Source organism: Phenylobacterium sp. (genome assembly GCF_041913825.1).
In the GTDB taxonomy this organism is placed as follows: Bacteria; Pseudomonadota; Alphaproteobacteria; order Caulobacterales; family Caulobacteraceae; genus Phenylobacterium.
In genome coordinates, this window is record NZ_JAYSEO010000019.1 from 47,197 (window position 1) to 101,951 (window position 54,755).

Annotated in this window: 48 protein-coding genes and 1 pseudogene; 19 read left to right on the forward strand and 30 right to left on the reverse strand. The window is 71.8% G+C overall.

Annotated elements, in window-relative coordinates; genetic code table 11:
- Positions 1-190 precede the first annotated feature (190 nt).
- Positions 191-742, reverse strand: coding sequence for a type 1 glutamine amidotransferase domain-containing protein (locus ACE3Q8_RS16225; RefSeq protein ID WP_374471332.1), 552 nt, complete (start codon positions 740-742; stop codon positions 191-193).
- Positions 743-919: 177 nt separating this feature from the next.
- Between ACE3Q8_RS16225 and ACE3Q8_RS16230 the strand changes: the two genes are divergently transcribed.
- The 3 genes and pseudogenes from ACE3Q8_RS16230 to ACE3Q8_RS16240 form a co-directional block, all read left to right on the forward strand.
- Positions 920-2,431 (forward strand): calcium-binding protein, encoded by a 1,512-nt coding sequence (locus tag ACE3Q8_RS16230; RefSeq protein WP_374471333.1) that lies wholly within the window; start codon positions 920-922, stop codon positions 2,429-2,431.
- Between the two features lie 225 nt (positions 2,432-2,656).
- Positions 2,657-2,995 carry a hypothetical protein gene (locus tag ACE3Q8_RS16235; RefSeq protein WP_374471334.1) on the forward strand — a complete coding sequence of 113 codons (339 nt, stop codon included), beginning with the start codon at positions 2,657-2,659 and terminating at the stop codon, positions 2,993-2,995.
- A 15-nt stretch (positions 2,996-3,010) separates the two neighbouring features.
- A pseudogene (locus ACE3Q8_RS16240) lies at positions 3,011-3,229 on the forward strand (DUF2087 domain-containing protein); the annotation flags it as partial.
- A 42-nt stretch (positions 3,230-3,271) separates the two neighbouring features.
- On the opposite strand, the gene ACE3Q8_RS16245 reads toward ACE3Q8_RS16240, so the two are convergent.
- Positions 3,272-4,690, reverse strand: a complete 1,419-nt coding sequence (locus ACE3Q8_RS16245) for a calcium-binding protein (protein ID WP_374471335.1) — start codon at positions 4,688-4,690, stop codon at positions 3,272-3,274.
- A gap of 270 nt (positions 4,691-4,960) precedes the next feature.
- On the opposite strand from ACE3Q8_RS16245, the gene ACE3Q8_RS16250 reads away from it, so the two are divergent.
- Positions 4,961-5,290, forward strand: a complete 330-nt coding sequence (locus tag ACE3Q8_RS16250) for a hypothetical protein (RefSeq protein ID WP_374471336.1) — start codon at positions 4,961-4,963, stop codon at positions 5,288-5,290.
- A gap of 61 nt (positions 5,291-5,351) precedes the next feature.
- On the opposite strand, the gene ettA is transcribed toward ACE3Q8_RS16250, so the two are convergent.
- Both ettA and ACE3Q8_RS16260 read right to left on the reverse strand, forming a co-directional pair.
- Positions 5,352-7,019, reverse strand: a complete 1,668-nt coding sequence (ettA, locus tag ACE3Q8_RS16255; protein WP_374471337.1) for an energy-dependent translational throttle protein EttA — start codon at positions 7,017-7,019, stop codon at positions 5,352-5,354.
- Positions 7,020-7,149: 130 nt separating this feature from the next.
- Positions 7,150-7,488, reverse strand: coding sequence for a hypothetical protein (locus ACE3Q8_RS16260; protein ID WP_374471338.1), 339 nt, complete (start codon positions 7,486-7,488; stop codon positions 7,150-7,152).
- A 90-nt stretch (positions 7,489-7,578) separates the two neighbouring features.
- Between ACE3Q8_RS16260 and ACE3Q8_RS16265 the strand changes: the two genes are divergently transcribed.
- Positions 7,579-8,178, forward strand: coding sequence for a TetR/AcrR family transcriptional regulator (locus tag ACE3Q8_RS16265; RefSeq protein ID WP_374471339.1), 600 nt, complete (start codon positions 7,579-7,581; stop codon positions 8,176-8,178).
- A 64-nt stretch (positions 8,179-8,242) separates the two neighbouring features.
- The gene (locus ACE3Q8_RS16270; protein WP_374471340.1) at positions 8,243-8,425 is read left to right on the forward strand and encodes a CsbD family protein; all 183 of its coding nucleotides are present in this window, start codon (positions 8,243-8,245) and stop codon (positions 8,423-8,425) included.
- Between the two features lie 59 nt (positions 8,426-8,484).
- On the opposite strand, the gene ACE3Q8_RS16275 is transcribed toward ACE3Q8_RS16270, so the two are convergent.
- Positions 8,485-8,907 carry a cupin domain-containing protein gene (locus ACE3Q8_RS16275; RefSeq protein WP_374471341.1) on the reverse strand — a complete coding sequence of 141 codons (423 nt, stop codon included), beginning with the start codon at positions 8,905-8,907 and terminating at the stop codon, positions 8,485-8,487.
- Between the two features lie 116 nt (positions 8,908-9,023).
- Between ACE3Q8_RS16275 and ACE3Q8_RS16280 the strand changes: the two genes are divergently transcribed.
- Together ACE3Q8_RS16280 and ACE3Q8_RS16285 are read left to right on the forward strand one after the other, a co-directional pair.
- Positions 9,024-10,955, forward strand: a complete 1,932-nt coding sequence (locus ACE3Q8_RS16280) for a S9 family peptidase (RefSeq protein WP_374471342.1) — start codon at positions 9,024-9,026, stop codon at positions 10,953-10,955.
- Positions 10,956-10,993: 38 nt separating this feature from the next.
- On the forward strand, positions 10,994-12,463 hold the full coding sequence (locus tag ACE3Q8_RS16285; protein WP_374471343.1) for a murein L,D-transpeptidase: 1,470 nt from the start codon (positions 10,994-10,996) through the stop codon (positions 12,461-12,463).
- Here the strand turns inward: ACE3Q8_RS16285 and ACE3Q8_RS16290 are convergent.
- The 3 genes from ACE3Q8_RS16290 to ACE3Q8_RS16300 form a co-directional block, all read right to left on the reverse strand.
- The gene (locus tag ACE3Q8_RS16290) at positions 12,460-14,610 is read right to left on the reverse strand and encodes a family 16 glycosylhydrolase (RefSeq protein WP_374471344.1); all 2,151 of its coding nucleotides are present in this window, start codon (positions 14,608-14,610) and stop codon (positions 12,460-12,462) included. The two genes, ACE3Q8_RS16285 and ACE3Q8_RS16290, sit on opposite strands and share 4 nt — an antisense overlap.
- A 128-nt stretch (positions 14,611-14,738) precedes the next feature.
- Positions 14,739-15,446 (reverse strand): class I SAM-dependent methyltransferase, encoded by a 708-nt coding sequence (locus tag ACE3Q8_RS16295; protein ID WP_374471345.1) that lies wholly within the window; start codon positions 15,444-15,446, stop codon positions 14,739-14,741.
- Positions 15,447-15,559: 113 nt separating this feature from the next.
- Positions 15,560-16,444, reverse strand: a complete 885-nt coding sequence (locus ACE3Q8_RS16300) for an AraC family transcriptional regulator N-terminal domain-containing protein (protein WP_374471346.1) — start codon at positions 16,442-16,444, stop codon at positions 15,560-15,562.
- A 142-nt stretch (positions 16,445-16,586) separates the two neighbouring features.
- Here ACE3Q8_RS16300 and ACE3Q8_RS16305 point away from each other — a divergent pair, with 142 nt between their 5' ends.
- The 3 genes from ACE3Q8_RS16305 to ACE3Q8_RS16315 all read left to right on the forward strand — a co-directional run bounded on the left by ACE3Q8_RS16305 (position 16,587) and on the right by ACE3Q8_RS16315 (position 20,479).
- Complete coding sequence (locus ACE3Q8_RS16305; RefSeq protein WP_374471347.1) at positions 16,587-17,321, forward strand: SDR family oxidoreductase; 735 nt, start codon at positions 16,587-16,589, stop codon at positions 17,319-17,321.
- 210 nt (positions 17,322-17,531) lie between these two features.
- Complete coding sequence (locus ACE3Q8_RS16310; protein ID WP_374471379.1) at positions 17,532-19,019, forward strand: amidase; 1,488 nt, start codon at positions 17,532-17,534, stop codon at positions 19,017-19,019.
- A gap of 242 nt (positions 19,020-19,261) precedes the next feature.
- The gene (locus tag ACE3Q8_RS16315; RefSeq protein ID WP_374471348.1) at positions 19,262-20,479 is read left to right on the forward strand and encodes a glycosyltransferase; all 1,218 of its coding nucleotides are present in this window, start codon (positions 19,262-19,264) and stop codon (positions 20,477-20,479) included.
- Between the two features lie 15 nt (positions 20,480-20,494).
- Here the strand turns inward: ACE3Q8_RS16315 and ACE3Q8_RS16320 are convergent, their stop codons facing one another.
- The 3 genes from ACE3Q8_RS16320 to ACE3Q8_RS16330 all read right to left on the reverse strand — a co-directional run bounded on the left by ACE3Q8_RS16320 (position 20,495) and on the right by ACE3Q8_RS16330 (position 23,615).
- Positions 20,495-21,715, reverse strand: a complete 1,221-nt coding sequence (locus tag ACE3Q8_RS16320; protein WP_374471349.1) for an acyl-CoA dehydrogenase family protein — start codon at positions 21,713-21,715, stop codon at positions 20,495-20,497.
- An 11-nt stretch (positions 21,716-21,726) separates the two neighbouring features.
- The gene (locus ACE3Q8_RS16325) at positions 21,727-22,842 is read right to left on the reverse strand and encodes an acyl-CoA dehydrogenase family protein (RefSeq protein WP_374471350.1); all 1,116 of its coding nucleotides are present in this window, start codon (positions 22,840-22,842) and stop codon (positions 21,727-21,729) included.
- Between the two features lie 125 nt (positions 22,843-22,967).
- Complete coding sequence (locus tag ACE3Q8_RS16330) at positions 22,968-23,615, reverse strand: OmpW family protein (RefSeq protein ID WP_374471351.1); 648 nt, start codon at positions 23,613-23,615, stop codon at positions 22,968-22,970.
- Between the two features lie 171 nt (positions 23,616-23,786).
- On the opposite strand from ACE3Q8_RS16330, the gene pepN reads away from it, so the two are divergent.
- Both pepN and ACE3Q8_RS16340 read left to right on the forward strand, forming a co-directional pair.
- Positions 23,787-26,411, forward strand: coding sequence for an aminopeptidase N (gene pepN / locus ACE3Q8_RS16335; protein WP_374471352.1), 2,625 nt, complete (start codon positions 23,787-23,789; stop codon positions 26,409-26,411).
- A gap of 131 nt (positions 26,412-26,542) precedes the next feature.
- A complete protein-coding gene (locus ACE3Q8_RS16340) occupies positions 26,543-28,372 on the forward strand; it encodes an ATP-binding protein (RefSeq protein ID WP_374471353.1) in 1,830 nt (609 codons plus the stop codon).
- A 16-nt stretch (positions 28,373-28,388) separates the two neighbouring features.
- On the opposite strand, the gene ACE3Q8_RS16345 is transcribed toward ACE3Q8_RS16340, so the two are convergent.
- The 16 genes from ACE3Q8_RS16345 to ACE3Q8_RS16420 form a co-directional block, all read right to left on the reverse strand.
- Positions 28,389-28,805, reverse strand: coding sequence for an EF-hand domain-containing protein (locus ACE3Q8_RS16345; RefSeq protein ID WP_374471354.1), 417 nt, complete (start codon positions 28,803-28,805; stop codon positions 28,389-28,391).
- A 71-nt stretch (positions 28,806-28,876) separates the two neighbouring features.
- Complete coding sequence (locus ACE3Q8_RS16350; protein ID WP_374471355.1) at positions 28,877-31,759, reverse strand: bifunctional [glutamine synthetase] adenylyltransferase/[glutamine synthetase]-adenylyl-L-tyrosine phosphorylase; 2,883 nt, start codon at positions 31,757-31,759, stop codon at positions 28,877-28,879.
- A 42-nt stretch (positions 31,760-31,801) separates the two neighbouring features.
- Complete coding sequence (locus ACE3Q8_RS16355; protein ID WP_374471356.1) at positions 31,802-33,202, reverse strand: sensor histidine kinase; 1,401 nt, start codon at positions 33,200-33,202, stop codon at positions 31,802-31,804.
- A gap of 18 nt (positions 33,203-33,220) precedes the next feature.
- The gene (locus ACE3Q8_RS16360) at positions 33,221-33,892 is read right to left on the reverse strand and encodes a response regulator transcription factor (RefSeq protein ID WP_374471357.1); all 672 of its coding nucleotides are present in this window, start codon (positions 33,890-33,892) and stop codon (positions 33,221-33,223) included.
- A gap of 27 nt (positions 33,893-33,919) precedes the next feature.
- Positions 33,920-35,485 carry a Do family serine endopeptidase gene (locus ACE3Q8_RS16365; protein ID WP_374471358.1) on the reverse strand — a complete coding sequence of 522 codons (1,566 nt, stop codon included), beginning with the start codon at positions 35,483-35,485 and terminating at the stop codon, positions 33,920-33,922.
- Between the two features lie 145 nt (positions 35,486-35,630).
- Entirely contained in the window at positions 35,631-36,083 is a 453-nt protein-coding gene (locus ACE3Q8_RS16370) for a cytochrome c-type biogenesis protein (RefSeq protein ID WP_374471359.1), read from the reverse strand.
- Complete coding sequence (locus tag ACE3Q8_RS16375; protein ID WP_374471360.1) at positions 36,080-38,050, reverse strand: heme lyase CcmF/NrfE family subunit; 1,971 nt, start codon at positions 38,048-38,050, stop codon at positions 36,080-36,082. Before ACE3Q8_RS16375 ends, ACE3Q8_RS16370 begins: the two co-directional genes overlap by 4 nt.
- The gene (ccmE, locus tag ACE3Q8_RS16380; protein ID WP_374471361.1) at positions 38,047-38,559 is read right to left on the reverse strand and encodes a cytochrome c maturation protein CcmE; all 513 of its coding nucleotides are present in this window, start codon (positions 38,557-38,559) and stop codon (positions 38,047-38,049) included. Before ccmE ends, ACE3Q8_RS16375 begins: the two co-directional genes overlap by 4 nt.
- A complete protein-coding gene (gene ccmI / locus ACE3Q8_RS16385) occupies positions 38,556-39,632 on the reverse strand; it encodes a c-type cytochrome biogenesis protein CcmI (RefSeq protein WP_374471362.1) in 1,077 nt (358 codons plus the stop codon). Before ccmI ends, ccmE begins: the two co-directional genes overlap by 4 nt.
- Before the next feature lie 43 nt (positions 39,633-39,675).
- Complete coding sequence (locus ACE3Q8_RS16390) at positions 39,676-41,046, reverse strand: hypothetical protein (RefSeq protein ID WP_374471363.1); 1,371 nt, start codon at positions 41,044-41,046, stop codon at positions 39,676-39,678.
- A gap of 104 nt (positions 41,047-41,150) precedes the next feature.
- Positions 41,151-42,533, reverse strand: a complete 1,383-nt coding sequence (locus ACE3Q8_RS16395) for a sensor histidine kinase (RefSeq protein ID WP_374471364.1) — start codon at positions 42,531-42,533, stop codon at positions 41,151-41,153.
- Positions 42,534-42,543: 10 nt separating this feature from the next.
- Positions 42,544-43,233 (reverse strand): response regulator transcription factor, encoded by a 690-nt coding sequence (locus ACE3Q8_RS16400; RefSeq protein ID WP_374471365.1) that lies wholly within the window; start codon positions 43,231-43,233, stop codon positions 42,544-42,546.
- Positions 43,234-43,263: 30 nt separating this feature from the next.
- Positions 43,264-43,548 carry a PepSY domain-containing protein gene (locus ACE3Q8_RS16405; protein ID WP_374471366.1) on the reverse strand — a complete coding sequence of 95 codons (285 nt, stop codon included), beginning with the start codon at positions 43,546-43,548 and terminating at the stop codon, positions 43,264-43,266.
- Positions 43,549-43,620: 72 nt separating this feature from the next.
- Positions 43,621-44,589 carry a DnaJ C-terminal domain-containing protein gene (locus tag ACE3Q8_RS16410; RefSeq protein WP_374471367.1) on the reverse strand — a complete coding sequence of 323 codons (969 nt, stop codon included), beginning with the start codon at positions 44,587-44,589 and terminating at the stop codon, positions 43,621-43,623.
- Between the two features lie 112 nt (positions 44,590-44,701).
- The gene (locus ACE3Q8_RS16415; RefSeq protein ID WP_374471368.1) at positions 44,702-45,940 is read right to left on the reverse strand and encodes an alpha/beta fold hydrolase; all 1,239 of its coding nucleotides are present in this window, start codon (positions 45,938-45,940) and stop codon (positions 44,702-44,704) included.
- 57 nt (positions 45,941-45,997) lie between these two features.
- Positions 45,998-46,462, reverse strand: coding sequence for a YcgN family cysteine cluster protein (locus ACE3Q8_RS16420; protein ID WP_374471369.1), 465 nt, complete (start codon positions 46,460-46,462; stop codon positions 45,998-46,000).
- An 84-nt stretch (positions 46,463-46,546) separates the two neighbouring features.
- Here ACE3Q8_RS16420 and ACE3Q8_RS16425 point away from each other — a divergent pair, with 84 nt between their 5' ends.
- The 4 genes from ACE3Q8_RS16425 to ACE3Q8_RS16440 all read left to right on the forward strand — a co-directional run bounded on the left by ACE3Q8_RS16425 (position 46,547) and on the right by ACE3Q8_RS16440 (position 51,338).
- Positions 46,547-48,358 carry an ABC-F family ATP-binding cassette domain-containing protein gene (locus tag ACE3Q8_RS16425; RefSeq protein WP_374471370.1) on the forward strand — a complete coding sequence of 604 codons (1,812 nt, stop codon included), beginning with the start codon at positions 46,547-46,549 and terminating at the stop codon, positions 48,356-48,358.
- A 480-nt stretch (positions 48,359-48,838) separates the two neighbouring features.
- Positions 48,839-49,837 (forward strand): ABC transporter substrate-binding protein, encoded by a 999-nt coding sequence (locus ACE3Q8_RS16430; protein ID WP_374471371.1) that lies wholly within the window; start codon positions 48,839-48,841, stop codon positions 49,835-49,837.
- Positions 49,834-50,574 carry an ABC transporter ATP-binding protein gene (locus ACE3Q8_RS16435; RefSeq protein ID WP_374471372.1) on the forward strand — a complete coding sequence of 247 codons (741 nt, stop codon included), beginning with the start codon at positions 49,834-49,836 and terminating at the stop codon, positions 50,572-50,574. Before ACE3Q8_RS16430 ends, ACE3Q8_RS16435 begins: the two co-directional genes overlap by 4 nt.
- 5 nt (positions 50,575-50,579) lie before the next feature.
- Entirely contained in the window at positions 50,580-51,338 is a 759-nt protein-coding gene (locus ACE3Q8_RS16440; RefSeq protein WP_374471380.1) for an ABC transporter permease, read from the forward strand.
- A gap of 4 nt (positions 51,339-51,342) precedes the next feature.
- On the opposite strand, the gene ACE3Q8_RS16445 is transcribed toward ACE3Q8_RS16440, so the two are convergent.
- Entirely contained in the window at positions 51,343-52,725 is a 1,383-nt protein-coding gene (locus ACE3Q8_RS16445) for a hypothetical protein (RefSeq protein ID WP_374471373.1), read from the reverse strand.
- Between the two features lie 235 nt (positions 52,726-52,960).
- Between ACE3Q8_RS16445 and ACE3Q8_RS16450 the strand changes: the two genes are divergently transcribed.
- On the forward strand, positions 52,961-53,209 hold the full coding sequence (locus ACE3Q8_RS16450) for a hypothetical protein (protein ID WP_374471374.1): 249 nt from the start codon (positions 52,961-52,963) through the stop codon (positions 53,207-53,209).
- A gap of 10 nt (positions 53,210-53,219) precedes the next feature.
- Here the strand turns inward: ACE3Q8_RS16450 and ACE3Q8_RS16455 are convergent, their stop codons facing one another.
- Positions 53,220-53,870: an HAD hydrolase-like protein gene (locus ACE3Q8_RS16455; protein WP_374471375.1), complete on the reverse strand. Its 651-nt coding sequence runs from the start codon at positions 53,868-53,870 to the stop codon at positions 53,220-53,222.
- A gap of 104 nt (positions 53,871-53,974) precedes the next feature.
- Between ACE3Q8_RS16455 and ACE3Q8_RS16460 the strand changes: the two genes are divergently transcribed.
- Positions 53,975-54,331 carry a VOC family protein gene (locus ACE3Q8_RS16460; RefSeq protein WP_374471376.1) on the forward strand — a complete coding sequence of 119 codons (357 nt, stop codon included), beginning with the start codon at positions 53,975-53,977 and terminating at the stop codon, positions 54,329-54,331.
- Between the two features lie 27 nt (positions 54,332-54,358).
- Here ACE3Q8_RS16460 and ACE3Q8_RS16465 read toward each other — a convergent pair.
- Positions 54,359-54,755: lysozyme inhibitor LprI family protein (locus ACE3Q8_RS16465; RefSeq protein WP_374471377.1), on the reverse strand; the 397-nt coding region annotated here is incomplete at its 5' end.

Genomic DNA, 54,755 nt, shown 5'->3' on the forward strand with positions numbered 1-54,755 from the left:
GCCGAGGCCCTGCAGCAGGTCGGCCTCGGCGGCGCCGTTCAGGGTGTCGTTGGCCTCGGTGCCGGTGAAGGTCGCCATCTCGTTCGTCCGTGCGCTGATCCCGGCGCGCCCCGCGCCGTGGCGCTAAGGCTATGCCGCGAACCTGTGACGGGAATCCGGCGCAGCTTCGCCTTCGCCGGTCCAAGGCGAGCTAGTGACGGCCCTCGGCGAACTCCTCGATCATCTTGGCGCAGAAGGCCGGCAGGTCGTCGGGCTTGCGCGAGGTGACGAGGCCGTCGTCCACCACCACCTCCTCGTCCACCCAGGAGGCGCCGGCGTTCTTCAGGTCGGCCTCCAGCGAAGGCCAGGACGTCATCCGCTTGCCCTCCACCGCCTCGGCGTTGATGAGCGTCCAGGGGCCGTGGCAGATCGCCGCGATCGGCTTCCCGGTCTGGGCGAAGCTGCGGATGAAGTCGATGGCCTTCGGCTCGAGGCGGAGCTGGTCCGGGTTGATCACCCCGCCCGGCAGGACGATGGCGTCGTAGTCGTCGGCGCTGGCCTGGGCGAGCTCGCGGTCCACCGGCACGGTGTCGCCCTTGTCGTGGTGGTTGTAACCCTGGATCTCGCCGCCCTTGGGCGCGACCACCTCCACCTGGGCGCCGGCCTCCTTCAGCGCCTGAACGGGCTTCGTCAGCTCCACCTGCTCGAAGCCGTCGGTGGCGAGGACGGCGACCTTCTTGCCCTGCAGTCGAGCGTCGGCCATGGCGATCTCCTTCATGGGTCTGCGGGTTCGCCCGCCTAACCGCAGCCGGCCCCGGGGGGTTCCGGCTTCCCGGCGCAACCGCCCCGGCCGCCTCAATTGACGCAGCGCCCCGACGCCCGCGGCGGAAAGACTGCGCGCCGCGGCGGGTCGCGCCGCGGCGAGGCGGAGGACGGGTTCATGGAGGCCGCACGGCTGTCGGTCACGCCGCAGGGCGCACTGGATGCGAGCACCTACAGCGCCGGGGCCTTCCAGATCGAGAACCTCTCCACGGCCGGCGAGCAGCTCACCAGCGTGACCGTCGACCTCACCGGCGCGCTCCTGGCGGGCATGGTGTTCGACCCCGCGGGCCAGGCAGGCGACACGGTGGCCAAGGGCTTCACGGTGGACGGCCAGGGCGGCGCGTTCATCATTACGGGCGCGACCTTCGGCGGCGGCTCGGACGGCGCCGGCTATGCCCGGCTGACGCTGCAGCTCCAGGGCTTCGACCCCGGCGAATGGCTGCGTTTCTCGGTCGACGTCGACCCAGCCAGCATCCGCGGCGTCGCTGCGCCGGGCCCGGGGGACACGGGGAGCGTCGCCGGCGTCGAGCTGACTGGCGCGCAGGTCGCTTTCCAGTTCGGTGCGCGCAGCGCCTCGGCCGAGCTCTTCAAGGACGCGAGCCAGGGTGGGGCGGTCGCGTTCGCCACGGCCGGAAGCGCCCTGCCCGAGCCCACGGTGACGCTGTCGGGCGTCGGCGCGCGGTCCGCCAGCGTCAGCGGCGCACAGCAGACCGTCGCCGTGACCGGCCAGCCCGGAGGGACGGTCCGCCTGCTGGTGGTGGAGGCCGGCGCCTTCGTCCAGGGCGTCCCCGCCTCCGCCCCTGACCTCGGCCCCTACGAAGGGAACTCGGCGCTCAGGGTGGCCACCTACGAGGTCGTCTTGGACGCCACGGGCCGCGGCCAGGCGCAGGTGACCCTCACCGACAGCGCGCCCGAGGGTGGGCTGAACCTGATCACCGCCGCCGCCCTGCGCCCCGACGGGACCGCTGGCCCGGCCGCCGTCCCGCTCGCGATCGCCCTGGAGAGCGGTCCGAACGCCACGCTCACAGCCCGGACCGCGGACGCGACCCTGATCGGCGCCGGCGGCTCCGACAGCGTGACCGGCGTTTCGGGGGCCAACTACCTGCGCGGCGGCGACGGGGCCGACCTCGTGCAGGGCGGGACCGGTTTCGACGACGCCCACGGCAACGCCGGGAACGACACGGTGCGCGGGGGCGCGGGCGACGACTGGGTGGTCGGCGGCAAGGACGACGACCTGTTGTCGGGGGATACGGGCGCCGACATCGTCTACGGCAACCTCGGCCGGGACACCTGCAATGGCGGCGACGGGGCGGACCTGATCCGCGGCGGCCAGGGCGACGACAGCCTGATCGGCGGCGCCGGCGACGACTGGCTGAGCGGCGACCGGGGCGCGGACACGGTCACCGGCGGCGCGGGCGCGGACACCTTCAACGGCTTCGCCGAAGCCGGTCTCGACCGCATCACCGACTTCAACGGCCTGGAGGGCGACCGCCTCCGCCTCGAGCCCGGCTCCGCCTACACGGTCGCCCAGGTCGGCGCCGACGCCGTGGTGTCGGTCGGCGACGCCCGCCTCGTCCTGGTCGGCGTGCAGGCCAGCGCAATCCAGCCCGGCTGGATCTTCGTGGGGTGACCCCCGAAGATCCGCCCCTGCAGCGACCAGAGTTGTCGCCCGCAGCTTGATGGGCGCCGCGGCCGGTTCTAGGATCGGGCACGGGTCTGCAGTTCACCCAGGCGTCACCGCCCCGCGAGGGGAGCTAAACCTGCCGAACATTCCTGTCGACAACCCCGCTCCCGCGCCTGGTTGTAAGACGGTGACCGACAACACCCTTCGGACAGGCGCCCCGGGAGACCAGGTTTGTCCAGAGACGCAATCCCGTTCGCCGCGGCGGACATCTCGGCGCTCGCCAAGTCGTTGCGCGGCCAGTTGCTCAATCGAAAGAGCCTCCCCAGCCACGTCGAGATGCTGAACATGCTGGCCCGCGCGGCCGGGCATCGGAACTACCAGCACCTCCGCGCGCAGGGGGGCGCGGTCGCCGAGGCGGCGCCCGGGACGGCCGGCGCCTCGGTCGCCGGTCCGCTCCCGGTGGACCGAGCCGTGGTGGAGCGGGTCGCCGGCCACTTCGACGCCGCCGGCCGGATGGTGCGCTGGCCAGGCCGGACCCGCCATCAGGAGCTCTGCCTGTGGGCCCTGTGAGCGCGGTTCCCGGCGGATCGGGCGCTGACCGAGCCCGAGGTGAACGAGATCATCAAGGCCCGGCACCTGTTCGGCGACCACGCCATCCTGCGGCGCAGCCTGTGCAACAGCGGCCTGCTGGCCCGCACGCCGGATGGGCGGGTCTACCGCCGGGTCGAGCGGAGGCCGACCGCCGATGCTGCGGCCCTGATCCGACGCCTGGGGACCGGCCCCGACGCGCCGGCCGGCAGGTGACGGCGTGGCGGCGGCGGCGCGCTCCCGCCGCGCTCCGCCGCCCTAGGCCCCGAAGATCCAGCCCTGCGGCAGCGACGAGAGCTGCACGTTCACCAGCACCATCTGGTGGCCGCCGCCCATGTCGACGACGGTGTCGGCGCCCGCCTGGCGAAGGGTGTAGGTCGTGCCGGGATCGAGCTGGACGCGGTCCCCCTCTGCGGCGTTGAAGTCGGTGATCCGATCGAGCCCGGCGTCCTGCGAGCCATGGAAGATGTCGGCGTGAACGCCACCGGAGATGGTGTCGTCGCCCCGGTCGCCCGAGAGCCAGTCGAGGCCGATGCCGCCGGCGATCGTGTCGTTCCCCTGCCCGCCGCGGACGATATCGTTGCCCTGCTCGCCGTCGCAGATGTCGTCGCCCAGGTTGCCGTAGACGATGTCTGCGCCGCCGGCCCCCAGCAGCCGATCGCCATCCTGACCGCCCACCACCCAGTCGTCGCCGCCGCGCCCGTTGATGGTGTCAGCCCCGGCATTACCGTGCAGGTCATCGAACTGTGCCCCACCGCTGACGGAGTCGTCGCCGCTTCCGCCCCTAAGGTAGTTCGAGCCGTACGCGTCGCTGACCACATCGTTGCCGTCATCGCCGAAGAGGCGGTCGTCGCCGATGGAGCCCTGGAGCGTGTCGTCGCCGGCGCCGCCAAGCACCGTGTCGTGGCCGTCATCAGGATAGATGATGTCGGAGCCGCCGCCGCCTTCCAAGAGGTCGAACCCCGGCCCGCCGGTGAGGGAGTCGCCGCCGACGCCGCCGACGACGTGCAGGTTCGCGGGTGGAGAGCCGTCGGGCGGCCAACCGAAAAGGTTGTCGGCGGTGAGCTGGCTTGCCTGCACGTTCTGCAGCCGCACCGAGTCGAACCAGCCGAGCGAGTAGGGCGGGGGGTAGCCCGGGTCGTTGCTGTAGCGCTGGAGGACCGCGTCGGCGCCGTCCTGGACGAGCCGGTAATAGCGGGTCATCGGATTGATGACCCCGTCCCAGTCGGCGTACCCATAGGGCTCAAGGTAGATGCGGTCCCCGCCGGGGCCCGCCTGGAAATCCGTGACCACCATCGCCGGGCCCATGGGAGAGAGCGAGGGATCAATGGCGTCGCGGCCCGAGCCGAGGGTGACGGTGGCGCCGGCATGCATCGGGACGGTGACGAGGTCGTCGCCCGATCCGGCGTCGACGGTGTAGGACCCCGGCCCAACGACGATGCGGTCGTCCCCCGCCCCGCCGACTAGGGTTCCGATGGCGTAGAATTCCATGTCGTACTCGAGGCTGTCGTTCCCGTCGCCGCCGTCGAGAAAGATGCCCGTCCCGTCGCGGTAGGACAGATAGTCGTCACCGCCGCCTCCGAGCAGGCGGTCCGCCCCGCCCCAGCCGAAGATCAACTCGGCTTCAGGACCGCCGACGATCGTGTCGGCTCCCGCCGTCCCGGAGATGGTCTTCATACAGAGCGCCCCTGCCAAACCCACCATGAGCGTCGGCGTCGCTGCACGTCAAGGTTGTTGCAACGGCTGCCGAAGGTGATGCGCAGCGCAAGGCCGCCCTGGTTCTCTGGCTCTTGCGCCTCTGTTGATCCGCCCCTCACCACGTACGGCGAACTCGCCGCAACAGGGACACGCCAACACCCGCCCCACGAAAACCTGGTTCGGTGAGAAACTCACCCAGGGGGCGGGGGAAAAGGATAGGTGGGGGGCTGAAACCGAGAGGATTGCGAGATGTCCGCCTACACCATCGTCACCACCAGCGCGACGCAGGGCAGCGACCAGGCCGAGGTGAACACCCTGGCCGACGAGTTCGACAACGAGAGCGAGGCGGTCGGTTATTCGCGCCGCATGGCGGAGGAGATGCTCGGTCTGGCGGCGCAGCTCTCGCTCGACTTCGACTACAGCAATGTCGCCCTCTACGAGGGCGAGCTGGTGGACGAGGACGTCGATCCGCTGCACGCGGCGTTCGTCGGGATGTGGGTGCTGGACGAAGCTGGGGCGGCCTTCATCCGCGCCGACGAGTTCCGGGAGAACGCGACCGTCGAACCGGCGCCGCAGTAGCGGGATCGGGCGAGCACGCGGGCGGCGGGCGCAGGCGGCCGAGGCCGCCCGCGCCGCGCCTCTAGCGCGCGAACTTCTGGAACTTGATGCGGTGGGGGATGAGGCTGTCGGTGCCGAGGCGGCGCTTCTTGTCCTCTTCGTAGGCTTCGAAGTTGCCTTCGAACCATTCCACGTGGCTGTCGCCCTCAAAGGCCAGGATGTGGGTGGCCAGGCGGTCCAGGAACCAGCGGTCGTGGCTGATGACCACAGCGCAGCCCGCGAACTCCTCCAGGGCCTCCTCGAGGTTCTGCAGGGTCTCGATGTCGAGGTCGTTGGTCGGCTCGTCGAGCAGGATCAGGTTGCCGCCGGTGGTCAGCGTCTTGGCCAGGTGGACGCGGTTGCGCTCACCGCCCGACAGCAGGCCGACCTTCTTCTGCTGGTCGCCGCCGCGGAAGTTGAACGAGCCCACGTAGGAGCGCGTGTTGATGTCGCGCTTGTTGACCGTGAGGATGTCGAGGCCGCCGGAGATCTCCTCCCAGACGTTCTTGTTGGGATCCAGCGCGTCGCGGCTCTGGTCCACGTAGGAGAGCTTCACCGTCTCGCCGACCCGGAACGTGCCGCTGTCGGGCTTCTCCTGGCCGGTGATGATCTTGAACAGCGTCGACTTGCCGGCGCCGTTGGGGCCGATGACGCCGACGATGCCGTTGGGCGGCAGCTTGAACGAGAGGTTCTCGAACAGGACCTTGTCGCCATAGGCCTTCGACAGGTTCTCGGCCTCCAGCACCACATTGCCCAGGCGCGGGCCCGGCGGGATCTGGATGGCGGCGAAGGACTGGGCCTGGCGGGCGTTCTCCTGCTCGCGGACCATTTCCTCGTAGCGGGCCAGACGGGCCTTGGACTTCGCCTGCCGGGCCTTCGCGCCGGAACGCACCCACTCCAGCTCGCGGGTCATGGCGCGCTGGCGGGCCTCGCTCTCGGACTGCTCCTGGACGATGCGCTTGGTCTTCTGCTCCAGCCAGCCGGAGTAGTTGCCCTCGTAGGGGATGCCCTTGCCGCGGTCGAGCTCGAGCGTCCACTTCGTCACCTGGTCGAGGAAGTAGCGGTCGTGGGTGACCAGGATCACGCAGCCCGGGAAGGCTTCCAGGTGGTGCTGCAGCCAGGCCACGCTCTCGGCGTCCAGGTGGTTGGTCGGCTCGTCGAGCAGCAGCATGTCGGGCTTGGACAGCAGCAGGCGGGCCAGCGCCACGCGGCGCTTCTCACCGCCCGACAGCTTGTCCACCGGCCAGTCGTCCGGCGGGCAACGCAGGGCGTCCATCGCCATGTCGATCTTGGAATCGATATCCCACAGGTCGCCGGCGTCGATCTTCTCCTGGAGGGCGGTCATCTCCTCCATGAGCTCGTCGGAATATTCCTCGCCGAGCTTCGCCGCGATGTCGTTGTAGCGGTCGAAGATCTTCTTCTCGTCACACCAGGCGATGACGTTGCCGCGGACGTTGAGCGCCTCGTCGAGCTGCGGCTCCTGCTCGAGGTAGCCCATCTTCACGCCGTCGGCGGCCTTGGCCTCGCCGGAGAACTCCTTGTCGATCCCGGCCATGATCTTCAGCAGGGTCGACTTACCCGAGCCGTTGACCCCGACCACGCCGATCTTGGCGTCGGAGTAGAAGGACAGCCAGATGTTCTCGAAGACCTTCTTGCCGCCGGGATAGGCCTTGGTCAGGCCCTGCATCTGGAAAATGTATTGCTGCGCCATGGGGCGTCCGCGCTCGCTCGTTCGAATTCAGGGAAGTCGCGCGAGCAGATAGCGGCGGCGGAGCCTGGGCGCAACGGCGGCGCCCCCTCTCCCCCCGCACGACGTGGGAGGGGAGAGGCGAGCGGGGCTCTCAGTTCCGGGCCGTCTGCATCTGGATGGCGGCCTTGTTGCAGGCGCGGAGCTGGCCGATCGAGAGGTCGCGGCCGCGGCTCTTGTAGCTGGCCACGGGGCCGACCACCGCCACCACCTTCTTGCACTCGCGGACCAGGCCGTCTGCGTTCATCCGGGCCCCCGCGCCCTGGCAGGCGTCGCCCTCGCAGCGCCAGGCGACGCCGGCGATGACGGTCTCCTGCGGCGCGGTGACCGGGCTGGTCAGCCGGGCCTCCGACGGGGCGGACTGGGCGTGGGCCGCCCCCGAGGCCAGCATCGCCATCGCGGCGCAGGCCCCCAACACACTCAGCTTTTGCATTCTCGTGATCCTTCCGTTAGGGAAAAGAGCACGACCGGTCGCTAACGCCGGAAAGAGCACGATCGGTCACTTACTGTCAAGCAGGGAGGCTTGGCTTTGCGCAAAGGCGACGCGACCCGCACCCGCATTCTCGACGAGGCGACCCGCCAGGTGGCGATCCGCGGCCTGACGGCGGCGAGCCTGGGTGACCTGGCCGAGGCGGTAGGGCTGTCGAAGAGCGGGCTCTTCAAGCACTTCGAATCGAAGGAGGCGATGCAGCTCGCCGTGGTGGAGCGGGTGCAGGAGCAGTTCAGCGACTTCGTCTGGGCGCCCTTCCAGGACATGCCGGCCGGGCGGGCCCGGCTGGAGGCGATCTTCGACCGCTGGCTGGACTGGTCCGAGGGCCACTGGGCCGACCACGGCTGCCCGATCATGGCCCTGTCGGTGGAGCTGGACGACCAGCCGGGGCCGCTGCGCGATGCGCTGCGCAAGGGAATGCTGCGCTGGCGCCGGACCCTGGTGCGCGAGTTCATGGCCATGGGCCAGCCGCCGCTCGGCGAGGAGGCGGCGGCGGCAGCCTACTTCCAGATGAAGAGCTACCTGCTGGGCCACGGAGAGGCCCGGCGGCTGATGGGCGACCCGGACGCCCGGCGCTCGGCCAGGGCGGCCTTCCACGCCCTGCTGGACCGCTGCGACCGGCGGGCGGCTTAGCCTTAGGAACCTTCGCCCCTCATTTTGCGTACGGGTTCCCGAGCGACACGCAAAGGAGCCTCCCATGCACCGCGACGAGATGAAGGGCGCCGCCAAGGACGCCAAGGGCGAGATCAAGGAAGCCGCCGGCAAGCTGACCGGCGACGAGCGCCTGGAAGCCGAGGGCCAGACCGACCAGGCCGCCGGCAAGGTCCAGAAGGGCGTCGGCAACCTGAAGGACGCCGCCCGCGACGTGCTGAAGCACTAGGGCCAAGACCCCTTGCGAGGGACGAGGAGGGGCCGCGCCGGCAAGGCGCGGCCCTTCTGCTATGCGCCGGGCGTCCAGCCGGGCGGGGCCATCTCGAAGCCGGCGAAGTCGAAGCCGGGCGCCACCACGCAGGCCACCAGCGCCCAGCCGCGTCCGGCTTCGGCCGCCTGCCACTCGTGCGGCTCCACCACCGCCTGCTGCACGTCGCCGGCCAGGGGATCGCCGCCCAGCCGGGTTTCGGTCACGCCCTCCCCCCAGGAGGTGCGGAGGGTAAGCGGCGCGCCGGCCTGGAACAGCCAGAGCTCCGAGGCGTCCACCCGGTGCCAGTGCGACCGCTGGCCGGCCTCCAGCAGGAACAGGATCGAGGTCGCCACCGCCCGGCCGTCAGGGCCCGGCGGGCCCCGCCACGTCTCGCGGTACCAGCCGCCCTCGGGATGCGGCTGAAGCTGCAGGCGGTCGATCACGGCGCGGGCGTCGCTCATCCGGCGATCAAAGCATGCGGCGCGCGCCTGGGCGACCGCCGTTCGGCTGTGGTCCGTTGACGGCGCGGGCCGGCCGCGCTTCGGTCGCGCCTCCGGTTCTGCTTGGGGCTTCCAACATGCTGTCGCGCTACCTGCTGGGCACGGGCCTGGCGCTCTGCCTCGCCGCCACCGCCGCCGCCCAGGCGCCGGCTCCGCCGACGCGGGAGGTGGGGAACATCGTCTACAGCGGCACGCCCGCGACGCCGGCCGACCTGCAGGCGCGGCTCGCCCCCTACTACAACGCCCGCTCCGCGGTGTTCGAGGACTGGCTTCCCGACGGCTCGATCCTGATCGCCACCCGGTTCGGCAACGTGAACCAGATCCACCGCGTCGCCGCCCCGGGCGCGGCGCGGACCCAGCTCACCTTCTTCGAGGAGCCGGTCAACGAGGCTCAGGTGCTGCCGGGTTCGTCCCGCTACCTCTATCCTCGCGACGTGGGCGGGGCCGAGTACTACCAGGCCTACCTCCGCGACCTCGGCGGCCGCGAGGTCCAGCTCACCGCCCCCAACACCCGCAACCAGAGCTTCGTCTTCTCGAAGGACGGCAAGCTGGTGGCCTGGAGCCAGGTGACTCCGGGCGATCCGAACTACGACATCGTGCTGGCCGACCCGGCCAATCCCGCGGGCCGGCGCACGGTGCACGAGGGCAAGGGCGCCATGTCGCCGCTCGACATCTCGCCCGACGGCCGGCGCATCCTGGTGCAGCGCTACAACGCCCAGCCGAACGTGGAGCTGTTCGTCCTTGAGGTGGCGTCGGGGGCGCTCACGCCGGTCGGTCCGACGGGTCGCCCGATCGGCTACGCGGACGCGGCCTTCGCCCTGGACGGTCAGGCCGTGGTGGCCCTCTCCGACCATGGGACGGAGGTGGCCCGCCCGGTGGTGTTCGACCTCAAGACCGGCCGCATGCGTGACCTGGAGCCCGGCGCCAAGTGGGGCTCGGAGAGCCTCGATGTCGCCGCCGACGGCCGGACGCTGGCCTATTCCGTCAACGAGGAGGGCTACAACAAGGTCGTCCTGCGCGACATCGCCACCGGCCGCGAGCTGCCCGGGCCGAAGCTGCCCATGGGGGTGCTGACCGGCATGAAGTTCTCGCCGGACGGCCGGAAGCTGGGGCTTTCGCTGTCCACCTCCACGGCCTCCGGCGACGTCTGGACCTGGGACGCCGCGTCCGGCCAGCTCACCCGCTGGACCGAGAGCGAGCTCGGCGGCCTCGACGCCGCGCGGCTCGTGGAGCCGACGCTGTTCCGCTATCCGAGCTTCGACGGCCGCTCGATCCCGGCGTTCGTCTATCGGCCGAAGGGGGCGCCCGGGAAGCTGCCGGTGGTCATCCAGATCCACGGCGGGCCCGAGGGCCAGGAGCAGCCGAACTTCAACCCGCGCCGGCAGTCGTGGGTGAACGAGCTGGGCGCGGCGGTGATCATCCCCAACGTCCGAGGCTCGTCCGGCTACGGCAAGACCTACCTGAACCTCGACAACGCCGAGAAGCGCGAGGACTCGGTCAAGGACATCGGCGCCCTGCTGGACTGGGTCGCCAAGCAGCCCGACCTGGACGCCAGCCGGGTGGCCGTGGTCGGCCAGTCCTACGGCGGCTACATGGTGCTGGCCGTCGCTGGCCACTACAACGACCGCATCGCCGGTGCGATCGACCTCTACGGCATCTCCGACTGGGTCACCTTCCTGCAGAACACCGAGGGCTACCGCCGCGACCTGCGGCGGGCCGAGTACGGTGACGAGCGGGTCCCGGCCATGCGCAAGGTGTTCGACCGCATCGCCCCGATCCGGATGAGCGACCGGATGAGGAAGCCGATGATGGTCTTCCAGGGCGCCAACGACCCGCGCGTGCCCAAGAGCGAGTCCGACCAGATGGTGGCCAAGCTCCGGGCCCAGGGCACCGAGGTCTGGTACGTGGTCGCCAAGGACGAGGGCCACGGCATCCAGAAGAAGGCCAACCAGGAGGCCGTCCGCGGCACGGAGGTGGTGTTCCTGAAGAAGGTGCTCGGGGTCCAGTAGGCGGCGCCACCAATCCGCACACGGCGCGTTGTTCAACTATGATCATCGCGTTCCCGGCCGTGCGGCCGACCTCCTCGGCCGCCGGTGCGCGGCGAGTCCCCCTTCTCCCCCTGATCGCCTCCGCCGTCGCCGCCCTGGTGGTGAGCGCCTGCGGCGGGTCGTCGGACGGGCGGCTGTCCGAACGTGACGCCGACTACGCCCTGGAGGTGCTGGCCGCCGCCCCGGCGCACGGCTTCCCCAAGGGCGCGTTCGGCGAGGCCCGGATCGAGGACGCCGAGGGCCCTGCGCGCGAGCAGCTCCTGCACGCCGCGCTCGTCTCCTACGCCAAGGCCCAGCACGGTCTCGGCCTTCCGAAATCGGCGCTGCGGAAGGACTGGGGCCTGCGCCCGGCCGCCTACGACGCCGAGGCCGAGCTCACCGCCGCGATCCAGAAGGGCGAGTTCCGCGAGTGGCTGGACGCCCAGGCGCCGGCTGCGCCGGCCTACCGGACGCTGCAGGAGGCCTACGCGCGCTACCTGAAGATCGCCGCCGACGGGGGCTGGCCGGCCGTCCCGGAAGGCCTCGCGCCCGGCGCCGCCGGCCCGGGCGTCGCGGCCCTGCACCAGCGGCTTGCCGCGGAGGACCCGGAGCTGAAGGACGCGCCGGCGCCGGCCGCGTACGACGCCACGGTGGCGGCTGCGCTCGGCCGCTTCCAGGCGGCGCACGGCCTGCCCGCCACAGGCAAGATCGACAAGGCGACCCTCGCCGAGTTGAACGTGCCGGCGCTCGCCCGCGCCGCCCAGATCCGCGCCAACCTCGAGCGGCTGCGCTGGCTGCCGCGCGACGAGCCCGCCACCCGTATCGATGTGAACACCGCCGCCGGCACCATGGCCTACATCGAAGGCGGCCAGGTGAAGGTCGCCATGCGCTCGGCCTCGGGGAAGCCGGGCGACGAGACGCCGATCCTCGCCTCGTCCATCGACTCCATCGTCATCAACCCGCCCTGGAACGTGCCCGAGGGGATCGCCCAGGAGGAGCTCTATCCGAAGGAGGCCGCCAACCCCGGCTACTTCGCGGCCAACAACTTCGTCGAGAAGGAGGGCCGCCTCGTTCAGCAGCCCGGCCCGGAGAGCGCGCTTGGGCTCGTGAAGTTCGACTTCGACAACCCCTACGCCGTCTACCTGCACGATACGCCGTCGAAGGCCGCCTTCAACCAGGCGCGCCGGGCGGTCAGCCACGGCTGCGTGCGCCTGGAGCACGCGGTGCCGTTCGCCAAGATGCTGGTGTCGCAGGAGTCCGGCTGGTCGCCCGAGCGCTTCGACCAGGTGCTGGCCTCGCGCGAGACCACCCACGTGAAGCTGTCGAAGGCGGTGCCGGTGCGCCTGCTCTACCTCACCGCCTTCCCGGAGAACGGCCGCATCGCCTTCCGTCCCGACGTCTACGGCTGGGACGCCGAGCTGCTACGGGTCATGGACAGCCAGCTCGGCCGCAGCGTCGCCGCCACGGCCGAGCGGCGCGCCCGAGGCTAGAGGAAGAACCAGTCGTTCTGGGCCGTCAGCCCCACGGGGCTGACGCCGTCCAGGGTGACCACCAGGACCGGCGCGGCGGGGCCGGCGCCCCCGTCGACGTCGAACCACACGCCAGCGCCCCCGCCGGCGTTGGCCCGGAGCTGCAGCCAGCCGTCGGCCACCGGATCGGACCCGGCATAGCCGGCCTGGGCGAACAGCGGGCGCAGGTCCAGCATGTCCTCGCCGCGGGTGAAGTCGGTGATCCGGTCGCTCGTCCCCGACAGCTCCTCGAAGCGGAAAATGTCGCGGCCGGCGCCGCCGGTCAGCACGTCCGCGCCACGCCCGCCGACCAGGATGTCGCCCCCCGCCGCGCCCGACAGGGTCGAGCCGAAGTCGTTGGCCTCCAGCCGGTTGCCGAGCTCGTTGCCGAAGCCCTTCTGGCCGAAGGTTCCGGCCAGGGTCAGGTTCTCCACCTGGGCGGAGAGGGTATAGCTGGCGCTGGTGCTGATCACCTCATCCACGCCGCCGCCGGCCGCCTCGACCACCCGGTCGCTCTCGCGATCGACCATGTAGGTGTCGTCGCCGCCACGGCCGGTCATTGTGTCGGTGTTGCCCTTGCCGTCGATGAGCTCGTTGCGGGCGTCGCCGGTGAGGCTGTCCTGCTTCGCGCCGCCGGTGAGCGTGCGCGTCCAGGCGCCGGTTTCCGCCAGGGTGAAGAGCGTGTTCTGGTAGGGCGGCGCAGGCGGCGTCGGCGTCCCGCCGCCGTCGCCCAACGCATACGCGCGGATGTAGTCGATCTTCATCTCCGCCGGCAGGGCCGAGCCGTCGACGTTACCCGCCCAGCCGCCGAGCGCCAGGTTGGCCAGCATGAACATCGGCTTGTTCATGTCGGCCGGCGTCGCCTGGGCGAACACCTGCACGCCGTCCACGTACCAGGCGAGTTCGCTCGGCGTCCAAAGCACCCCGTAGGTGTGGAAGCCCTCCGCCCCGCCGGGGGTGTAGGAGGCGATGCCCTTGGAGGTGTGCGCGCCGGTGGCGTTGGAGTGCGCCGTGGTCCAGGTGGCGTTCGGGTCTTGGGCCAGCACCTCCATGACGTCCAGCTCCGGCGGCCAGGAGCCGTCGGCCGGCAGCAGCCAGAACGCCGGCCAGGCGCCGGCGCCGGACGGCAGGTCCACCCGCATCTCGAAGTAGCCGTAGGTCTGGGCGTGGCTCTCCTTGGTCGTCATCAGGCCGGAGGTGTAGCCATAGCCGAAGATCTCCGGATTGGCCGAAGGCCGCGCCCAGATCGACAGGGTCCCGTCGGCGTTGGACACGAACGGGCTGTCGGCGAAGTCTCCCGCATGATCCCGGAAATAGGGCGAGGTGTAGATCTGCTTCTCGTCGTTCGAGACGAGGGTGTAGCTGCCGACGCCCTGGGAGCCCTGGTAGCCGTAGTCCGGCCGCCAGGTTCCGGCCGGATTGCTCTCGCGGTCCCACAGGGACAGCGGCCCGGCGAACTCGTCGGCGAAGGTCTTGGCGCCCAGGCGGGCCGGATCGAGCTCGAGCTGGAAATTGCCGGCGCCGAGCTGCCCGACGCTGAGGTTGCGGAAGATCAGCCCGTCGCCATCGCCCAGGTCGAGGCGCACGTCGGCGCCCACCTGCGCGAGCCTGGGCTGGAGCTCAGCGAAGCTGGTGAAGCCGGCCTTCAGCCGCAGCAGGTCCTCGGCCGGGTTGAAGTCCTGGACGACGTCGTTCCCCTCGCCCTTGTAGACGATGAAGACGTCGGCGCCGGCGCCGCCGACCAGCACGTCCTGGCCATGCCCGCCGTAGAGCTGCTGGGCGCCCGCGCCCCCTTCGACCACGTTGTCCTTGGCGTTGCCCGCCGCGTAGAGGCCGTCGTTGGCGACGCGGACATTCTCCACCTCCGGCAGGCGCGACAGGTCGAGGCTCTGCCAGCCCACCACGGTGTCGATCCCGCCGCCGGCGGCCTCGACGATCTGGATGTTGAAGCCCTGCAGGTAATAGGTGTCGTCGCCGCCCCCGCCCACGAGACGGTCGCCCTCGCCGCCCCAGAACTCCTCGTCCGCCCCCGTGCCGGCAAAGGTTTCCACCGCGGCGGTGGTGTAGAAACCGGCGCGCGGCGCCGCGCTGACGAGCGCGGTCGCGCCGTCATACTTGTACATGGGCATCTGTAAGCTTCCCCGACGACTAAGGCGGGGAAGCTAGCCGCCGCGCCGGGATTGACGAGGCGCGGAAGGTCGCAGCGCTGCCGTCCCCAAGGGGCCGGCGCCCGCACGTCGCGACGCTTTGTCCGACCTCAGAGCACCCCGCCACCTGTCGCCTGGCGGCGTCCGATCAGCAGGAGGTTGCTCGGCCAGCCGGCCAGGGTGACGGCGCCGACGCGGACGTCGAAGGCGCCGGCGCGGTGCGCGAGCGCCGCCAGGTCGCCGGCGCTCAGAAGGTTCAGCACCGCCTCGTCCGCCAGGGCGCCGCGGCCGGCGGCCCGCAGCGCCGCCCAGAACAGCGTCCGGGGCAGCCAGTGGACCAGCGGCAGGACGCTGTGGAACTCCACCGGGAACCATCGGTTGGGCGTCGTCAGGAAGAAGCCCTTGCGGCTGACGCGGGCCAGCTCGCCGATGAAGCGGGCCTGGTTCTCCCGCGAGCCCACGTGCTCCAGCACAGCGCTCGAGTGGGCGTAGTCGAAGCTGCCGTCGGCGAACGGCAGGGCGAGGCCATTGGCCCGGCGGAAGGTCACGCCCGGATACTTGCGCTCCAGGAACGAGGCGTCGTCCAGGCCGACGGTCGTCACCCGGCCTTTGTGGGGGTACCAGGCCACCGCATAGTTGGAGTGCTCCAGCGTCTGGTCGCTGGTGGCGCCGACATCCAGCAGGGTGTCGTCGGGGGTCGGCGAGAACTCGGCCATGAAGCGGGCGAACATGCGCCGCCGCATCCTGCCGGCGATGCGGTCCGGCAGGCTCTCCGGCCTGGCCACGTTAAGCTGCGCGTTGAGCTCCAGCCTCGCCATGCGTCCCATCCCCACTGGTCCGGGGACGAACGGTAAGTCGGCGAACCTTGTTCGCGCAAGAGTTGCGCGCGGCGCGCGGGACGCCCGGCGAACGTGCGGCGGCGCGACCCGGCTCAGACCTCCGCCAGCACCGGGCTGGCCCGCAGGCGGGCCGCGTCGCGGGCGGGCGGGGCGCCGAACAGGCGGGCGTACTCGCGGGAGAACTGCGACGGGCTCTCGTAGCCCACCTGGAATCCGGCGGCCTGGGCGTCGCGGGCCTCGCTGAGCATCAGCCGCCGGGCCTCCTGCAGGCGGATCTGCTTCTGGTACTGCAGCGGGCTCATGGCGGTCACGGCCTTGAAGTGCTGGTGCAGCGCCGAGGGGCTCATGCCGGCCTCGCGGGCCACCGCCTCGATGCGGAACGGCCGGTCGAAGTTGCCGCGGATCCAGGCGATCGCGCGGTTCACCTGCGACAGGCGGCTGTCGGGCGCGCCGATCTGGCGCACCACGCCCGCCTGGTCGCCGGTCAGCAGCCAGTAGTGGATCTCGCGGCGGATCAGGGGCGCGAGCACGCGCGCGTCGCGCCGCCGCTCCAGCAGGCGCAGGTAGCGGGCGACGGCGTCGATCAGCTCGGGCGTGGAGCGGCTCAGGTGCAGGCCGCGCGGGCTCTCGGCGCCCGGCGCGGGCGGCGCATCCAGCATCAGCTCGCCGAGCATGGCGGGGTCGAGGTCGACGCGGACGCAGAGGTAGGGCCGCTCGGGCGAGGCCTCGACCACCTGGCCGGTCAGGGGCAGCTCCACGGACACCACCAGGTGGCTGGCCGGGTCGTAACGATAGACCTCTTCGCCCAGCATCGCGACCTTGGCGCCTTGCGCGATAATGCAGAGGGCCGGGTGGTGCAGGACCGGGACGCGGTCGGTGGGGGCGCTGTAGCGGATGAGCGCGAGCCCAGGAACGGGCATGTCGTACATGCCGTCGTCGGGCGCGTGGCGGGCGATCAGCGTGGCGAGAAGCTCCATGACGCCTGCGTCCCACGCGCCCGCGCGCGGCGCAAGCAGAGCCGGGGGATCCTGGAGGATCGGGCAAGAACCGCGGAGGACCGTTCTAACGCACGATCGTCCAGCCGGCGCATCCTCCCGTCATCAGGCAAGGAGACCCGAGATGACCGGAGTTGCGAACAAGGTGGTGCTGGTGACCGGCGCGAGCAGCGGCATCGGCGAGGCCACGGCCCGCGAGCTGGCGGCCGCCGGCGCCACGGTGGTCCTGGGCGCGCGTCGCGTGGAGCGCCTGGAGGCGCTGAAGCGCGAGATCGAGGCGGCGGGCGGGACGGCCATGGCCCGCGCGCTGGACGTGACCTCCCGCGAGGATGTGGCGGCCTTCGTGGAGGCGGCCCGGGCGCGGTTCGGGCGGGTGGACGTGATCGTCAACAACGCCGGCGTCATGCCGCTGTCGCCGCTCGCGGCGCTGAAGGTGGACGAGTGGGACCAGATGATCGACGTCAACATCCGCGGCGTCCTGCACGGCATCGCCGCGGCCCTGCCGGTGATGGAGGCGCAGGGCGACGGCCAGATCATCAACATCGCCTCCACCGCCGCCCACCAGGCGATCCCCACGGCCGCGGTCTACTGCGCGACCAAGTACGCGGTGCGGATCATCTCCGAGACGCTCCGCCAGGAGAGCGAGAATGTGCGGGTGACGGTGGTGTCGCCGGGCGTCACCGAGTCCGAGCTGGCCCACACCATCACCCATCCGGAGACCGCCGCCTTCATCGACGACTACCGGAAGAAGTCGATCCCGGCCGAGGCGATCGCCCGGGCCGTGCGGTTCGCCATCGAGCAGCCGCGCGAGGTGGACGTGAACGAGATCATCGTCCGCCCCACGGTGACCACGGTCTGACCGGGGGCGCCGGGCCCCGCGCCCGGCGCTTCCCCCCTTCCGCCCCGCCCCCGCCCCCGGCTAGTGTCGCGGCCAGTGACCCCGGGGGCTTTCCGCATGCACCGATCCGCCGCCTTCGCCGCCGCCGCGGCGCTGCTCTGCTTGGGCGCAGGGCCGACGCACGCCCAGCCGCTCAGCCCCTACAGCTCGGCGGCCGAGCAACAGGCGGCGATGCGCGCCGGGACGATGACCTCGGAGCGGCTGGTGCGGCTGTCGCTCGACCGGATCGCGGAGATCGACAAGGCCGGCCCGAGGCTGAACAGCGTGCTGACGGTCAACCCGCGGGCGCTGTCCGACGCGCGCCGGCTGGACCAGGAGCGGCGCGCCGGCCGGGTGCGGGGGCCGCTGCACGGCGTGCCCGTCCTGCTGAAGGACAACATCGACACCGCCGACGGCACGGCCACCACCGCGGGCTCCCTGGCGCTGGTCGACAACGTCACCCTGCGCGACGCCCCGATCGTCAAGCGGCTGGCCGACGCCGGCGCGGTGGTGATCGGCAAGACCAACCTGTCCGAATGGGCGAACTTCCGCTCCACGCGCTCGATCAGCGGCTGGAGCGGCGTGGGCGGGCTGGTGCGCAACCCCTACGGCCTGGACCGCACCGCCTGCGGCTCCTCCTCGGGCTCCGGCGCCGCCGTGGCGGCGGGGCTGACCGCCATCGCCATCGGCACCGAGACCAACGGCTCGGTCACCTGCCCGGCGGCGATGACGGGCGTCGTCGGGCTGAAGCCCACGGTGGGCCTGGTCTCGCGGACCTTCATCGTGCCGATCTCGCCCGAACAGGACACCGCCGGGCCGATGACCCGCACTGTCGCCGACGCCGCCGCCGTGCTGACCGCCATCGCCGGCTCCGACCCGGCCGACCCGGCCACCCGCGAGGCGGACCGGCGCAAGACCGACTATGTCGCCGCGCTCGACGCCCAGTCGCTCAAGGGGGCGCGGATCGGGGTGCTGCGCAACATCTCGGGCCGCCACCCGGACGTGGACGCCCTCTATGACCAGGCGCTGGCGGCGATGCGCGAGGCCGGCGCCGTGCTGGTGGAGGTGAAGGGCCCCGACGACAAGGTCCTGGAGCAGGTGGGATCGGCGTCGGGCGACGCGCTCAGGTCCGAGTTCAGGGCCGCGCTGGACGCCTACCTGGCCACGACCCCGCCCCAGGTGAAGACCCGCACGCTCGACCAGCTCATCGCCTTCAACGCCGCCGAGCCGCGCGAGACGCCGCTGTTCGGCCAGGAGATCTTCGAACAGTCGGCCAAGGCGCCGGCCGCCACCGACCCGGCGCTCCGCAAGAAGCGCGCGGACGCCAGGAAGCTCGCCGCCGACACCCTGGACACGCTGATGCGGGAGGCGAACGTGGTGGCCCTGGTGTCGCCCAGCGGCGGGCCGCCCTCCATCAGCGATCCGGTGGCCGGCGGGCGATTCTTCGGCTCGCCCTCCACCCTCCCCGCCGTGTCGGGCTATCCGCACCTCACCGTGCCCATGGGCTATGTCCGCGGCCTGCCGGTGGGGATCTCCTTCCTCGGGCCGGCCTGGTCGGAAGCCCGGCTGCTCTCGCTCGGCCACGCCTTCGAACTGAAGACCCAGGCCCGGCGGTCCCCGGAATTCTTGCCGTCGGTCAATGCGCGGCCTGAGGTGGCGCGGGCCTATGATCCGCGCTGACCAGGGTTGCGCGGACGTGTTTTCGCTCCAATCTGGAGCCAAGCTTCGGCATGACGGGCAGCGCGGTTCGCGTTCGTCAAAAACCACATGGGCGAGAGGCACGAACCCTGGCCAAGGACTCAAAGACGCCGCGGGCGCGCATCATCCGGCGCCGCGCGCCGAAGCTGCGGCGTGGGGATCGTTCCGTCGCCCTGCTCGTTGCAGCATCAACGAGCGTCATCGAGAGACGAAGGGCACGCAGAATGTTCGACGTCGTCGCGCCGGAGCACGAGAACCTGATCCGGCTTGATCCCGCCGACACCCCGGCCTTTCCCGGCGAGCCGGCCGGCTTCCATCTCATCGACACGACGATGATGTACGCGCCCAAATCGGGCGGCGTGAAACGCTACCTCCTGGCCAAGCGCGCCTGGCTGACCAAGCGCCGGCCGGACATCCGCCACACGCTGGTGGTCCCCGGCGCCCGCACCCAGGCCGAGAGCGACGGCGTCGTCACCATCGCCGCCACCCGCCTGCCCTTCGGCGACGGCTACCGGATGCCCGCCAGCCTGACCAAGTGGGAGACGGTGATCCGGATGCTCGAGCCGGACATCATCGAGGCGGGCGACGTCTTCGTGCCCGGCCACGCGGCGCTGGAGGCCGGCGAGGCCCTGGGCGTGCCGGTGGTGGGCTTCTGCCACACGGACGCGGCGACGCTGGCCGCCCTGCACTTCGGCGAATGGGCGGAGGCGCCCACCTTCAACTTCTGGGCCCAGGCCTACCAGCGCTTCGACCACGTGGTGGCCCCCAGCCAGCACATGGCCAACCGGCTGATGGAGGCCGGCGTCGAGCGGATGAGCGTCCAGCAGCTCGGCGTCGACACCGAGCTGTTCCACCCCTCCCGCGGCGACCGAGGCAAGCTGCTGAAGCGGCTGGGCCTGCACCCCGACACCCGCCTGCTGGTGTTCGCCGGTCGCCCGGCCCGGGAGAAGAACATCGACAGCATGGTGGCGGCGGTGGAGCGGCTGGGCGCGCCCTACAAGCTGCTGCTGATCGGCGCCGGCAAGGACGTGGGGTTCTCGCCCAACGTCATCTGCCTGGACTACGAGCGCGACCCGGTGAAGCTCGCCGGCATGATCGCCTCGTGCGACGCCTGCCTGCACGCCAACGAGAACGAGATCTTCGGCCTGGTGGTGCTGGAGGCGCTGGCCGCCGGCCTGCCGGTGGTGGGCCCTTCCAAGGGCGGCGTTTCCGAGTTGATCGACGAGACGGTGGGCCAGCGGGCCCGGAACGTCGAGCCGGCCGGCCTCGCCGAGGCGATCGAGGCCCTGTTCGCCCGCGACCTGGGCGAGCTGTCGGCGGCGGCGCGGCGCCGCGTCGAGCAGCGCCACGGATGGGACACCACCTTCGAGGGCTTGACCCGGCTCTACACGCGCCTGCGCGGCGAGGCGGTCGCCCGAGCCCCCCTGGCGCTGACCGCCTAGTCCCCGAGCCGCGCCTCAGCGCCCTGTGGGCATGTCCTTGAAGGGGACGTCCTTGTCGACGCGGATGTCGCCCGGCAGGCCCAGGACGCGCTCGGCGATGATGTTCTTCAGGATCTCGTCGGGGCCCCCGGCGATCCGGAGCCCCGGCGCCATCAGCCACGAGGCGTGGAAGGCCCCTTTCAGAGGCGCGAGGTCCGGGTCGTCGATGATCCCGTACTGATCGAGCATCTCGACCGCCGTGTGCGCCAGCTCCTGCATCTGGACGGCGGACACGATCTTGCCGATCGAGCTTTCCGGCCCCGGCGTCTCGCCCCTGGACAGGGCCGTCAGCGTGCGGTTGCGGGTGTGTTTCAGGCCCTCGGCCTGGACGTACCAGTCGGCGAGCTTCTCGCGCAGCGCCTGGTCCTTGATCGCCGGCGCGCCGTCGAGGCCCGGCAGGGCGCGGGCCGCCTCCAGGAACTGGGTCCACTGGGCCCCCGTGGCCCCGCCCACCGCCAGCCGCTCGTTCATCAGGGTGACGAGGCTGACCCGCCAGCCATCGTCGACGGCGCCCAGCCGCTGGCTGTCCTTCACCCGAACGTCGGTGAAGAACACCTCGTTGAACCCGGAGCCGCCGGACATCTGGTGGATCGGCCGCACCTCGATCCCGGGGTCCTTCATGTCGACCCAGAACATGGTCAGTCCCTTGTGCTTGGGCGCATCCGGGTTCGTTCGGGTGATGACGATGCCGAAGTCGGAGAACTGGGCGCCGGTCGTCCAAACCTTCTGCCCACTGATTATCCAGTCGTCGCCGTCGCGCACGGCCCGCGTCCGCGCGGCCGCCACGTCCGACCCGCCAGACGGCTCGGAGAACAACTGGCACCAGATCTCCTCGCCGCGGAGCGCCGGTCCGACGAAACGCTTCTTGGTCTCCTCGTCGGCGAAGGTCATGACGGTCGGGATGCACATGCCCAACCCGATCTGGAACGGGTTCGGCGGGATGGGATATTTCGCCTCCTCCTGGCTGAAGATCACCTGCTGGATCGGCGTCCCGCCCGGACCGCCCCAGGCCTGCGGCCAGGTGATCTGGGCGTAACCCGCGGCGGCCTTCTTCGCCTGCCAGGCCTTGGAGGCGGCCATGGAGCCGCCGCCCTCCATGTCGGTGGGGTCCAGCGCCTGCTTCGGCGCATGGGCGGCGAGCCATTCGCGCACCTGGGCGCGGTAGGCGGCTTCGTCAGGCGAGTCGTTGAAGTCCATCGCTGTGCTCCTCAGGCCGCGTTGCGCCGCTCGAGCTGGCTGACCAGCCGTTCCTTCCAGACCCGTGGCGCGCCCGCCACGAGGCCCAACTGCCGCGAGCGGCGCAGGAAGAGGTGCGCGTCCACCTCCCAGGTGAAGCCGATGCCGCCGTGCGTCTGGATGTTCTCCTTGGCGGCGAACCAGTAGGCCTCCGACGCCGCGATGCGCGCTGCGCTGGCGGCGAGCGGCAGCTCCGGCGCGCCGGTGTTGAGCGCCCAAGCCCCGTAGTAGGCGTTGGACCGCGCCAGCTCGTTGCGCACGTACATGTCCGCCAACTTGTGCTTGATGGCCTGGTAGGAGGCGATCACCCGGCCGAAGGCGTAGCGTTCCAGCGCATAGGCCTTGGCCATCTCGAGGCAGCGGTCGGCGCCGCCGGTCTGCTCGAAGGCGAGCAGGACCGCGGCGCGGTCCATCACCTGCTCCAGCAGGGCGAAGCCCTCGCCGGCGGGACCGAGCCGACGGGCCGGCGCGCCCTTGAACGTCAGCTTCGCGGCGTCGCGCGTTGGGTCGAGGGTCTTCAGCGCCTCGCGCTCCACGCCCTCCCCAGTCAGGTCCACGAGGAAGAGGCCGGGCTGGCCGTTCTCCTTGGCGAGCACCAGCGCGAGCGTGGCGATATCGCCGTCGGTGACGGGGACCTTGGCGCCGGTGAGCCTGCCACCCATGACGCTGGCCTGGACCGAGCCGGGCGTGACGGGGCCGGGGCCTTCGGACGCGGCGAGCGCGCCGATCACCTCGCCGGCGGCGATGCGGGGCAGGATCTCGGCCTTCTGCGCCTCGTCCCCGGCCAGCATCACGGCTTCCGCCAGGAAGTAGACGGTGGAGGCGAACGGAATGGGCGCCACGGCGCGGCCCAGCTCTTCGGCGATCACGCAGAGCTCGAGGTGGCCGAGGCCAAGCCCGCCGTGCTCCTCGGGGATCGCCGCGCCGAGCCAGCCCTGCTGGGCCACGGCCTTCCACAGGGCCGCGTCATAGGGCCGGAAGTCGTCGTCCAGCACCTTGCGGACGTGGGCCGTCGAGCAGTTCGCGTCGAGGAACTTGCGCGCCTCGGACTTCAGGAACTTCTGGTCGTCGGAGAAGTCGAAATTCATGCCTGCCATCCCGCCGTCGACCGGCGTTCGCCGTTTCCTCGCGACGCACCATTACGCGCAGGCGGCAGGCTGGAAAGACTGACGTGGCGTGAGGGCCGCGCCGGCGGCGCGACCCTCCCGTGGCCTCAGAACTTGTAGCCGAGGCCGGCCGAGACGACCCACGGGTCGAGGTTCACCTTGGACTTCACGCCGTTGAAGCGGTCCTTGGCGTCGGTCTCGAAGAAGATCTTCTTCACGTCGACGTTGGCGCTCCAGGGCCCTTGGATCGCGACGTCGGCGCCCGCCTGCAGGGCGAGGCCGAAGCCGTCGTCGATGTCGAGGCCGAAGCCGTTGAAGTCCTTGTCGGCGTAGAAGAACATGTAGTTCACGCCGGCGCCCACGTAGGGGCTGACCTTCGCGGCCGGGGCGAAGTGGTACTGCAGGGTGACCGTCGGCGGCAGGACCCAGGTCTCCTTCACCTTCACGTCGGTGGCGCCGCCCTTGGCGCGCACCGTGTGCTTGGTGGAGCCGGCGATCGCCTCGACGGCGATGTTGTCGGTCAGGAAGTAGCTGAGGCCGATGGTCGGCATCACGCTGTCGCCCACCTCGGCCTTCAGGCCGGTGGCGGCGCCGGACAGCGTGGTGATCGGGTCGCCCGCGTCGGGCGCCACGTCCGTCACGCGCACGTTCAGCATGACCGTGCCGGCGGTCTTGGGCTGGAACTCCTGCGCCTGGGCGGCGCCCGCAAGGGCCAGGGCCGCCCCGGCGGCCAGGGCGAGTTGGATGGTTTTCATGTCTATCCCCTTCATTGGCGGCATGACCGCTGCGCCCTGATGCGCCGGAGGGGCAGGCTTCGCCTTGACGTGGCTCAAGGCTTAGCTGGATCTCCCGGGAGCGCCGGTTTCGGGCCCCCGGAGGAGTCGGCCACGCTGGCGGGCGCGGCTCGGGGCGTCTAAATCCTTTGCATGCGCACCGAGACCCCGCAGCCGATCCGGCTCTCCGACTACCGCCCGCCGGCCTACCTCGTTGACGAGGTCCACCTGGCGTTCGACCTGCAGCCCAACACCACCCGGGTGAAGGCCAGGCTGCAGGTCCGCCGCAACGGCGACCACGCCGAGCCCCTGAGGTTCAACGGCGAGCGCCTGAAGCCGATCTCCGTGGCGGTCGACGGCCGGACGCTGGCCGACGGCGAGCGCGCCATCGACGCCGAGTGGCTGACGATCCCGGACGTGCCGGCGCAGTTCGTGCTGGAGACCGAGGTCGAGATCGACCCGGAGAACAACAAGGCCCTCGAGGGCCTCTACATGTCCGGCGGCCGGTTCTGCACCCAGTGCGAGGCGGAGGGCTTCCGCAAGATCACCTTCTGGCCCGACCGGCCGGACGTGCTCTCCCGCTTCACCGTCCGCATCGAGGCGGACCGGAAGTTCCAGCACCTGCTCTCCAACGGCAACCTGCTCGAGAAGGGCGAGCTGCCCGGCGGCCGCCACTACGCCGTCTGGAACGACCCTTTCCCGAAGCCCAGCTACCTCTTCGCCCTGGTGGCCGGGGAACTCGACGTGCTCGAGGACAGCCTGGTCACCATGAGCGGCCGCACCGTCGAGCTCAGGATCTTCGTGGATCCGGGCATGGCGCCCCGCGCCGCCTACGCCATGGACGCGCTGAAGCGCTCGATGAAGTGGGACGAGGAGGCCTTCGGCCGCGAGTACGACCTAGACCTGTTCATGATCGTCGCCGTGCGCGACTTCAACTTCGGGGCCATGGAGAACAAGGGGCTGAACATCTTCAACAGCTCCCTCCTGCTCGCCGACCCGGCGACAGCCACCGACATGGACTTCGAGCGCATCGAGAGCGTCGTGGCGCACGAGTACTTCCACAACTGGACCGGCGACCGGATCACCTGCCGCGACTGGTTCCAGCTCTGCCTTAAGGAGGGCCTGACGGTCTTCCGCGACCAGAGCTTCTCCGGCGACATGCGCGGCCACGCCGTGCAGCGGATCAAGGACGTGAAGGCGCTGCGCGCCCGGCAGTTCGCCGAGGACCAGGGGCCGCTCGCCCACCCGGTGCGGCCGTCCACCTACCTGAAGATCGACAACTTCTACACCGCGACCATCTACGAGAAGGGCTCGGAGGTGATCCGGATGCTGAAGACCCTGATCGGGCCGGACGCCTTCCGGAAGGGGATGGACACCTACTTCGAGCGCTGGGACGGCCAGGCCACCACCGTCGAGGCGTTCGTCGAATGCTTCGCCGAGGCGTCGGGCCGCGACCTCTCCGACTTCTTCGCCTGGTACGAGCAGGCCGGCACGCCCCGGGTCGAGCTGAACAGCGCCTATGACGAGGACGCCGGGACGCTGACCCTGACGCTGTCGCAGGAGACGCCGCCGACCCCTGGCCAGCCGGCCAAGCGGGCGCTGCCGATCCCCGTGACCGTGGGCCTGCTGGACCACGAGGGCCGCACGCTCGCCTTCGAACGGGACGGCCGGGCGGTTGACGAGACGGTGATCGTGCTCGACCAGCCCCAGGCCAGCGTCACCCTGACCGGGGTCGACACCCGCCCGGTGGTGTCGGCGCTTCGCGGCTTCTCGGCGCCTGTGGTGCTGCGCACCGACGCGCCGCCGAAGGACCGCTACGTCCAGCTCGCCGCCGATCCGGACCTGTTCAACCGCTGGGAGGCCGGCCAGGAGCTGGCCCGCGGCCTGATCCTCGGGCGCGCCCAGGGCCGTGCCGACGAGGTCAACGAGGAACGCTACGCCGAGGCGGTCGGCCGGGCGCTGGCCGACCAGGCGTCGGACCCGGCGTTCAAGGCCCTGCTGCTCGCCCTGCCTTCCGAGTCGGACCTGGCCCTGGCCATGACGCCGGCCGACCCGGCGGCGATCCACGAGGCCCGCGAGGCGCTGCGGCTCCGGCTCGCCCTGCACCTCAACGCCGAGCTGCGCCACCTCCACACGGGCCTGCAGGACCTGGGCGAGTTCACCCCGGACGCAGCCGGCGCCGGCCGCCGCGCGCTGCGCAACGCGGCTCTCGACCTCATGTCCGCCAATCCGCGGGCCGAGGTGGCGGACATCGCCGAGGGTCACTACCGCGCGGCCAAGAACATGACGGACGCCATGGGCGGGCTGTCCGCGCTCATGCTGATCGGCGGACAGGCCTACGAGGCGGCGCTCGCCGACTTCTACGAGCGCTGGAAGTCCGAGCCGCTGGTCATCGACAAGTGGTTCGCCGTCCAGGCGCGCGACCCGTCCGAGACGGCGCTCGGCCGGGTCATGGGCCTGACCGCCCATCCGGCCTTCGACCCCAAGAACCCCAATCGACTGCGGGCCCTGGTCTCCACCTTCGCCAACTTCAATCCGGCGCGGTTCCACGACCCGAGCGGGGCCGGCTACCGCTTCCTGGCGGACCAGATCATCGCGGTGGACGGCTACAACCCGATGATCGCCGCGCGCCTCGTCGATCCCCTCGGGGGCTGGCGGCGCTACACGCCCGAACTCGGCGCGCGGATGAAGGCCGAGCTCCAGCGCATCCTGCAGACGCAGGGCCTGTCGAAGAACGTCTTCGAGCTGGTCAGCCGGGCCCTGGGCGAGGACGCCTGAGGCCGAATGGCCGCGCCTGGACCGGGTGACGGGGCGGGCGACGCACCGTAGACTCGCCTCCTGAGGGAATGACTCGGAGGGGGCGGCAGGCGTTGGCCAGGCGCGGAGCAAAGCACGCGGCTGATGCGCCTGTGGCCACGGGCGGCGAGGACTCGTCCGCACGCCGTCCGCCCAGCTACAGCTTCGCCCGGATCGCCATCCTCTCCACCCTGCTGCTGCTGGCCGTCTACACGGCGGTGGCGGTGGGCCGGATCCGCGCCGGCCCGCAGGCGCCGGAGGAGCAGCTCATCTGGCTGTCGGCGCCGCTGGCCACCGCCTTCGCGCTCGGCCTGCTGCTGCTGCTGGAATGGCGCCGGGTCGAGGAGGCTCACGCCGCCTACACCGACTCCGAACACCGCTTCCGCCTCGCCGTCGAGGCCGCGCGCTGCGGCATCTGGGAGTGGGACCTCACCACCGACCGGATCTTCATGTCGGACGTCACTGGCACCCTGTTCGGCTGGCGCGGCGGGGTCGTGGACGGCCAGCAGGTGCTGGACCGCGTGGCCCCCGGCCACCGCGACGGCCTGCGCGACGCGCTGGCCAACGCGGCGATCTACGGCGGCTTCGACGTCTCCTTCCAGGTCCCCTCCCCGATCGGCGGGCGGCCGGTGTGGATCGACGCCCGCGGCCAGGGCTTCGGCGAGGCGGCGGAGGGCGGCTTCGCCCGGATCATCGGGGTGGCCCTGGACGTCACCGAGGAACGCCTCGCCCAGGCCCGCGCCCAGACCGCCGAGACCCGACTGCGCGACGCCATCGAGAGCGTGTCGGAGGCCTTCGTGCTGTGGGACCGGCACGGGCGGCTGCTGATGTGCAACAAGAACTACCGCAGCTACTTCCGGCTCGATCCGCAGCTCCTGAAGCCGGGGGTCCAGCGCGAGCAGGTGGAGCGGTTCGCCCGACAGGCCGTGCGCCAAGAGCTGCCGGACCCGGGCGGCGCCCGGGGCGTGCGGGAGGCCGAGCTGGCCGACGGCCGCTGGGTGCAGATCTCCGAACGCTCCACGGCGGAGGGCGGCCTGGTGGTCACCGCCGCGGACATCACCGCGCTGAAGACCCAGGAGGAGGCCCGCCGGCGCAACGAGGAGGCGCTGCGCAAGGCGGTCGCGAACCTGGAAGCCAGCCAGGCGGAGCTGTCCGAGCTGGCGCGCAAGTACGAGGTGGAGAAGGTCCGCGCCGAGAGCGCCAACCAGGCCAAGAGCGAGTTCCTGGCCAACATGTCCCACGAGCTGCGGACCCCGCTGAACGCCATCAACGGCTTCTCCGAGATCATGCTGGGCGAGATGTACGGCCCGCTCGGCGACCGCCGCTACAAGGAGTACGCGCGCGACATCCTGCATTCCGGGCAGCACCTGCTGGCGCTGATCAACGACATCCTCGACATGTCCAAGATCGAGGCCGGCAAGATGACGCTCAGGATCGAGCCGGTCTCGCTGGAGGAGGTGGCCGAGGACGCCGCCCGGCTGGTGCGCAACCGCGCCGAGACCGCCGGCCTGACGCTGGACGTGCGGTTCCCGGCCCTGCCTGAGGTGGAGGCCGACTATCGGGCGGTGAAGCAGGTGCTGCTGAACCTGCTGTCGAACGCCATCAAGTTCACCCCGCGCGGCGGCAAGGTGACCATCCGCGCCGAGCTGCGCGCCGAGCACCTGGGCCAGCGGGTGCGGGTGGCGGTGGTGGACACCGGCATCGGCATCGCGCGGGACGACCTGCTGCGGCTGGCGCGGCCGTTCGAACAGATCGAGAGCCAGCACTCGAAGACCCAGCAGGGCACGGGCCTGGGGCTCGCGCTCAGCAAGGCGCTGGTGGAGATGCACGGCGGGATGCTCGACCTGCGCAGCGCGCCGGGACAGGGCACGGAGGCGAGCTTCCTCCTGCCGGTGCGCCAGACGGCGCAGGAGCCGGCCAGGGGCCAGGCCGCGGTGGCCTAGCCCCCACCTTATGCCGCTACACGCCCCGATGGCCGCGGTGGCCGCGGGCCTTTTGCAGCTTCTGCAGTTCGTCGCCGGCGAGAACGCCGTCCTTGTCCGCATCGGCGGCGTCGAAGCGGGCCTTCGCCGCGGCGTCCATCTCGGCGCGGCTGACGGCGCCGTCCCGGTCGGCGTCCATCGCCGCCAGCAGTCGGCCGCCGCCCTGGCCCTTGCCGCCGAGCGCCTGCATTTCGGCCTGGCTGAGCGCGCCGTTCCGGTCGGCGTCGAGGCGGGCGAGCATCCGCTCCGCGCGCTGCGACTGAGCGGCCTGGAACTCCGCAAGCGTGACGCGGCCGTCGTTGTCGGCGTCGGGATTGCGGGGCTGGCGGTCCTGGGCGGCGGCCGCACCGGCCATGAGGGTGGCCGCCGTGGCGGCCAGGAGGAGGGTCTTCATCGTTTCTGTCCTTACGGGATGCACACGAGGCTTCGCTCCCGTCCGAACGTCGCCGCCCCCCTTCTCCACAGTCACGGTTGCACGACGATGTCGTAGGCTTTCCGCGCCGCCACGCGCGATGTCGAAAGTTTGGCGAACAGGGTCTTCAGGGTTCGCGCCCCGCCGGCGCGGGCGAGCAGAACCTGGAAGGCCCTGGGCTCCTGGGCAGGGTCGGGGTTGTCCTCCAGCGCGACCTTGAGAAGCTGGGTCAGGTTCTGCTGCAGGGCCCAGGCCTCCTGTAGCGCCGCGAGCGGTGCGGCGGGGGCGAGGCCGGCCTTCGCGAAGGCCGCGAGCGCCTCGGCGGTGTTGGGCTCCAGCGGGCCGCCGTCGGCGGCGTGGGCGAGCTGCAGGAACTGGGCGGCGAATTCGATGTCCACCAGGCCGCCCGGGGAGAGCTTGAGGTCCCACTCGCCCTTCGGCGGCCGCTCGCGCTCCAGGAGCTCGCGCATCTCCCGCACGTCGGCGGCGGTGCGGCGGCGTTCGCGCGGGCGGCGGAGCGCCGCCTCGATGGCCTGGGCGGCCTGGGCGGCGAAGGCCTCCGACGAGGCCCACACCACACGGGCGCGGGTGAGCGCCAGCAGCTCCCAGGTCTCGGCCTCGCCCTGGTAGTAGGCGTCGAAGGCGGCGCAGCTCACCGCCACCGGGCCTTTCGTCCCGGAGGGCCTGAGCTGCATGTCGACTTCGTACAGGCCACCTTCCGCCGTCTGGCTGGAGAGCGCGGCGATCAGGCGCTGGGTGAACCGGCCGTAGAAGGTGGAGGCGTCCCAGCCCTTGGTCTCCGACATGCCGGCCGGGTCAGCCGCGCGGTAGAGGGTCATCAGGTCGAGGTCGGAGCCGGCGCTCATCTCGCGCGAGCCGCACTTGCCAAGCGCGACCACCGCCACCTCCCCCCCGAACGCGCCGCCGAGACGCTCGGTCTCGCCCAGCGCGGCAGGCGCCAGCGCCTCGATGCAGACGTCGGCGAGGTCGGCGAAGGCCTTGCCGGCCACCTCGGCGGTGGCTGCGCCGCTCATCACCTGCACCCCGACGCGGAAAGCCTGCTCGCGGTGCGCCCGGCGGACGGCGTCCATCGCCTCCTCGAACCCCTGGGCGCGGGCCACCGCGGCGGCCACGACGGCGCGGTCCTCGGCGATGGCGATGGGCTCGAAGAACTCGGCGTCGAGCATGGCGTCAATGGCGGCGGGCCGGCGGGAAAGCGTGCTGGCGAGCCTTGGTGCGAAAGCCATCACCTGCACCACCAGCTCGAAGAGCCGCGGCTGGGCGAGAAACAGCGACTGGAGCTGCACGCCCGACGACAGGCGCGCGAAGAAGTCCGAGAAGCGGTTGAAGGCGGCGTCCGGCGCGCCGGTGGCCTGGAAGGCGTCGAGCAGCCGGGGCGCGAGGCGGGTGAACAGCTCCCGGCCGCGCTCGGTGCGGGTGGCCGGAATGCGCCCGTGGTGCCAGCTCCGGATGGTCTGGGAGACGCGCGCCGGGTTGGAGAAGCCCATCCGGGTCAGGGTCGCCAGCGTCTCCGGGTCGTCGTCGACGCCGGTGAACACCAGGCTGCCGAAGCGGGAGGACAGCGGCTCCTCCTCCGGGAAGAGCTCGGCATAGCGGCCATTGACCGTCTTCAACGTGCGGGTGACCGCGGCGTCGAAGCTGCGGAGGTTGGCATAGCCGAACAGCGCGGCCACGCGGCGGCGCTCGTTGTCGGACTCCGGCAGCCGATGGGTCTGCTCGTCCTCCAGCATCTGGATGCGGTGCTCGACGGCGCGGAGCGTCCGGTAGGCCTCGGTCAACTCGGCGCAGGCCTCCGGCTCCACATGGCCGGCCTCGCGCAGGGCGGCGAGGGCGTCGAGGGTGCGGTTGCTGCGCAGGTCCGGATTGCGGCCGCCGAGGATCAACTGCTGGGTCTGGACGTAGAACTCGATCTCGCGGATGCCGCCCCGGCCGAGCTTCAGGTCGACACCCTTGGCCGAGACGCGCTCGTCCACCTTGTGGGCGTGGATCTGGCGCTTGATGGAGTGGATGTCGGCGATGGCCGCGAAGTCGAGGTTGCGGCGCCAGACGAAGGGCTGCAGCTCGGCGAGGAAGGCGCGGGCGGCGGGGAGGTCGCCGGCGCAGGGCCGGGCCTTGATGAAGGCGGCGCGCTCCCAGTTCTGGCCGACCGTCTCGTAGTACTCCAGCGCCGCCGGGATCGGCACGGCCGGCTGGGTGGAGGACGGATCCGGTCGAAGGCGCAGGTCCATGCGGAAGACGTAGCCGTCCCCGGTCTTCGCCTGCATCAGGTCCGAGACGCGGTGAGTCAGGCGGACGGCGAAGGCCTGAGGCTCGACGCCCTCGGCGAGGGGCAGTCGGTCGGGGTCGAAGAAGACCGAGACGTCGATGTCGCTGGAGTAGTTCAGCTCGTAGGCGCCCTGCTTGCCCATGGCGATGCAGAACCAGCCCGGGACCGGCCCTTCCTCGCCGTCCCCCAGCCGCGCGAGGCGGCCGGCGGCCAGCTCGCCGCGGGCGGCGACGGCGAGCGCGGCGGCCACGGCGGCGTCGGCGAAGCGGGTGAGCGCGCCGGTCACCTGATCGAGGTTCCAGACGCCGCCCAGGTCGCAGAGCGCGGTGAGCAGGTGCAGCTCGGCCTTCAGCCTGCGCAGCTCGACCGTGGCGGCCTCGGTGTCGAGGGCGGCGGCGGCGGCGGTCCGCGCGAGCACGTCGGCCAGCCGCGCCGCGGGATCCGCCCCGAGGATCCGGCCCAGCATCTCCGGGTCGCGGCGCGCGAGACTGGCGAGGTAGGACGAGGCGCCGAAGACCCAGGCCAGGGTGGGCCAAGCGGTCTCCAGGGTGGGCGCGGTCCAGCGGGTCTCGACGATCTCGCGGGCGCGCTCGGCGGCGCGGGCGTCGAGGACCGGTCCGGAGGGCTGAATCTGGGCGGCGAGCGTCATCCGCCTTCCTTGCCAGCCGGCGGGGCGCCCCGCCAAGCCCGGTCAGGCGCGCGGCAGGACCAGGGCGACGCGCAGCCCGGGCCCCATCTCACCCACCTTGCCTGGCCCCTCGGTCAGCTCGAGACGCCCACGGTGCGCCTCGGCGACGGCTGCGACAAGGGAGAGGCCGAGGCCGGCGCCTGGCTCGTTGCGGCTGTTCTCCAGCCGCACGAAGCGCTGAACGACGCGCTCCCGGTCGCTTTCCGGGACGCCGGGCCCGGTGTCGGTGACCGAAAACTCCACCTCGCCCGAGGACCGGCGGCGAACCCGCAGCATGATCGCCCCGCCCGACGGCGTGTACTTGATGGCGTTGTCGAGGATGTTGGCCAGCGCCTGGGCCAGGAACTCGCGGTTGCCGCGCACCTGCAGGTCCTTGGCGAACTCGGCGGCGAAGTCGATGCCCTTGTCCTCGCAGAGCGGCTCGTAGAGTTCAGCGATGTCGCCTGCGAGGTCGGCGGGGTCGAAGAGCACCGGGTCAGGCGCCGTCCCGGCGGCCTGCAGCCGGGCGATGGAGAGCACGGCTCCAAAGGTCTTGAGCACGCCGTCGGTGTCGGTGAGGGCCTGGGCCAGCGCCTCCTGCGGATCGCCCTTGCCGGCCTCCACGTCCAGGTAGGCGGCCTCCAGCCGAGCGCGCAGGCGGGTGAGCGGGGAGCGCAGGTCGTGGGCGATGGCGTCGCCGGCGTGCTTGTGACCGGCCATGGACCGCTCCAGCCGATCGAGCATCTCGTTGACGCCCTGGGCGAGTTCGTCGAACTCGTCGCGGGTGCCACGGACATGGGCCCGGGCGCCCAGATCGCCGTTGCGCACGGCGTCCACGACCTCGGTCAGGCCGGCCATGCTGCGGCTGACGTTGCGGCTGACCAGCACGCCGCCGGCCAGACCCAGCATCACCACCAGGGCGCCCGCGCCCCAGAGCGCGTTGATGATCTTCAGGACGTAGGCCTCGTCCTCGCCCACGTCGGCGCCGACGAACAGGATCTCGCCGCCGCTCAGCCGCTGCTGCAGGCCGCGCGCGGGATTGCGGACAAGCCGGCCCTGCTCGTCCTCTTCGGTGATCTGGAAGGTGGTCCAGGTGGGCTGGCCGTCGAACTCCTCCACCGGGCTCTCCTCGATGGAGCCCGAGATGGTCTCGCCGGCGCGGTCCATCAGCAGGTAGAGGAACGGCCGCTCCGCCGCGGCGCGCTCGATGGTCGCCTGGTTCACGGCCGCGATGCCGGCGCGGTCGTAGGCGGCCACCAGCGATCGCATCTCGCGGGTGATCTCCTGGTCGGTCCGGCGGGCCGCCTCGCCGGCGGTGGCCACGTAGATATAGGCCAGGAAGGCGAAGGCGGCGCTGGCGAACAGGGCCAGGAACAGCAGCGTCAGCCGGAACGGGGTGGTCCGGAAGATGCGCGGCAGGCGCACGGGAAGCGCCGCCGGCTCTTAGGCGTCGAGGCGGTAGCCCGCCCCGCGGACGGTCTGCAGCATCGGCCGGTCGAAGCCCTTGTCGATCTTCGAGCGCAGGCGGGAGATGTGCACGTCGATGACGTTGGTCTGGGGGTCGAAGTGGTACTCCCAGACCTTCTCCAGCAGCATGGTGCGGGTCACCGACTGGCCGGCGTGGCGCATCATGAACTCGAGGAGCTGGAACTCCCGTGGCTGGAGGTCGATCTCCTTGCCCTGGCGGTGCACGGTGCGGGCGATGAGGTCCATCTCGAGATCGCCGACCCGCAGCAGGGTCTGCACCGAGCCGGTCTCCCGGCGGCGGGCGAGCGCCTCCACCCGGGCGATCAGCTCGGCGAAGGCGTAGGGCTTCACGAGGTAATCGTCGCCGCCGGCCTGCAGCCCGGCCACGCGGTCGCCCACCTCGCCCAGGGCGGAGAGGAACAGGACCGGCGTCTGATCGCCCTCACGCCGCAGCGTGGTGATCAGGGTCACGCCGTCCATGCGAGGCATCATGCGGTCGACGATCATCACGTCGAACTCGCCGTCGCGGGCGGCCGCCAGGCCTTCCTCGCCGTCGGCCGCCCGGACGCAGGCGTAACCGGCTTCGGTGAGGCCGCGCTCCATGGCCTCGGCCGCCTCGAGGTCGTCTTCGACGATCAGGATCCGCATGATTCTCCGCCCCCGCGAGAACCCAACCTAGCCCGAAACCTTCAGCGGCAGGAAGGACGTGCGGCCGTTGCGGTAGACGCCCACCAGCACGCTGGTGCGGCCGGCCTTGCGGGCCGCCTCCACCACCGAGGACAGGTCGGCGGCGCTGGCCACCGCGCGGTCGCCCGCCCGGGTGATCAGGTCGCCGCGGCGCAGGCCCTTCTCGGCCGCGTCGGAGGACTGGTCGACGCTGGTGACCAGCGCGCCGCGCACGTCGGCCGGCACGTTGAGCGTGCGGCGCGAGGCGTCGTCCAGCGGAGCCAGGGCCAGGCCGATCACCGGCGCCGTCGGGGCGGCCGGAGCGGCCGGAGCGCGCGAGCCCGGCGTGTTGTCGTTGGACGCCAGCTCACGCTCGGACGGACGGGTGCCGGAGCGGACTTCCACCGTCCGGCGGCGACCGTCGCGGATCACCTCGAGGCGGAGCGCATCGCCCGGCCGGGCCTGCGCCACGCGGCGGGTCAGTTCGGACGAGGTCTTCACCGCCTGGCCGTTGATGGCGACCACCACGTCGCCGACCATCAGGCCGGCGCGCTGGGACGGGCCGCCGGGAACCAGGTCTCCGACGATCGCGCCGCGCTGGTCGCCCATGCCCTGGGCCTCGGCCATCTCGCGGGTGAAGTTCTGGATCGAGGCGCCGATGTAGCCGCGCTGGATGCGGCCGCCGCTGATGAGCTGCTTGGTGACCGAGTTGGCCACTTCCGCCGGGATCGCGAAGCCGATGCCCACCGAACCGCCGGACGGCGAGAAGATGGCCGTGTTCACGCCGATGACCCGGCCGTAGATGTCAAAGGTCGGACCGCCCGAGTTGCCCCGGTTGATGGGCGCGTCGATCTGGATGTAGTCGACGAAGGTCTCGCCGATGTCGCGGCCGTAGGCGGAGATGATCCCGGCCGTGGCGGTGCCGCCCAGGCCGAAGGGGTTGCCCACCGCGATCACCCAGTCGCCGACCCGCGGCTTGGCGGCTTCCTCGAAGTTCACGAAGGGGAACGGTCCGTTGCGGCCCTTCACCTTCAGCACGGCCAGGTCGGTGCCCTCGTCGCGGCCGATGATCTCGGCGTCGAGCTCGGTCTCGTCCTTCATCACCACGGTGATGCGCTCGGCGTTCTCGACCACGTGGTTGTTGGTGACGATGTAGCCGTCCGGCGAGATGAAGAAGCCCGAGCCCGAGGACTGCTGGCTGGGGAGGCGCGGCTGGCCGCGCTCGGTCTGGCCGCCCTGCGGCGGAGCGGTCGGGTCGTCGCCGCCGTCCTCGTCGTCCGGGCTCGGCAGCAGGAACGGCAGGCCGGGGATGGCGCGGCGCAGCGCGTTCGGATCGACCCGGCTGGTCACGTTGATGGAGACCACCGCCGGCGAGACGCGCTCGAAGATGTCGGCGTACGACATCGGCGCGCCGGGCGGCGGGGCGAAGATCGGCGCCGTGGAGGCGCGGATGAGCTGGGGCTGGTCGGCAGCCTGGGCCGCGGGGAGCCGCATGCCAGCGCCCGCGACCGCCGCGGCCATCACGCCGGCGCCCGCGACCGCGCCCAGGAGGTAACCCGTCTTCTTCGAGGTCATAAGCCTTCTATTCCCTGCAGCAGGGGTGGTGAGATCGGCCCCCGCCCGAAAAACCTAGGTTCGATGCACGAGAGTGCAACGGCTCTCAAGTTACGTTTAGGTCACCCTGCGCGCGGCTTCGCGTCGGATATTTGGCGTCATCGTGTCAGAGTGGTTCCCCCTCGGACAAGCGGCGGAGCCGTTCGGCCTCTTCGTCAGAAAGCTCCGGGTCCGGGGTCCGGTTCCGGAGACGGGCGAACAGCAGGGCGGCGCCCATGAGGACGATCAGGAACGGACCGATCCAGAGCGCCAGGTTACCCGCCGAGAAGGCGGGCGTAAGCAGGACGAACTCGCCGTAGCGGTCGATCAGGTACTGCTTGATCTGGTCGTCGCTGCGTCCGGCGGAAACCTGCTCCCGGACCAGCCGGCGGAGGTCCTGGGCGAGCTCGGCCTCGGAATCGTCGATGGACTCGTTCTGGCAGACGAGGCAGCGCACATCGCGGAAGATCTCGCGGGCGCGGGCTTCCTGCGCCGGGTCGGGCAGGCGCTCGGCTGGATCTGACGCGGCCGCCATGCAGAAGACGGCCGCGATGGCGGCGAGCGCGGCGCGGAGCCTCATGCCGGCTGCTCCTTGCGGCGGCCGACGCCCAGGCGCAGGCGGCGGTCAGACAGCGACACCAGGCCCCCGATCGCCATGATCGCCGGGCCAATGAAGATCAGGCTGGCCCAGGGATTCCAGTAGGCGCGGACCAGCCACACCGGCTCGCCCTGGCCTTCGCGGCGCTCGCCGAGCACCACGTAGACGTGGCTCATGCCCTGGTAGCAGATGCCGACCTCGGAGGTGGTCTGGCCGCCGGCCGGATAGAACCGGCGTTCCGGCGCCGGCGCGCAGATCGGCGCGCCGTTGCGGGTGACCGCGAGCTGGGCCCGCTCCGCGTCGTAGTTGGGGCCTTCCACCGGCTGGATGCCCTGCAGCACCACATGGTAGGCGCCCGCGTCCAGCGCGCCTCCGATCGGCAGGGTCTCGGCGGCCTCCACCTTCCAGCTCGTCTCGAAGACCGCGCCCAGGACGAAGACGCCCAAGCCCAGGTGCGCGAGGGTCATACCCCAGGCGCCGCGCGGCAGACCGATGAGGCGGCGCAGGCTCTCCGCGGCCGGCGCCCGGAAGGCGCGCACCCGCTCCAGGATCTCGGCCAGGGCCCCGGCGGTCAGCCAGCCGCCGAGCGCGACGCCGGCCGCGCCCCAGGCATGGCGCGGGCTGACCAGCAGGAGGGTGGCGAGGCCGACGGCGACGGCGATCAGGGCGGCGATCCACAGCCGCTGCATCACCCCGCGCGCATCGCCGCGTTTCCAGGCCAGCAGCGGGCCGGCCGGCAGCAGGATCAGCAGGGCGGCCATCAGCGGCGTGAAGGTGAGGTTGAAGTACGGCGGCCCCACGGAGATCGCCTCTCCGGTGGCCGCCTCGCGGATCAGCGGGAACAGGGTGCCGAGCAGCACGGTGGCGGTCGCCGCCGCCAGCAGGATGTTGTTCAGCACCAGGGCGCTCTCGCGGCTGACCGGGGCGAAGACGCCGCCCTGGGCGAGGCTCGGCGCGCGCCAGGCGAACAGCGCGAAGCCGGCGCCGGCGCTGACGCCCAGGATCATCAGCAGCAGGACACCGCGGGTCGGGTCGACGGCGAAGGCGTGGACCGAGGTAAGCACGCCCGACCGCACCAGGAAGGCGCCCAGCATGGAGAAGGAGAAGGCGGCGAGCGCCAGGAAGACGGTCCAGCCCGGCAGCGCGCCGCGCTTCTCGGTGACGATGGCGGAGTGCAGCAGGGCCGCGGCCACCAGCCACGGCATGAAGGAGGCGTTCTCCACCGGGTCCCAGAACCACCAGCCGCCCCAGCCCAGCTCGTAGTAGGCCCAGAAGGCGCCCAGGGTGATGCCGACCGTCAGCATGCTCCAGGCGGCGAGCGCCCACGGCCGGACCCAGCGCGCCCAGGCGGCGTCCACGCGCCCCTCGATCAGGGCGGCCGCCGCAAGCGAGAAGACCACGCTCATGCCGACATAGCCCGCGTAGAGGAACGGCGGGTGGAAGGCGAGCGCCGGGTCCTGCAGCAGCGGGTTCAGCGAGCGACCCTCAACGGGCGCGGGATTGAGCCGTGACAGCGGGTTGGACGCGAAGACGGTATAGGCGAGGAAGACGACGCCCAGCAGGCCCTGAACGGCGACCGTCAGGGCCTTCAGCCCGCTGGGCAGGCTGCGCGGCAGGGCGACCATCGCCCCGAAGCCGGTCAGCGCCAGGCACCACAGCAGCATCGAGCCCTCGTGGCTCCCCCAGGTCCCGGCGACGCGGTAGAGCAGCGGCTTCTCGCTGTGCGAGTTGGCGGCGACGTTGGCTACAGAGAAGTCTGAGGTGACGAAGGCGTGCATCAGGGCCGCGAAGGCGACCAGAACGCCGAGGAACGCCACGAGCGCCGCCCCCTCGCCGGCCGCGGCCAGCACGGGCGAGCGGCGGATGCGGGCGGCCACGGAGAGTCCGACCTGGGCCAGCGAGACCGCCAGCGCCAGTATGAGCGCGAACGCGCCGACCTCTGCGATCATAGGGCGCTGCTCGGGCCGCCGGCGGGCGCCGGCGGGGCGTCGTGCATGGGCTTGCCGCCCTCGCCGTACCACTCGCCCTGCTCCTTGAGCGCCTTTGAGACCTCGCGGGGCATGTAGCGCTCGTCGTGCTTGGCCAGCACGCGCTTGGCCTCGAAGACGCCGTCCTCGCGGAAGGCGCCCACGGCCACCACGCCCTGGCCCTCGCGGAACAGGTCCGGCAGGTCGCCCTGGAACACCACCTTGTCCACCGCGCCCTGGTCCTGGACGGTGAACTCCACGCGGCCGTCGGCGTGCTTCACCACCGAGCCCTCGGCCACCAGGCCGCCGAGCTGGATGGAGCGGCCGGGCGCGGGCTTGGCGGCCTCGGCTTGCGAGGGCGTGTAGAAGAAAGAGATCGAGTCCCTCAGGCCCCAGAGCGTCAGGCCGACCGCCAGCGCCAGCACCGGGGCGATGGCGGCGATCAGGGTCAGGCGGCGGCGCGCCTTCGGAGATTTGGGCAGCAGGCTCATCGCATCGGCTCCGCCCGCGCGGCTTCGGCGAGCTGGTTCAGGATCTGGTCGTTTCCGGCATAGCGCGCCCGGGCCTGGGCCAGCGCGGCGTCGCGCTTGGCGGCGTCCCCCAGCACGGCGTAGGCCCGGACCAGGCGCACCCACCCCTCAGGATCGTCGGGGCTGGTCTTGAGGCGCTCCGCCAGGCCCTCGACCATCGCACGTATGGCGGCCATCTGGTCGCCGGAGACGGAGGGCTGGGCCGGCAGCGCCTCGGCGTCGGCGATGGCGCGCTTCAGCACCTCGGCGCGCGGGTCGGACGCCGGCATCTCGGCCAGCAGACCGCGCCACGCGGCGATGCCGCCCTGCCGGTCGCCGGAGAGGATGCGCTGACGGGCCAGGTAGAAGCGCGGCTCGATCAGCTTCGGGTCGCGCTTCAGCGCCTCCTCGAAGGCCTCGGCGGCGGCGGCGTCGATCGCGCCCGCCTGACTGGCGTAGGCCTCGCCCAGCAGCACCCAAAGGTCGGCGCGCTCGGGCGCGAGCGCCACGGCCCGGCGCAGGGCGCGGACGGCGGCGGCCGGGTTGTCGGCGCCCGCCTCGGCCATGGCCAGGAAGCGGTAGAGCTCGGGGTCGTCGCGCCGCTCGCGCGACAGGCGGTTCAGCACCGCGGCGATCTCAGCCGGCTGCAGGGTGGCGAGGTCGCTGGTGCGCCAGGTCTCCAGCCGCTTGGCGAATGGCTGGTCCGGCAGGCCCGGCGAGCCCAGGCCGACGTAGAGGCCGAGCGCCACGGCGGGCGCCGCGACCACTGCCGCCAGGACGGGGCCCCGGGCTGCGCGGTCCGGACGCCAGGCCGCGCCCGGCTGTTCCGCCGCCGACAGCAGCCGGCGGGCCGCCTCGGCATGGGCGGTGCGGCGCTCGCCCTCGGCGATCAGCCCGCGCTCGGCGAGATCGTCGATCTCGGCCAGTTGCCGGCGGTAAAGGATGGGAGTGGGGTCGGGCGCCTCGCCCAGCGAGGCGGCCTTGGCGGCGCGGAAGAGGATGAGGCCGGCCGCGGCGGCGGACAGAACGCCGGCGACCGCCCAGAACGCGATCATGGCCGGCGTTTAGCCGAAACCGCGGATCAGCGCGAGGGGGCGATCACCCGCCTGCGGCCATCCGCGGCGGGGCCTCGCAAGCCGCGGCCCGACGGCGGACCAGGTCGGCGGCCTTGTCGTCGCGGACGAGGCGGCTGAACTCGGCCACGACCTCGAGGTGGTCGCGGGCGATGGGCTCGCTCTCGCAGTCGCCGGTCTTGATCAGGTCGAGGGTCTCCTCGACGTAGTGGTCGAGCATGTCGCCGACCTTCTCGATCATCCGGCTGCGCGCGGAGGCGAAACCGCCGTAGTTGGCGCTGGAGCGGATCTCGCGCACGAAGTGGAACAGGGTCGTGGCGCGGCGAACCGCGCGGGGATCGGGCGGCAGGGTGTGGCGCGGGATCATCCGGCGGATGCGCCGCAACCTCGCCGGCAGCATGGGCAGGGCCTGGCCTGCGTAGCGCTCGGCCTCGCGGATGCGGCCCTCCACGACGCTCGCCAGCGCGCTCTTCTGCTTGAACAGCCGGTGGCCCCAGCCGTGCTCCCGGTCGATGGTGATGCAGGTCTCGATCTCGGCGATCTGCAGGGTGACCTGCTCCACGCGCTTGGCGGCCTGCAGGGCTGCGGGCTCGCCGCCGTCGGTGTCGAGGGTCTGGATGGCCTTCAGCGCCGCGTCGATGTCGTCCATCACCCGCTCGGCGAAGCTGCTGAGCTCGCTCTGGCCGAGGTAGCGCTCGTTCGGCTTGTCCATGACCGCCGAGATGATCCGGAGCACCATCCAGGGGTGCGGCAACTGGGCGGCGAGCATCTCGAAGAAGGTGGGGCCGGCGTCGTCGCGCACGGCGCAGGCGTCGCGGTAGGCGAGGCGTGCGGCGGCGGTGGTGTCGTCGCCGAAATGGGCGGTCCACTCCGGCAGCCGGTGGACCGTGCGGCGCACGACGGGCGCGAGGTCCAGGCAGAGCTGGAAGGCCGCGCCGCCGTCCGGCCGGGACTGGTCGCAGAGGGTGCGGACGAGGGCGAACTCGCGCGGCTGGCCGGCGCGGACCGCGTCCGCCGCCTTGCGCAACACGGCGTCGAACGGCTCGGGCGAGCTCTCCCCGGGGCGGTAGTCGTAGAGCGCGTTGGACGCCCGCTTGACGCCGTCAGGGTCGAGCGCCTTAAGGCCCTTCCAGAGGTAGCCCAGCGCGATCGCCGGGAAGTGCAGGCCGTGGCGGTCTGTCCCGTCGCCGACGCACATGGGGACGATGGGCAGCAGGATGGCGTTGCGCAGCCGCCGTTCGGCCGCCTCCGCCTCGACGAGCCGGCGCACGCTGGCCAGGGCGGAGTCGCCCATCTGGCTCGCGAGCGCAGCCTGGAGCCCGCCGACCACCTTGTCCGGCGCGGCGGCCACGAGGCCCTTCACGAGGGCGATCTTGCGCTCCGACAGCGCGACCATGCACGGCTCCAACAGCGGACGCGGGCCCGCACGGCAGCGACGATGCCTCTTCGCCGGTTAAGGTTTTCCGAAGGTTAGGCACGTTGCGGCGCCCGCGGCGGCCGTCAGGCCTCGGCCTGCGGCAGGTCGATCTCGAGGCGCAGGCCGCCCATTGGAGAGTCGCCGAGCCGCAGGTTGCCGCCGTAGGCCCGGCCGAGTTCGTCGATGATGGACAGGCCCAGGCCCGAACCGGGGGTCTTCTCGTCCAGGCGCGCCCCGCGGCGGACGACCTCCTCACGCCGGTCGGGCGGCAGGCCCGGGCCGTCGTCCTCGACGCTGAGCCGGAAGCGTTCGGGCGTGGTCGCCGCGGCGCGGACACGCACGCGGCTCGTGCCCCACTTGCAGGCGTTCTCCATGGCGTTGCCGGCGATCTCCAGCAGGTCCTGCCGCTCACCCAGGAAGAACAGCTCGTCGGGCGCGTCCCAGTCGATCTCGATCCCCTTGTCGCGGAAGATCCGCTCCAGGGTGCGGGCGAGCTCGTCGAGGATCTCGACCACGGATGTGCGCTCGCCCGGCCCCTGCGAGCGGGCGGCGGCGCGGGCGCGGCGGAGGTGATGGTCCACCTGCTGGCGCATGGTCTCGGCCTGGCGCGAGACCACCTCGGCGAGGGGGCCGGGCCGCTGGCCCGCCTCGGTCAGCATGACCGATATCGGCGTCTTGAGGGCATGCGCGAGGTTGCCCACGTGGGTCCGCTGGCGCTCGACGACCTCCTGGTTGTGGGCGAGCAGGGCGTTGAGCTCGTCGGCCAGAGGCACCAGCTCGATAGGATAGGTCCGCTGCAGGTTCTCGGCCTTGCCGCGGCGGACCGCCGCCACCTCGTTCTGCAGCTCGAAGACCGGCCGCAGGCCGACGCGAACCTGGATGATGATCGCCGCCACCAGGCCGCCGCCCAGCAGCAGGAAGGCGCCGGCCGTCCAGGCGGCGAAGTTGAGCACGCTGCGGTCGATGGAGGTGCGGTCCTCCGCGGCCAGGAAGATGACCGGCACGCCCTGCAGCACGGCGTACCGGGCCCGGGCGCGCAGCGGCTCCTCGAGCGGCCCGCGGGTGTCGTAGGCGATCGGCTGGGCCGGGTTGGCCCGCAGGCGGGCCACCAGGTCCGGCGGCGTGCGCAGGGCCGAGTCGAACAGGGAATAGGAGCGCACCAGCGGGCGCACCTGCCCCTCCCGCGTCGGGGCGGCGATGGTCCAGTAGCGTCCGGAATAGGCGCGCAGCGCGCGCTCGTCGGTGAGCGCAGGCGCGAACACCTGGCCCGCCTCGACGGTGGAGTTGGAGAGCAGGTTGTCGATCAGCTCCCCGAGCGTCTGGTCCACCCGTTGCTCGGCCGCCTGGCGGAACAGGAGCGCCAGCACCACGGCCGAGATCACCAGGGCCGCGAAGCTCCAGCCGAAGGCCAGCAGCACCAGCCGCCGGGCGAGCGACGGGCGCCCGAGCGCGCCGGGCAGCTTCACCGGGGGCAGATCACGAGCTGGCGGCCTGGCCCACCTCGTCCTCGGGGCAGGTCAGGCGGTAGCCGAGGCCGCGCACCGTCTCGATCCGGTCGGCGCCGATCTTCTTGCGGACCCGACCGATGAACACCTCGATGGTGTTGGAGTCGCGGTCGAAATCCTGGTCGTACAGGTGCTCCACGAGCTCGGTTCGGCTGATCACCCGGCCCTGGTGCATGATCAGATAATGCAGCAGCCGGTACTCGAGCGAGGTGAGCCGCAGGGGCTCTCCGTTGACGCTGGCGCGCGCCGCACGCGGGTCGAGGCGCAGGCCGCCGCAGGCCAGGTTCGGCGTCGCGTGGCCGGCCGAGCGGCGCAGCAGGGCGCGCAGCCGGGCCAGCAGCTCTTCCGTGTGGAACGGCTTGGTCAGGTAGTCGTCGGCGCCCGCGTCGAAGCCCGCCACCTTCTCGCTCCAGGCGCCGCGGGCGGTGAGGATCAGCACGGGGGTCGCCATGTTCTCGCGCCGCCACCGCTCCAGCACCGACACGCCGTCGACCTTCGGCAGGCCAAGGTCGAGGATGATGGCGTCGTAGGGCTCGGTCTCGCCCAGGAACTGGGCCTCCTCGCCGTCCGGCGCGTGGTCGACCGCATAGCCGGCGTCGGCCAGAGCGAGCTTCAACTGGCGCGACAGGTCCGGGTCGTCTTCAACAAGCAGGATGCGCACGTCCGCGTCCCTTCCTTCCGTCCTGATCGGTTACTGCCGACCGATGATCCGCCCGGACTGGGCGTCCACCACGATGACCATCACGCGGCCGTCCGGGGTCTGCCACTGGACGAAATAGGCCGGACGGCCGCCGGCATCGCCCATGGTGGTGTTGAGGTGCCGGCCCGGCATCTGCTGGCCGATCATTTCGAGAACGCGCGACAGCGGCACCGGGCGCCCGGCCTGGGCCGGGATCAGGCGCGCAGGCTGGGCCTCGGCCGCGAGGGGCGCGGCGGCGGCGCCCAGCAGGGCGGCGATCACGAGAAAGCGTTTCATGGCCCCAGATCTACCCGGCCACGACTGAACCGGGCCTGAATACAGGGTTTATGTCCCGGCTGCGACGGCCTGTCACGTCCGCCGCCTGGGGGCGTACGGGCGCTTCTGTCGCCAGGTCTCGGCGATCTGCTCCAGCTCGGGGTCAACCGCGTCCGGCAGGGTGACCACGAGGCGGGCGAACAGATCGCCGCGGCGGCCCTGGGAGTCGGAGAGCCCCCGGCCCTTCAGGCGCAGGCGCGAGCCGGTGTTGGAGCCCTTGGGGATGGTCAGCGAGACCGGCCCGTCCGGGGTCGGCGTCTCGACCTTGCCGCCAAGCACGGCGTCGTAAACGGTGACCGGGACGTCCACGACCAGCACCTCCCCTTCGCGCCGGAAGACCGGGTGAGGCTGGATCTTCAGCTCGATGAAGGCGTCGCCGGGCCCGGAGCGGCCGGGCGCGCCCTGCCCCTTCAGGCGCAGGGTCTGCCCGTCCTGCGCGCCCTTGGGGATGGTCACGTCGACGGTCCGGCCGTCGGAGAAGGCGATCCGCCGCTTGCCGCCGCGGATGGCGTCCAGCAGGTCCACCTCGAGCTTCGCGCGCACGTCCGCGCCGCGTTGCGAGAAGCCGCCGAAGCCGCCGCCGGCGCCGCCACGGCCCGCGCGGCCGCCGCCTCCGCCGAACATCTCGCCCAGGATGTCCCCCAGGTCGACGCCCTCGAAGGACTCGCTCTGGTAGGGGCCGCTGCGGCGGGAGAACCCGGCGTTCTCGGCCCAGGGATTGCCGCCGCCGCCCGCGCCCCACGGACCGTGGCCGCCGGTGAAGCCCCGTGCGGTCTCACGGCCGTCGGCGTCGATCTCGCCGGCGTCGAACTTCTTCTTCTTGTCCGCGTCGCCCAGGATGTCGAAGGCCGCGCTGACGCGCTTGAAGCGCTCCTCGGCGGCCTTGTTCCCCGGGTTGGTGTCGGGATGGTTTTCCTTGGCCAGCTTGCGGAACGCCTTGCGGATCTCGTCCGCGCTCGCCGTGCGGGAGACGCCCAGTTCCTGATAGGGGTCGCGCGCCAAATCCTCTGCCCTTGCCCACATGCCTCAAAAGACCTCTGGCTTGTAGATTGGTCCGCGGCCGGATGCACGCAAGGGCGTGTGTGGCAATTTCGCCACAGGGGCTGTGGCAGGCCTAGTCGTTGGGCCAGGCGCCGGGCGTCACCGGGAAGGCGCGCGGCTCGCCCAGCGGCTCGGACGGCCAGGGCTCGCGCCCCAGGGCCGCATCCGCCGAGCGGGCGCCGCGGGTGAACACCTCGTCGGCGAAGCGGGCGATAGCGGCGTTGTACTCGTCCGCCAGCTCCATCGGGCCGAGGTGGCCGGCGTCGCCCACGTGCACCGCCCGGGCCTGCGGCATGCGCCGAGCGATGGTCTCGCCGGCCTGGGCGACGGTGACGAGGTCGGAGCCGCCGACGAAGACCAGGGCGGGGATGCGCATCTGCGGCAGATCCTCGGTCACGCCCCACTCCATCATGGCGATGTTGCCCTTGGCCTGGACGGCGGGGGAGTTGCGGGTGACGGCCCGGCTGACCTGCTCGAGCTGCGCCTTGGTGGGCCTCGTTCCGAAGCCTCCGAAGCGCATGGCGAGGTGGGTCATCCCCGACAGGTAGCTCTGCCAGTTCATCAGCCAGGCGAGCGGCTGCAGCCACACGTCGAGGCGCATCACCGGCTTGATCACAGGCTCGAGACTCTCGAGCCCCTCGCCCAGCGCCGTGGTGCGCAGCGGATCGGTATGGGTGGTGTTCTCGAGCACCACGCCCACAACCTGGCGGCCGAGCGTCTCCGGATAGCGGCGGCAGAAGGTCTGCACGGTCATGCCGCCGATGGAGTGGCCGACCAGGATCACCTTCCTCGGGCAGGCGCGGGAGACCAGGGCCATCAGGTCGTCGGCGAAGCGGTCCAGGCTGTAGCGCCGGTCGCGGTAGGGCTTCGAGCGGCCGAGGCCGGCGAGGTCGTAGGTCACCACCTGGTAGCGGTCGGAAAGCATGCGGCGGGCTTCCCACCAGACGCCCGCGTCGAGGCCCCAGCCGTGGACGAAGATCAGCACCGGCGCGTCGGGCGGCCCGCTCTGCTCCACGAACAGCCGGGCGCCGTCCTGGGTGTCGACCATCTCGCCGGGGCCGCGGACCAGACGCGCGCCATCGTCAGAGCGCTCGCCGAGCAGCAGGCCCACCGGAAGACGACCGAGGAAGGAGACCGCGATGAGCAGGCCGCCGGTCCACAGCCGCCATTCCTGGCTGTCGATCAGGTCGTCGGGGTAGGCCGCCAGCACCTCGCGCAGCCGGAACCACGACCAGATGAATCCGGCCCCTGCCGCCAGTACGGCGAGCGAGATCAGCGCCGCCAGGCGCTGGTAGATCGAAAGCAGCATCATCCCTGGACTCCGGCCACCAGGGGGGAGGAACCACGGGGAACGGCTAAGGTTCCGCCGTCAGTCGCGGCCGCGTTCGTCCAGGAGGTCGTAGGCGGCGAAATCCAGCGCGTCCTCCGCATCCGCCAGCGCCGCCTCGCTCACCGTCTGCCCGCGCACCGAGACGCCGGCCCGGTGGACGCTCTCCGGGTCGCCGCTGACCAGCGGGTGCCAGTCGGCGAGGTCGCGGCCTTCGTGGATGCGGCGGTAGGCGCAGCTCCTGGGCATCCACTCCAGCGCCTCGATGTTGTGCGGCGTGAGCTTGATGCAGTCCGGCACATGGCGGCGGCGGTTTGCGTAGTCCGAGCAGGCGCAGACGTTGGCGTCGAACAGCTTGCAGTGGACGCGGGTGGGGATGATCTCGCCCGTCTCCTCGTCCTCGAAGCGCACGAGGCAGCACAGGCCGCAGCCGTCGCAGAGGCTCTCCCACTCCGCCACGGTCATCTGCTCGAGGGTCTTCCGGCGCCAGAAGGGTTCACGCGGCATCGGCGCCATCTAGTCCCTTCCGTCCGAACACCCAAGGGGCTGCGGCCAACCGCGCGCCTTTCCGTGACGCGCGGGAGCCTCTATGTGAGCGCCCCCATGAGAGCGCCCATCCTGGCCCTGAAGGACGTCCGGCTCGCCGACGGTCCCGTGATGCTGTTCGACGGCGTCGACATCGGCCTGGAGCCGCGCGTGCGCGCCTGCCTGGTCGGCCGCAACGGCGCGGGCAAGTCGACCCTGCTGCGGGTCATCGCCGGCGAGATCGATCCGGACAGCGGCGAGCGGACCATCACGCCGGGCACGCGCATCGCCTTCGTGCCGCAGGAGCCGCAGATCACCGGCGCGACCCTGCTGGACTACGCCACCGCCGGCGGAGCCGAGGCCCACCGCGCCGAGGCGGAGCTGCAGACCTTCGGGCTCGATCCGGCCAAGACGGCCGCCGGGCTGTCGGGCGGCGAGATCCGCCGCGCCGCGCTGGCGCGGGCGTTCGCCGAAGATGCGGACGTGCTGCTGCTCGACGAGCCTACCAACCACCTGGACATCCTGGCGATCGAGACGCTGGAGGAGGAACTGGCCGCCAGCCGCGCGGCCGTCCTGATCATCAGCCACGACCGGGCCTTCCTGGAGCGCACGACCAAGCGCTGCTTCTGGCTGGAGCACCGGCAGGTGCGGCGCCTCGACGAAGGCTTCGCCGCCTTCGACGGCTGGGCGGAGAAGATCGAGGCGCAGGAGGCCGAGGAGGCCCGCCGCCTGGAGGTGACGATCAAGAAGGAGATGCACTGGCTGGCCCGTGGCGTCACCGCCCGCCGGACGCGCAACGAGGGCCGCCTGCGCCGGCTGAACGACATGCGCGCGGCCAAGGCGCAGTGGCTGAAAGACCAGCGGGGCCAGCTCAACATGGGCCTCGCCACCGCCGGCGTCTCAGGGCAGCGGGTCGCCGAGGCCAAGGGAATCGCCAAGGCGTTCGGCGATCGGGTGATCCTGAAGCCCTTCTCCACCCGCATCATCCGCGGCGATCGGGTGGCCATCGTCGGCCCGAACGGGGCAGGCAAGACCACGCTGGTGAAACTGCTGCTGGGCGAGATCGCCCCGGACGCGGGCGAGGTGAAGCTCGGGACCAACCTCGAGATCGCCTACATCGACCAGTCGCGGGCGGCGCTGAAGCCCGAGATGACCCTGAAGGACGTGCTGACCCCGAACGGCGGCGACCAGGTGTTGGTCCGCGGCCGGCCGATGCACTACGCGGGCTACGCCAAGGACTTCCTGTTCCGCGAAAGCCAGTTCCGCCAGCCGGTGCGGAGCCTGTCCGGCGGCGAGCGGAACCGCCTGCTGCTCGCCCGGGCGCTGGCCCAGCCGTCGAACGTGCTGGTGCTGGACGAGCCCACCAACGACCTCGACATGGACACGCTCGACCTGCTCGAGGACCTGCTGGCCGACTATGAGGGCACGCTGATCCTGGTCAGCCACGATCGCGACTTCATCGACCGGCTGGCCACCTCCACCATCGGGCTGGACGGGACCGGGACCGCGGTGGAGACGCCCGGCGGCTGGCAGGACTTCATCGGCCAGAACCCCGGGTTCTTCGGTCGCCGCGAGGCCGCGCCCGCTCAGAAGGCGGCGCCCAAGCTGAAGGCGCCTGCTCCGGCCCCAGCGGCCGCCAAGCTGTCGTTCAAGGAGCAGCGCAGGCTCGCCGAGCTCGACGGCCTGATCCATGACCTGCCGCAGAAGATCGCCGTGCTGGAGAAGGGTCTCTCGGACCCGGAGCTCTACGCCAAGGACCCCACCGCCTACGACCGCTACTCCCGCGCACTGGATGCGGCGCGGGCGCAGCTTTCGGCGGCCGAGGAGGAGTGGCTGGCGCTGGAAGAGCGGCGCGAGGCGCTGGAGGCGGGCCGCTAGGCCGCCCGGCGATTCGTTTCCTGTGGATAACCCAGCGGATTGAATCTGCTCGCGGATCCGCGCGCCATCCACAGGTGGTTAACAGATTTTTCACAGAAGAGTGACGCCCGGCCCACATGGGGGCCTCTCGGGGCGCTTGCCTCATAACGGTTTGGGGCGCACCGTCAACCCGTCGAGAGGACCTGCGGCGCGGAGCGGAACGGGCGACCGGAAAGCTCAAACGAGCAGGTAGCTTCTTCCAGGCACAAGGAACCGGGGCGACCCGGGACCGTCACCGGAAGCGGCGCCGAGGCGATGGAAAACCAGCGGGGCGACCCGCGAACCGAAATCGCACCGACCTTACGGCACAGATCCCCCAACGGATCTGGATAGGAGGGCGACGCCTCGGGAAACCGAAGCGCCGCCCTCTTGCTATGGGGGCTTGGCCGTGAGGCCCCTGCGGCCCTAGGTTCCCCCTCCTGAAGCCTCGGGGGTTCATCCATGAAAGCCTTGCGCCTGCTCGCCGTCGCCTTCGCCGCGGTGCTCTGCGCCTGCTCGCCCGGCGAGAAGCAGCAGGCGGCCGCGCCCGGCCAGCCGCAGCGCACGTTGATCCGCTTCGCCACCGACTGGCGCGCGCAGGCGGAACAGGGCGGCTTCTACCAGGCGCTGGCCTCGGGCGAGTACGCCCGGCGCGGACTCGACGTGCAGATCGTCCAGGGCGGCCCCGGCGTGAACGTGCCGCAGCTTCTCGCCTCCGGCGCGGTCGAGCTCGGCATGGGCTCCAACAGCTTCATCGTCATGAACCTCGCCCAGGAGGGGGTGCCGGTGAAAGCCGTGGCGGCCTTCATGCAGAAGGACCCGCAGGTGCTGATCGCCCACCCTGATCCGGCGGTGAACAGCCTCGCCGACCTGAGGGGCCGGCCGATCCTGCTGGCCGACGCCTCCGTCACCGCCTTCTGGGTGTGGCTGAAGGCCAAGTACGGCTTCACCGACGACCAGGTGCGCAAGTACACCTTCAACGCCGCCCCCTTCCTCGCCGACAAGCGCGCGGTGCAGCAGGGCTACGTGACCTCCGAGCCCTACACCATCGAGAAGGAGGCCGGGCTGAAGCCGAAGGTCTTCCTTCTGGCCGACGAGGGCTACCCCGGCTACGCGACCATGGTGCTCGCCCCCGACCGGCTGATCGCCCAGAATCCCGACGCCGTCCGCGCCTTCGTGGAGGCCTCGGCGAAGGGCTGGACCGACTATCTGAACGGCGACCCCAGCGCCGCCGACGCCCTGATCCGGAGGGACAATCCGGAGATGACCCAGGACCTGCTGGACCAGGCGCGGGAGAAGCTGAAGAGCTATCGCATCGTGGCCGGCGACGAGGGCGCGCCGGTTGGGACCATGACCGACCAGCGCTGGAAGACCTTCTTCGACGTAGCCAGCGGCCAGGGTGTCTATCCCAAGACCCTCGACTACCGCCGCGCCTACACCCTGGAGTTCCTTCCGAAGTGAGGGTCGCGGCGCTCGCCGGGGTGGAGGTGGAGTACGCCCGGCGCGGGCGCGCGCTCGGGCCGTTCGACCTGGAGATCGGCGAGGGCGAGATCGTTGCGCTCGTGGGGCCTTCCGGCTGCGGCAAGTCCACGGCGCTGCGGCTGCTGGCCGGGCTCGAGGGCCCGACGCGGGGCGAGGTGCGCCGGACGCCCCGTCGTGGCGAGACGGCGGTGGTCTTCCAGGCCCCGACCCTGGCGCCCTGGCTGAGCGCCCGGGCCAACGCGGCCCTGCCGCCGGAGTTGGCCGGGGTCGCGCGGCGCGAGGCGGCCACACGCGCCGAGGCGGCGCTGGCGCGGGTGGGCCTGGGCGGGGCGGCGGACGCCCGTCCGGCGCAGCTCTCGGGCGGCATGGCAATGCGGGTCTCGCTGGCGCGGGCGCTGGTCACCGAGCCGAAGCTGCTGCTGCTCGACGAGCCGTTCGCGGCGCTGGACGAGATCACCCGCAGGGCGCTCGCCGACGACGTGCAGGCCCTGTGGCGCCAGTCGAAGCCGGCGATCGTCTTCGTCACCCACAACGTCGAGGAGGCGGTCTACATGGCCAGCCGCGTGGTGGTGATGACCCGGGGTCCCGGCCGGACAGCCGGCGAGGCCTGCGTACAAGGTCCCCTGCCCCGCCCGCCTGGTTTCCGGACCAGCGAGGCGTTCCGCGACACCGTCGAAGCGGTCTCCGGCCTGCTCGGCCAGGGGATGGCGGCGTGAGGCGGCTGTCGGCCATCGTCGCGCCCCTGGCGCTGATCGCCATGCTGCTCGCCGGCTGGGAGCTCGCCTGCCGCGCGCTGGCCGTCCCGGCCTACTTCCTGCCCACGCCCTCGGCCATCGGTCAGGCGCTCGCCGCCGACTGGGCCTCGCTGGCCGCGTCCGCCTGGGCGACGCTGCGGATGGCGCTCCTGGCGCTGGTGACGGCGAGCCTGGTCGCCCAGGGCGTGGCGCTGGCCGTGGCGCTGTCGCCCACCGCCGAGCGGGCCGTCCGCCCCTTGGCCGTGGTGCTGCAGGTGACGCCGGTGGTGGCGATCGCTCCGCTGGTGGCGATCTGGGCCGGCATCGATCATCCGGAGCGCGCCATCGTGGCGCTCGCGGCCGTCGTCGCCTTCTTCCCGATCTTCTCCGGCGCGCTCACCGGCCTGAAGGCCGCCGACCCGGATCTCGAGCGGCTGTTCGACCTCTACGGCGCGACGCGGCTGCAGCGCCTGACGCGGCTGCGCCTGCCCTCGGCCGTGCCCTACCTGCTCGAGGGCCACAAGGTGGCCGCGGGCCTCGCGGTGATCGGGGCCGTGGTGGCCGAGTTCGTGGCCGGCTCCGGCGGCGCGCAGGGCCTCGCATGGCGGATCCTGGAAGCCGGCAACCGGCTGCAGACCGCCCGCATGTTCGCCGCTCTCGTTGTGCTGGGGCTGATGGGCGCGGCGCTGCACGCAGGGCTGGAGGCCGCCGAGCGCTCGGGACTGAAGTGGTGGCGCGGCCGCTGAGCGCCTAGACCGCGGTGCGCGGCTCGCGGAAGCCGCCGGTGCGGACCCGGTCGAGGGCGTCCTGGGCGGCGACGGCCAGCGAGCGCAGGCCGTGCTCGCCGAAAACCTCCAGGGCGGCGTCGAGGGCGATGACGGCGGCGGCGCGCTCACCCCTATCGCGGCCGGTGATGTCGATGCGCGCCTCGTAGAGCCGGGCGAGGTTGAGCTGCGCCAGCGCCCAGCCCACCGGGTCGCGGCCCGGGCGAGCCGCGGCGAGCTCGATCTTCATCGCCGCCTCGGCGGCGTCGAGCACGGCGAGGTCGCCGGTCAGCTCGGCCGAGCGGGCGAGGCAGACGGCCCGGGCCCCGGCCGCCTGGCCGCGCAGCGGCAGGGTCACGGCGTCCTTCAGCACCAGGTTGGCGCGGTCGTAGCAGGTGACCGCCTGCTCGAAGACCCGTTCGTCGCAGGTGGCCTCGCCCAGGGCCTGCAGCGTCTGGGCGAGCGCGAGCTGGGTCCGGGCCCAGTCGAGCGGGCTGTGGTCGCGGGAGAGCTCGTCCAGCGCCGAGGCGAGCGCCGTGGCCCCGGCGGAGATGGCGTCCACGTCGCCCGTGCATTCGCCCCAGAGCGTCAGCGCCTGGCCCCGCTGGGCCTCGGCGCGGGCCCAGGTGAGCGGCTCATAGGCGGCGTCCAGGCGCCGGGCGGCGCACGCGGCGTCGTCCACCGCCATCTTCAGGAGCGCCTCGTCCTTCAGCCGCACACCGAAGCCGCAGAGCAGGTCGGCGCGGATCAGCCGCGCCTCGGCCGCCAGGCCGCGGGCGGCGACCACGCGACGGGTCAGGGCGTCGAGCGCCGCGATCGGGGCGGCGAAGCGGTCCGCCGCGCGGCGGGCTTCCTCGGCGTCGGCGTGGGCCAGCGCCTGGCGGGCCTGGACGGCGGCAAGGCCGATGTCCGCCAGCGGCGCGGCAAGCCCGCCGCGCGCGGCCCCTCGGGCGTCGCGGTACGCCCCCTCGGCGGCCGCGGCAAGGGCGGGGTCGCCGAAAAGCTCGCCGCCGGTGAGCGCGCAGAAGCCCTGCTCGGCCCTGGCGCGGGCCCAAGCGTCCGGCTTCCTGCGGGAGTCGAAGGCGTCGGCCGCCATCTCAGCGGTGGCGGCGGCCTTCCGGAGGGCGGCGGAGTCGCCCGAACGGCGGGCGACCTCGCGCCAGACCACCGCGGCTTCCAGCCGACGTTGGGCGGGATGCTTCTCGCCGACCCGCCCGGCGGCGATGTCGGCCGAGCGGCCTTCGTCGCGCAGCAGGCGCAGGTCCAGCAGTTCGAGGAGCGCGGCGTCGCCGCCGGTGATGCCGTCCTTGGGCAGGTGCGCGGACTCGGCGCCCAGCAGCCGCTTCAGCTCGCGTCCCAGCCCGAACATCGCGTCCCTCCACTCGGCGGGGCGTCCCGCCATGAGACGGGCAGTCCCTGCCCTGAAGGAGGTCAGCAAAGCCGGAGCCGGAACGTTTAACAAGTCATTAACTTCTTGAGTATGGTTAACGAAAGCCTACCATCCACAAGTAAAAGCGTGCGTTGTTGATGTGTTCCGCACAGCGAGCCACGTGATCGCGCGGCGCGAGGGATGAAACCGGGTCGGCGGCTCGTTTGTCCCGCTGATGACCTACACACTCGTGATCACCGGGGCGGACGGCGCTCAGCAGGCCTCACGGACCGATTACCGAGACGACGAGGCCGTCGTGGGCGACGTGCGGCACATGCTGTCTCCCGAGCAGCCCCGCATCGTGATCGGCCGCGGGATGGACGAACCGATCCTTTGGCTCGGCGCCTGGGAATGGCGGGAAGGCGCGCCGCCCGCCTGGATCGTCGGCGCGACGCCGGAGCGATCCTCGCCGGAACCGGCCTGACCGGCGGCGCTCAGGCGCCCGGCGGCAGGAGCTGGTCGGGACGCTCCACGACCAGATCTGCGCCGGCCGCCACCAGCTCCGCCCGTCCTCCGAAGCCCCAGAGGACTCCGATGGCGGGGATGCCGTGAGCGGCCGCGGCGACCACATCGTGCCGCCGGTCGCCGATCATGCAGACCTGCTCCGCGCGCAGCCTCTCGACCTCAAGCAGGTGACCAATGAGCTCGGCCTTGTCCTCGAAGCGGCCATCGAGCTCGGCGCCATAGACGCCGGACAGCAGCGGCGCGAGGCCGAAATGCTCCACCACCCGCCGGGCGAAGGCGTGGTGCTTGGCCGTGCAGATCAGCAGCCGGGCCCCGCGGGCGTGGTGCGCCGCCAGGACCTGCGGGACACCGGGGTAGACCGCCGCCTCGTAGAGGCCCGATTCGGCGTACCGCGCTCGATAGCGGCGCACCGCCTCCTCCACGTCGGCGCGGCCGGCCAGCAGCTCGGCGAAGCCCTGGCGGACGGGCGGGCCGATCATCCAGCGCAGATCCTCGGCCGGCGGGGCCTCCAGCCCGAACGAGTGGAGCGCGTGGCGCACAGACCCGAGGATGCCGGGCGCCGGATCGACCAGCGTGCCGTCGAGATCGAGGAGGAGGGTGCTGCGCGCCCGGATCGGCATGCCTCGACCCTAGCCCGATCTGCCGCCGGCGCCAGGTGGCCGGCCGCCGAGCTTGGCCGCGCGCCCTCGCCTGATAGAGTCGCCTCCCATCAGGAGGAGCAGCGATGCCGGTCACCGGAGTGGGAGGCGTGTTCTTTCGGGCGAAGGATCCGGAGGCGCTCGGCCGATGGTACCAGGAGCACCTGGGTGTGGTGCTCCCCCGAGGAGCCCCGTGGGACCAGGCGGCAGGTCCCACGATCATCATGCCGTTCCCGCAGGAGACCGGCTACTTCGCCGCCGACAAGCAGTGGATGATCAACTTCCGGGTCAGCGGCCTGGACGAACTGCTGGGCCGGTTGCGCGCCGCGGACATCGCCGTGCGGACGGACCCGAGCTGGGACACGCCCGAGACCGGCCGCTTCGCGCGCATCCATGACCCGGAGGGCAACGCCATCGAACTTTGGGAGCCGCCGGCTCAATGAGGACGCCGGCTCAATGAGGCCGCCGGCTCAGCGCATCCGTTCCAGCTCCACCGCCCGGACCGTGGTCATGGCCAGGTGGCAGCCGGGCAGCTCGATCCGGTCGATGGTGCCGCCGCTGAGTCCTTCGCGGCACTCACTGTCGCGGCGGGCGATCCAGGCGCGCTGCTCGGCGCGCAACCCCTCGCGCCTCGGCTGGTCCCGCGCGGCCATGGCGGCCTGGTAGGCGGCGTTCAGCCGGGCGTCCTGCCGGGACAGTTCCTCGTGCACGCACGCGGCCATCGCCGGTGTGACGCCACGCGCGGCGTCGCCGCTGTCGAGGCAGGCGGCGTAGGCGGGCGAGTACTCCGACTCGGGATCGATCTCGGCTTCGGCGGCCTCCGCCCCGCGCGGCCCGAGCGCGGGCGCCGGCGTCGCAGGCGCGGCG

Coding starts and splice junctions, on each gene's coding strand:
- ACE3Q8_RS16225 (WP_374471332.1), bottom strand. CDS start 742: ATGGCCGACGCTCGACTGCAGGGCAAGAAGGTCGCCGTCCTCGCCACC.
- ACE3Q8_RS16250 (WP_374471336.1), top strand. CDS start 4,961: ATGTCCGCCTACACCATCGTCACCACCAGCGCGACGCAGGGCAGCGAC.
- ACE3Q8_RS16320 (WP_374471349.1), bottom strand. CDS start 21,715: ATGGACTTCAACGACTCGCCTGACGAAGCCGCCTACCGCGCCCAGGTG.
- ACE3Q8_RS16290 (WP_374471344.1), bottom strand. CDS start 14,610: ATGCCCATGTACAAGTATGACGGCGCGACCGCGCTCGTCAGCGCGGCG.
- ACE3Q8_RS16390 (WP_374471363.1), bottom strand. CDS start 41,046: ATGGTCGCGCTGTCGGAGCGCAAGATCGCCCTCGTGAAGGGCCTCGTG.
- ACE3Q8_RS16300 (WP_374471346.1), bottom strand. CDS start 16,444: ATGGAGCTTCTCGCCACGCTGATCGCCCGCCACGCGCCCGACGACGGC.
- ACE3Q8_RS16405 (WP_374471366.1), bottom strand. CDS start 43,548: ATGAAACGCTTTCTCGTGATCGCCGCCCTGCTGGGCGCCGCCGCCGCG.
- ACE3Q8_RS16455 (WP_374471375.1), bottom strand. CDS start 53,870: ATGCCGATCCGGGCGCGCAGCACCCTCCTCCTCGATCTCGACGGCACG.
- ACE3Q8_RS16350 (WP_374471355.1), bottom strand. CDS start 31,759: ATGACGCTCGCCGCCCAGATTCAGCCCTCCGGACCGGTCCTCGACGCC.
- ACE3Q8_RS16415 (WP_374471368.1), bottom strand. CDS start 45,940: ATGATGCTGCTTTCGATCTACCAGCGCCTGGCGGCGCTGATCTCGCTC.
- ACE3Q8_RS16345 (WP_374471354.1), bottom strand. CDS start 28,805: ATGAAGACCCTCCTCCTGGCCGCCACGGCGGCCACCCTCATGGCCGGT.
- ACE3Q8_RS16370 (WP_374471359.1), bottom strand. CDS start 36,083: ATGAGGCTCCGCGCCGCGCTCGCCGCCATCGCGGCCGTCTTCTGCATG.
- ACE3Q8_RS16245 (WP_374471335.1), bottom strand. CDS start 4,690: ATGAAGACCATCTCCGGGACGGCGGGAGCCGACACGATCGTCGGCGGT.
- ccmI (WP_374471362.1), bottom strand. CDS start 39,632: ATGATCGCGTTCTGGGCGGTCGCCGGCGTTCTGTCCGCCGCCGCGGCC.
- ACE3Q8_RS16460 (WP_374471376.1), top strand. CDS start 53,975: ATGCCGGTCACCGGAGTGGGAGGCGTGTTCTTTCGGGCGAAGGATCCG.
- ACE3Q8_RS16360 (WP_374471357.1), bottom strand. CDS start 33,892: ATGCGGATCCTGATCGTCGAAGACGACCTCGAGGCGGCCGAGGCCATG.
- ACE3Q8_RS16330 (WP_374471351.1), bottom strand. CDS start 23,615: ATGAAAACCATCCAACTCGCCCTGGCCGCCGGGGCGGCCCTGGCCCTT.
- ACE3Q8_RS16260 (WP_374471338.1), bottom strand. CDS start 7,488: ATGCAAAAGCTGAGTGTGTTGGGGGCCTGCGCCGCGATGGCGATGCTG.
- ACE3Q8_RS16420 (WP_374471369.1), bottom strand. CDS start 46,462: ATGCCGCGTGAACCCTTCTGGCGCCGGAAGACCCTCGAGCAGATGACC.
- ACE3Q8_RS16280 (WP_374471342.1), top strand. CDS start 9,024: ATGCTGTCGCGCTACCTGCTGGGCACGGGCCTGGCGCTCTGCCTCGCC.
- ACE3Q8_RS16305 (WP_374471347.1), top strand. CDS start 16,587: ATGACCGGAGTTGCGAACAAGGTGGTGCTGGTGACCGGCGCGAGCAGC.
- ACE3Q8_RS16230 (WP_374471333.1), top strand. CDS start 920: ATGGAGGCCGCACGGCTGTCGGTCACGCCGCAGGGCGCACTGGATGCG.
- ACE3Q8_RS16365 (WP_374471358.1), bottom strand. CDS start 35,485: ATGACCTCGAAGAAGACGGGTTACCTCCTGGGCGCGGTCGCGGGCGCC.
- ccmE (WP_374471361.1), bottom strand. CDS start 38,559: ATGAGCCTGCTGCCCAAATCTCCGAAGGCGCGCCGCCGCCTGACCCTG.
- ACE3Q8_RS16315 (WP_374471348.1), top strand. CDS start 19,262: ATGTTCGACGTCGTCGCGCCGGAGCACGAGAACCTGATCCGGCTTGAT.
- ACE3Q8_RS16325 (WP_374471350.1), bottom strand. CDS start 22,842: ATGAATTTCGACTTCTCCGACGACCAGAAGTTCCTGAAGTCCGAGGCG.
- ACE3Q8_RS16450 (WP_374471374.1), top strand. CDS start 52,961: ATGACCTACACACTCGTGATCACCGGGGCGGACGGCGCTCAGCAGGCC.
- ettA (WP_374471337.1), bottom strand. CDS start 7,019: ATGGCGCAGCAATACATTTTCCAGATGCAGGGCCTGACCAAGGCCTAT.
- ACE3Q8_RS16275 (WP_374471341.1), bottom strand. CDS start 8,907: ATGAGCGACGCCCGCGCCGTGATCGACCGCCTGCAGCTTCAGCCGCAT.
- ACE3Q8_RS16430 (WP_374471371.1), top strand. CDS start 48,839: ATGAAAGCCTTGCGCCTGCTCGCCGTCGCCTTCGCCGCGGTGCTCTGC.
- ACE3Q8_RS16310 (WP_374471379.1), top strand. CDS start 17,532: ATGCGCGCCGGGACGATGACCTCGGAGCGGCTGGTGCGGCTGTCGCTC.
- ACE3Q8_RS16285 (WP_374471343.1), top strand. CDS start 10,994: ATGATCATCGCGTTCCCGGCCGTGCGGCCGACCTCCTCGGCCGCCGGT.
- ACE3Q8_RS16375 (WP_374471360.1), bottom strand. CDS start 38,050: ATGATCGCAGAGGTCGGCGCGTTCGCGCTCATACTGGCGCTGGCGGTC.
- ACE3Q8_RS16295 (WP_374471345.1), bottom strand. CDS start 15,446: ATGGCGAGGCTGGAGCTCAACGCGCAGCTTAACGTGGCCAGGCCGGAG.
- ACE3Q8_RS16270 (WP_374471340.1), top strand. CDS start 8,243: ATGCACCGCGACGAGATGAAGGGCGCCGCCAAGGACGCCAAGGGCGAG.
- pepN (WP_374471352.1), top strand. CDS start 23,787: ATGCGCACCGAGACCCCGCAGCCGATCCGGCTCTCCGACTACCGCCCG.
- ACE3Q8_RS16445 (WP_374471373.1), bottom strand. CDS start 52,725: ATGTTCGGGCTGGGACGCGAGCTGAAGCGGCTGCTGGGCGCCGAGTCC.